The sequence below is a fragment of the Mycobacterium sp. RTGN6 genome, from assembly GCF_033804605.1.
Taxonomy (GTDB): domain Bacteria; phylum Actinomycetota; class Actinomycetes; order Mycobacteriales; family Mycobacteriaceae; genus Mycobacterium.
Window position 1 is genome coordinate 1 of sequence record NZ_JAPZKZ010000017.1, and the last position, 57,201, is coordinate 57,201.

The 57,201-nt window shown below is 68.2% G+C and carries 54 protein-coding genes (1 of these 54 only partly in view); 24 read left to right on the plus strand and 30 right to left on the minus strand.

Annotated features, from left to right (window positions below):
• Positions 1-104 precede the first annotated feature (104 nt).
• From tsaD to SLQ33_RS31495, 9 genes are all read right to left on the minus strand, one after another.
• Positions 105-1,130 carry a tRNA (adenosine(37)-N6)-threonylcarbamoyltransferase complex transferase subunit TsaD gene (tsaD, locus tag SLQ33_RS31455; protein WP_319457856.1) on the minus strand — a complete coding sequence of 342 codons (1,026 nt, stop codon included), beginning with the start codon at positions 1,128-1,130 and terminating at the stop codon, positions 105-107.
• Positions 1,127-1,591, minus strand: coding sequence for a ribosomal protein S18-alanine N-acetyltransferase (gene rimI / locus SLQ33_RS31460; RefSeq protein WP_319457857.1), 465 nt, complete (start codon positions 1,589-1,591; stop codon positions 1,127-1,129). The genes tsaD and rimI overlap by 4 nt, the downstream gene beginning before the upstream one ends.
• Positions 1,588-2,220 carry a tRNA (adenosine(37)-N6)-threonylcarbamoyltransferase complex dimerization subunit type 1 TsaB gene (gene tsaB, locus SLQ33_RS31465; RefSeq protein ID WP_319457858.1) on the minus strand — a complete coding sequence of 211 codons (633 nt, stop codon included), beginning with the start codon at positions 2,218-2,220 and terminating at the stop codon, positions 1,588-1,590. Before tsaB ends, rimI begins: the two co-directional genes overlap by 4 nt.
• The gene (gene tsaE, locus SLQ33_RS31470) at positions 2,217-2,693 is read right to left on the minus strand and encodes a tRNA (adenosine(37)-N6)-threonylcarbamoyltransferase complex ATPase subunit type 1 TsaE (RefSeq protein WP_319457859.1); all 477 of its coding nucleotides are present in this window, start codon (positions 2,691-2,693) and stop codon (positions 2,217-2,219) included. Before tsaE ends, tsaB begins: the two co-directional genes overlap by 4 nt.
• Positions 2,686-3,753: an alpha/beta hydrolase gene (locus SLQ33_RS31475; protein WP_319457966.1), complete on the minus strand. Its 1,068-nt coding sequence runs from the start codon at positions 3,751-3,753 to the stop codon at positions 2,686-2,688. The genes tsaE and SLQ33_RS31475 overlap by 8 nt, the downstream gene beginning before the upstream one ends.
• 47 nt (positions 3,754-3,800) lie before the next feature.
• The gene (gene alr / locus SLQ33_RS31480; RefSeq protein ID WP_319457860.1) at positions 3,801-4,970 is read right to left on the minus strand and encodes an alanine racemase; all 1,170 of its coding nucleotides are present in this window, start codon (positions 4,968-4,970) and stop codon (positions 3,801-3,803) included.
• A 100-nt stretch (positions 4,971-5,070) separates the two neighbouring features.
• Positions 5,071-6,453, minus strand: a complete 1,383-nt coding sequence (locus SLQ33_RS31485) for a glutamate decarboxylase (RefSeq protein WP_319457861.1) — start codon at positions 6,451-6,453, stop codon at positions 5,071-5,073.
• Positions 6,454-6,465: 12 nt separating this feature from the next.
• Complete coding sequence (locus tag SLQ33_RS31490) at positions 6,466-7,875, minus strand: NAD(P)H-hydrate dehydratase (protein WP_319457862.1); 1,410 nt, start codon at positions 7,873-7,875, stop codon at positions 6,466-6,468.
• A 51-nt stretch (positions 7,876-7,926) separates the two neighbouring features.
• On the minus strand, positions 7,927-9,123 hold the full coding sequence (locus SLQ33_RS31495) for a thiolase family protein (RefSeq protein WP_319457863.1): 1,197 nt from the start codon (positions 9,121-9,123) through the stop codon (positions 7,927-7,929).
• A 19-nt stretch (positions 9,124-9,142) separates the two neighbouring features.
• Between SLQ33_RS31495 and SLQ33_RS31500 the strand changes: the two genes are divergently transcribed.
• From SLQ33_RS31500 to SLQ33_RS31520, 5 genes are all read left to right on the plus strand, one after another.
• A complete protein-coding gene (locus tag SLQ33_RS31500) occupies positions 9,143-9,517 on the plus strand; it encodes a Zn-ribbon domain-containing OB-fold protein (RefSeq protein WP_319457864.1) in 375 nt (124 codons plus the stop codon).
• A 103-nt stretch (positions 9,518-9,620) separates the two neighbouring features.
• On the plus strand, positions 9,621-10,058 hold the full coding sequence (locus SLQ33_RS31505; protein WP_319457865.1) for a hypothetical protein: 438 nt from the start codon (positions 9,621-9,623) through the stop codon (positions 10,056-10,058).
• A 101-nt stretch (positions 10,059-10,159) separates the two neighbouring features.
• The gene (nthB, locus tag SLQ33_RS31510) at positions 10,160-10,879 is read left to right on the plus strand and encodes a nitrile hydratase subunit beta (RefSeq protein WP_319457866.1); all 720 of its coding nucleotides are present in this window, start codon (positions 10,160-10,162) and stop codon (positions 10,877-10,879) included.
• Positions 10,876-11,469, plus strand: coding sequence for a nitrile hydratase subunit alpha (gene nthA, locus SLQ33_RS31515; RefSeq protein ID WP_319457867.1), 594 nt, complete (start codon positions 10,876-10,878; stop codon positions 11,467-11,469). The genes nthB and nthA overlap by 4 nt, the downstream gene beginning before the upstream one ends.
• On the plus strand, positions 11,459-11,791 hold the full coding sequence (locus SLQ33_RS31520; protein ID WP_319457868.1) for an SH3-like domain-containing protein: 333 nt from the start codon (positions 11,459-11,461) through the stop codon (positions 11,789-11,791). The genes nthA and SLQ33_RS31520 overlap by 11 nt, the downstream gene beginning before the upstream one ends.
• Before the next feature lie 19 nt (positions 11,792-11,810).
• On the opposite strand, the gene SLQ33_RS31525 is transcribed toward SLQ33_RS31520, so the two are convergent.
• Both SLQ33_RS31525 and glmS read right to left on the minus strand, forming a co-directional pair.
• Positions 11,811-12,545, minus strand: a complete 735-nt coding sequence (locus tag SLQ33_RS31525; RefSeq protein WP_319457869.1) for an SDR family oxidoreductase — start codon at positions 12,543-12,545, stop codon at positions 11,811-11,813.
• Positions 12,546-12,580: 35 nt separating this feature from the next.
• Entirely contained in the window at positions 12,581-14,449 is a 1,869-nt protein-coding gene (gene glmS / locus SLQ33_RS31530) for a glutamine--fructose-6-phosphate transaminase (isomerizing) (protein ID WP_319457870.1), read from the minus strand.
• A gap of 56 nt (positions 14,450-14,505) precedes the next feature.
• On the opposite strand from glmS, the gene SLQ33_RS31535 reads away from it, so the two are divergent.
• The 10 genes from SLQ33_RS31535 (at position 14,506) to SLQ33_RS31580 (ending at position 23,211) form a co-directional block, all read left to right on the plus strand.
• Positions 14,506-15,348 carry a dienelactone hydrolase family protein gene (locus tag SLQ33_RS31535; RefSeq protein ID WP_319457871.1) on the plus strand — a complete coding sequence of 281 codons (843 nt, stop codon included), beginning with the start codon at positions 14,506-14,508 and terminating at the stop codon, positions 15,346-15,348.
• A 50-nt stretch (positions 15,349-15,398) separates the two neighbouring features.
• Positions 15,399-16,439 carry an LLM class F420-dependent oxidoreductase gene (locus SLQ33_RS31540; protein WP_319457872.1) on the plus strand — a complete coding sequence of 347 codons (1,041 nt, stop codon included), beginning with the start codon at positions 15,399-15,401 and terminating at the stop codon, positions 16,437-16,439.
• A 142-nt stretch (positions 16,440-16,581) separates the two neighbouring features.
• Positions 16,582-17,463 carry an ABC transporter permease gene (locus SLQ33_RS31545; protein WP_319457873.1) on the plus strand — a complete coding sequence of 294 codons (882 nt, stop codon included), beginning with the start codon at positions 16,582-16,584 and terminating at the stop codon, positions 17,461-17,463.
• The gene (locus SLQ33_RS31550) at positions 17,451-18,242 is read left to right on the plus strand and encodes an ABC transporter permease (RefSeq protein ID WP_319457874.1); all 792 of its coding nucleotides are present in this window, start codon (positions 17,451-17,453) and stop codon (positions 18,240-18,242) included. The genes SLQ33_RS31545 and SLQ33_RS31550 overlap by 13 nt, the downstream gene beginning before the upstream one ends.
• Before the next feature lie 31 nt (positions 18,243-18,273).
• A complete protein-coding gene (locus tag SLQ33_RS31555) occupies positions 18,274-19,341 on the plus strand; it encodes a spermidine/putrescine ABC transporter substrate-binding protein (RefSeq protein ID WP_319457875.1) in 1,068 nt (355 codons plus the stop codon).
• Entirely contained in the window at positions 19,341-20,414 is a 1,074-nt protein-coding gene (locus SLQ33_RS31560; protein WP_319457876.1) for an ABC transporter ATP-binding protein, read from the plus strand. Before SLQ33_RS31555 ends, SLQ33_RS31560 begins: the two co-directional genes overlap by 1 nt.
• A gap of 17 nt (positions 20,415-20,431) precedes the next feature.
• Positions 20,432-21,232 carry a carbon-nitrogen hydrolase family protein gene (locus SLQ33_RS31565; RefSeq protein WP_319457877.1) on the plus strand — a complete coding sequence of 267 codons (801 nt, stop codon included), beginning with the start codon at positions 20,432-20,434 and terminating at the stop codon, positions 21,230-21,232.
• Positions 21,233-21,234: 2 nt separating this feature from the next.
• On the plus strand, positions 21,235-21,906 hold the full coding sequence (locus SLQ33_RS31570; RefSeq protein ID WP_319457878.1) for an RraA family protein: 672 nt from the start codon (positions 21,235-21,237) through the stop codon (positions 21,904-21,906).
• Positions 21,907-21,944: 38 nt separating this feature from the next.
• Positions 21,945-22,679 (plus strand): 3-keto-5-aminohexanoate cleavage protein, encoded by a 735-nt coding sequence (locus SLQ33_RS31575; RefSeq protein WP_319457879.1) that lies wholly within the window; start codon positions 21,945-21,947, stop codon positions 22,677-22,679.
• A gap of 58 nt (positions 22,680-22,737) precedes the next feature.
• The gene (locus tag SLQ33_RS31580) at positions 22,738-23,211 is read left to right on the plus strand and encodes an Lrp/AsnC family transcriptional regulator (RefSeq protein WP_319457880.1); all 474 of its coding nucleotides are present in this window, start codon (positions 22,738-22,740) and stop codon (positions 23,209-23,211) included.
• Here the strand turns inward: SLQ33_RS31580 and SLQ33_RS31585 are convergent.
• On the minus strand, positions 23,208-23,774 hold the full coding sequence (locus SLQ33_RS31585) for an Lrp/AsnC family transcriptional regulator (RefSeq protein WP_319457881.1): 567 nt from the start codon (positions 23,772-23,774) through the stop codon (positions 23,208-23,210). The two genes, SLQ33_RS31580 and SLQ33_RS31585, sit on opposite strands and share 4 nt — an antisense overlap.
• Positions 23,775-23,932: 158 nt before the next feature.
• Between SLQ33_RS31585 and SLQ33_RS31590 the strand changes: the two genes are divergently transcribed.
• Complete coding sequence (locus tag SLQ33_RS31590) at positions 23,933-25,333, plus strand: DEAD/DEAH box helicase (protein ID WP_319457882.1); 1,401 nt, start codon at positions 23,933-23,935, stop codon at positions 25,331-25,333.
• 55 nt (positions 25,334-25,388) lie between these two features.
• On the opposite strand, the gene SLQ33_RS31595 is transcribed toward SLQ33_RS31590, so the two are convergent.
• Complete coding sequence (locus SLQ33_RS31595; protein ID WP_319457883.1) at positions 25,389-26,228, minus strand: alpha/beta hydrolase; 840 nt, start codon at positions 26,226-26,228, stop codon at positions 25,389-25,391.
• A 210-nt stretch (positions 26,229-26,438) separates the two neighbouring features.
• Here SLQ33_RS31595 and SLQ33_RS31600 point away from each other — a divergent pair, with 210 nt between their 5' ends.
• Entirely contained in the window at positions 26,439-27,413 is a 975-nt protein-coding gene (locus SLQ33_RS31600) for a helix-turn-helix transcriptional regulator (RefSeq protein WP_319457884.1), read from the plus strand.
• A gap of 21 nt (positions 27,414-27,434) precedes the next feature.
• Here SLQ33_RS31600 and SLQ33_RS31605 read toward each other — a convergent pair whose 3' ends face one another.
• The 6 genes from SLQ33_RS31605 to rplM form a co-directional block, all read right to left on the minus strand.
• A complete protein-coding gene (locus SLQ33_RS31605; protein WP_319457885.1) occupies positions 27,435-28,031 on the minus strand; it encodes a diacylglycerol-binding protein in 597 nt (198 codons plus the stop codon).
• 10 nt (positions 28,032-28,041) lie between these two features.
• Entirely contained in the window at positions 28,042-29,376 is a 1,335-nt protein-coding gene (locus SLQ33_RS31610) for a hypothetical protein (RefSeq protein ID WP_319457886.1), read from the minus strand.
• Positions 29,373-29,678 (minus strand): type VII secretion target, encoded by a 306-nt coding sequence (locus SLQ33_RS31615; protein ID WP_319457887.1) that lies wholly within the window; start codon positions 29,676-29,678, stop codon positions 29,373-29,375. Before SLQ33_RS31615 ends, SLQ33_RS31610 begins: the two co-directional genes overlap by 4 nt.
• Before the next feature lie 40 nt (positions 29,679-29,718).
• The gene (glmM, locus tag SLQ33_RS31620; RefSeq protein WP_319457888.1) at positions 29,719-31,050 is read right to left on the minus strand and encodes a phosphoglucosamine mutase; all 1,332 of its coding nucleotides are present in this window, start codon (positions 31,048-31,050) and stop codon (positions 29,719-29,721) included.
• 73 nt (positions 31,051-31,123) lie between these two features.
• Complete coding sequence (gene rpsI / locus SLQ33_RS31625; protein WP_413467693.1) at positions 31,124-31,519, minus strand: 30S ribosomal protein S9; 396 nt, start codon at positions 31,517-31,519, stop codon at positions 31,124-31,126.
• 179 nt (positions 31,520-31,698) lie between these two features.
• The gene (rplM, locus tag SLQ33_RS31630; protein ID WP_319457889.1) at positions 31,699-32,142 is read right to left on the minus strand and encodes a 50S ribosomal protein L13; all 444 of its coding nucleotides are present in this window, start codon (positions 32,140-32,142) and stop codon (positions 31,699-31,701) included.
• A gap of 214 nt (positions 32,143-32,356) precedes the next feature.
• Between rplM and SLQ33_RS31635 the strand changes: the two genes are divergently transcribed.
• Both SLQ33_RS31635 and SLQ33_RS31640 read left to right on the plus strand, forming a co-directional pair.
• Positions 32,357-33,352 (plus strand): hypothetical protein, encoded by a 996-nt coding sequence (locus SLQ33_RS31635; protein ID WP_319457890.1) that lies wholly within the window; start codon positions 32,357-32,359, stop codon positions 33,350-33,352.
• A 3-nt stretch (positions 33,353-33,355) separates the two neighbouring features.
• On the plus strand, positions 33,356-33,874 hold the full coding sequence (locus tag SLQ33_RS31640) for an O-acetyl-ADP-ribose deacetylase (RefSeq protein ID WP_319457891.1): 519 nt from the start codon (positions 33,356-33,358) through the stop codon (positions 33,872-33,874).
• On the opposite strand, the gene adhP is transcribed toward SLQ33_RS31640, so the two are convergent.
• The 7 genes from adhP to eccCa all read right to left on the minus strand — a co-directional run bounded on the left by adhP (position 33,858) and on the right by eccCa (position 43,627).
• The gene (gene adhP / locus SLQ33_RS31645) at positions 33,858-34,919 is read right to left on the minus strand and encodes an alcohol dehydrogenase AdhP (RefSeq protein ID WP_319457892.1); all 1,062 of its coding nucleotides are present in this window, start codon (positions 34,917-34,919) and stop codon (positions 33,858-33,860) included. The genes SLQ33_RS31640 and adhP overlap by 17 nt on opposite strands.
• 51 nt (positions 34,920-34,970) lie before the next feature.
• Complete coding sequence (gene adh, locus SLQ33_RS31650; RefSeq protein ID WP_319457893.1) at positions 34,971-36,494, minus strand: aldehyde dehydrogenase; 1,524 nt, start codon at positions 36,492-36,494, stop codon at positions 34,971-34,973.
• Positions 36,495-36,598: 104 nt separating this feature from the next.
• Complete coding sequence (locus tag SLQ33_RS31655) at positions 36,599-37,891, minus strand: helix-turn-helix domain-containing protein (protein ID WP_319457894.1); 1,293 nt, start codon at positions 37,889-37,891, stop codon at positions 36,599-36,601.
• Between the two features lie 162 nt (positions 37,892-38,053).
• Complete coding sequence (locus SLQ33_RS31660; RefSeq protein ID WP_319457895.1) at positions 38,054-38,350, minus strand: WXG100 family type VII secretion target; 297 nt, start codon at positions 38,348-38,350, stop codon at positions 38,054-38,056.
• A 31-nt stretch (positions 38,351-38,381) separates the two neighbouring features.
• Complete coding sequence (locus tag SLQ33_RS31665) at positions 38,382-38,702, minus strand: WXG100 family type VII secretion target (protein ID WP_319457896.1); 321 nt, start codon at positions 38,700-38,702, stop codon at positions 38,382-38,384.
• Positions 38,703-38,786: 84 nt separating this feature from the next.
• Positions 38,787-39,923: a type VII secretion-associated protein gene (locus SLQ33_RS31670; RefSeq protein WP_319457897.1), complete on the minus strand. Its 1,137-nt coding sequence runs from the start codon at positions 39,921-39,923 to the stop codon at positions 38,787-38,789.
• On the minus strand, positions 39,920-43,627 hold the full coding sequence (eccCa, locus tag SLQ33_RS31675; protein ID WP_319457968.1) for a type VII secretion protein EccCa: 3,708 nt from the start codon (positions 43,625-43,627) through the stop codon (positions 39,920-39,922). Before eccCa ends, SLQ33_RS31670 begins: the two co-directional genes overlap by 4 nt.
• Before the next feature lie 133 nt (positions 43,628-43,760).
• On the opposite strand from eccCa, the gene eccD reads away from it, so the two are divergent.
• Both eccD and mycP read left to right on the plus strand, forming a co-directional pair.
• A complete protein-coding gene (gene eccD, locus SLQ33_RS31680) occupies positions 43,761-45,047 on the plus strand; it encodes a type VII secretion integral membrane protein EccD (RefSeq protein ID WP_319457969.1) in 1,287 nt (428 codons plus the stop codon).
• Between the two features lie 53 nt (positions 45,048-45,100).
• Positions 45,101-46,420, plus strand: coding sequence for a type VII secretion-associated serine protease mycosin (gene mycP / locus SLQ33_RS31685; RefSeq protein WP_319457970.1), 1,320 nt, complete (start codon positions 45,101-45,103; stop codon positions 46,418-46,420).
• Here mycP and eccB read toward each other — a convergent pair.
• From eccB to SLQ33_RS31705, 4 genes are all read right to left on the minus strand, one after another.
• Positions 46,385-47,773: a type VII secretion protein EccB gene (eccB, locus tag SLQ33_RS31690; RefSeq protein WP_319457898.1), complete on the minus strand. Its 1,389-nt coding sequence runs from the start codon at positions 47,771-47,773 to the stop codon at positions 46,385-46,387. The two genes, mycP and eccB, sit on opposite strands and share 36 nt — an antisense overlap.
• Before the next feature lie 88 nt (positions 47,774-47,861).
• Positions 47,862-51,035, minus strand: a complete 3,174-nt coding sequence (locus tag SLQ33_RS31695; protein WP_319457899.1) for an ATP-binding protein — start codon at positions 51,033-51,035, stop codon at positions 47,862-47,864.
• Positions 51,036-51,109: 74 nt separating this feature from the next.
• Positions 51,110-52,162 (minus strand): polyprenyl synthetase family protein, encoded by a 1,053-nt coding sequence (locus tag SLQ33_RS31700; RefSeq protein ID WP_319457900.1) that lies wholly within the window; start codon positions 52,160-52,162, stop codon positions 51,110-51,112.
• Complete coding sequence (locus SLQ33_RS31705; RefSeq protein ID WP_319457901.1) at positions 52,159-52,851, minus strand: hypothetical protein; 693 nt, start codon at positions 52,849-52,851, stop codon at positions 52,159-52,161. Before SLQ33_RS31705 ends, SLQ33_RS31700 begins: the two co-directional genes overlap by 4 nt.
• 56 nt (positions 52,852-52,907) lie before the next feature.
• Here SLQ33_RS31705 and SLQ33_RS31710 point away from each other — a divergent pair, with 56 nt between their 5' ends.
• The 3 genes in view from SLQ33_RS31710 to SLQ33_RS31720 are tightly spaced (at most 31 nt apart) and all read left to right on the plus strand, a layout consistent with a single transcriptional unit that may run on beyond the window.
• The gene (locus tag SLQ33_RS31710; RefSeq protein WP_319457902.1) at positions 52,908-54,437 is read left to right on the plus strand and encodes a hypothetical protein; all 1,530 of its coding nucleotides are present in this window, start codon (positions 52,908-52,910) and stop codon (positions 54,435-54,437) included.
• Positions 54,437-55,174 carry a hypothetical protein gene (locus SLQ33_RS31715; RefSeq protein WP_319457903.1) on the plus strand — a complete coding sequence of 246 codons (738 nt, stop codon included), beginning with the start codon at positions 54,437-54,439 and terminating at the stop codon, positions 55,172-55,174. Before SLQ33_RS31710 ends, SLQ33_RS31715 begins: the two co-directional genes overlap by 1 nt.
• 31 nt (positions 55,175-55,205) lie before the next feature.
• Positions 55,206-57,201, plus strand: the 5' portion of a protein-coding gene (locus tag SLQ33_RS31720; protein ID WP_319457904.1) for an FAD-dependent oxidoreductase. 68 nt of this gene lie beyond the right edge of the window; 1,996 of the gene's 2,064 nt are visible here — the first part of the coding sequence; the start codon lies at positions 55,206-55,208; the stop codon falls past the right edge of the window.

Genomic DNA, 57,201 nt, shown 5'->3' on the forward strand with positions numbered 1-57,201 from the left:
TGGCACTGCTGGCAAGACCACACCACCTACGACCCCACCCAGCATCGCGCCCTCCAAGCACTGCTCGACAGACCCCAACCGGGAGCGGCTTGACACAGGGCAACTCATGCGACCTGTCCCTTCACCACCGGCAACCCGGGGTCACTGGCCACGTCCAGCGGCGAGGGCGGCGCACCGGCCGCGATCAGATGGGCGGCAAACGAGGCGATCATCGCCCCATTGTCGGTGCATAGTCGGGGCTTGGGGATGCGCAACGTCAAACCGGCTGCTGCACAACGTTCTTCGGCGAGTTCGCGCAGCCGAGAGTTTGCGGCGACGCCACCGGCGATCAGCAGGGTCGACACACCCAGCTGCGTGGCGGCCCGCACGGCCTTGAACGTCAGCACGTCGGCCACCGCCTCCTGGAAGCCGGCGGCCACGTCGGCGGTGGGGGCATCCGGGTTGCTCTCGACGTAGCGCGCCACGGCTGTCTTGAGCCCCGAGAAGCTAAACGCGTGGACCTCGTCGCGCGGCCCGGTCATGCCGCGCGGGAAGACGATCGCGTCTCGGTCGCCGGTGCGGGCCAGGTCGTCGAGCGGCTTGCCGCCGGGGTAGCCCAGGCCGAGCAGCCTGGCCACCTTGTCGTAGGCCTCACCGGCGGCGTCGTCGACGGTGCTGCCCAACTCCTCGATGGGCTCCCCGAGCGAACGCACGTGCAGCAGGTTGGTGTGCCCGCCGGAGACCAGGAGTCCGACGCTCTCGGGCAGCGGTCCGTGCTCGTAGACGTCGGCGGCCAGGTGTCCGCCGAGGTGGTTGACCGCATAGAACGGCACCTCCCATGCCGCCGAATACGCCTTGGCCGCAGCCACTCCCACCAACAGTGCGCCGGCCAGCCCCGGTCCGATGGTGGCCGCGACGACGTCGGGCTTGGCCACCCCGGCCGCAGCGAGCGCGCGCCGCATCGTCGGCCCGAGCGCCTCCAGGTGCGCGCGCGACGCGATCTCGGGTACCACTCCCCCGAAGCGGGCGTGTTCGTCGACGCTGGAGGCCACCTCGTCGGCCAGCAGCGTGACGGTGCCGTCGGCGGCGAGCGCGCAGATTCCCACGCCCGTCTCGTCGCAGGAGCTCTCGATGGCCAAGATGATCGTCATGATGTGGTGCCCTTCGCGTCCCGTCGCATGGTGTAGGCGTCGGCGCCGCTGACGCGGTAGTACCGCTTGCGCAGCCCCATCTTCGCGAAGCCGACGCTCTCGTACAAGCCGATGGCCGCAGCGTTGTCCGTGCGGACCTCGAGGAAGACGACGTCGTCTTTTGCGATGGCGAGCAGCATGTCCAGCAGCCCACGTCCAATGCCCTCGCCCTGGAAGGACTTGTCGACGCCGATGGTGTGGATCTCATACTCGTAGGGCGGTTTCCGGCCCAGCCGGGTGATGCCTGCATAGCCGATCAGCGCTCCGTCGGCGCGGGCTGCGACGTAGTGATTGTGCTCCGACTCGAGCTCCCGGACGAAGGCAGCGGCGGGCCACGGATCGTCGCCGGGGAACAGCTGCGCCTCCAGTTCGGCGCAGCGGACGGCGTCGCCGACACCCAGCGCGCCGTAGCAGACGGTCACGACCGGACCCGTTCGCTCGCGGGTTTGGCGTCCGGCCTGCGCAGATACAACGGCACAAGGGCGACGGGCTCCGTCGACCAGTCCACGGCGCGCACCAATCCCGACGCCGTCGGGTAAGTGGGCGCCAGCCGCGGAAGATCGAACAGCGCAACGTGATCGGGGGATCCGGCGACCGCATCGGCGTCGGCGGGGACGTCGGTGGGCGCCGCCACGGCCGGGCCAGCGACCCGTACTCCCGCACGATAGCGGGCCCAGTAGACCTCGCGGCGCCGCGCGTCGGTGACCACCAGCGCCTCGCCCGACGTGTCCACCCCGATGGCGTCGAGACTGCAGACGCCGTAGACCGGAACGTCGAGCGCGTGGCCGTAGGCGGCGGCAGTGGCCATGCCGACACGCAGGCCGGTGAACGGGCCGGGGCCGCAACCGACGACGACGGCGTCGAGATCCGCCATCGCGATCTCCGCATCGGCCATGGCGCCCAACACGTTCGGTGTCAGTTGCTCGGCATGGGCGCGGGCGTCGAGCGTCACCCGCTCGGCGAGTACGTCAACACCGGACGGGCCGTGACGCACCACGCCCGCGGTGACCGCAGGCGTGGCGGTGTCGATGGCCAGCACGAGGCGCGTCACGGCTGACTCCAGCGCCACACCGCGACGCGCACTTCGGTGTCGCGCCCCCGCTCGAGCCGCACGTCGAGGTGGTGCTCCGAAAGCCGTTCGGCCAGCCCCTCACCCCATTCGACGACCACCACGGCCTCGTCGAGTTCGGCGTCGAGGTCCAGTGAGTCGAGCTCGCCGAGCAGGTCAACTCCAGCGTGGTCGAGCAGCCGGTACACGTCGACGTGCACCATGGTCGGATTTCCGGGCGTTCGTGGCGGATGCACGCGGGCCAACACGAACGTTGGCGACGCCACCGGCCCGTCGACGTCCATGGCCTCGGCGATTCCCTTGGCCAGTACCGTCTTTCCGGCTCCGAGCGGACCGGACAGCACGACGACGTCGCCGGCGCGCAACTCTGCGCCGAGCCGAGCGCCGAGCGCAATGGTGTCGGCGGCGGTCGGCAGTTCGACGGTGCCCTCGAGCACGAGCCGCCGATCAGCCATGAGGGCGGGCCCGTTCGCGCAGCCGTCGCGTCATCGCGACGAGCTTGGACGGCATGGCCCGGTCGACGAGCCGCACCAGGGCGTCGTTGACGAGCTCGGGTTGCTCCAGTTGGACGAGATGTCCTGCGCCGCCAATGATCACGAGTTCGGCCTTGGGCAGGGCATCGGCCATCGCCTCGGACGACTCCTTCGGAGTGAGCAGGTCGCGGTCGCCGCACACAATCAGAGTGGGCACCTTGGCGAGCGTGGTGAGCCCCTCGGTCTCGTCGTGCACCTCCAGCGCGTGCAGGAAGCCGACGAGCGTCGCGATGGGCGTGTCGTGCATCATCCGCTCGGAGAACGCCACGACGGTGGGACTGATCTTTCCGTCGCCGTACGACGCCGCGCGTAGCACCGGCCCGATGACCGAACGCGCCACGCCCCTGGTGCGGTGCACCGTCTTCGGCGCGTAACGCGCGGCGAAGCGGGCCGCCTCCAGTGCCGGGTTCTTGAGGATCTCGCCGAGCGGTGACCGCGCCACCCCTTCGGCCGCCGACGCGATCAGGGCGACACCGACGACGCGGGCGGGGTACCGCTGCGGAAACTGACGTGCGTGCGACAGCACCGTCATGCCGCCCATCGAATGCCCGACGAGCACCACCGGGCCGCGCGGCGCCATGACCGCCAAGACGGTCTCGAGGTCGCGGCCGAGTTGCTCCACGGTGAACGACTCGGGCGAGGCGTCGGCGGATTGGCCGTGACCGCGCTGGTCGTAGAACACCATGCGGACCTGCGTCCCCCACTGCTCGGTGAGCCGGACGCGTTGAAAGTGGAAGGCGCCCATGCGCAGCGAGAATCCGTGCGAGAAGACGACCGTCAACGGCGCATCCTCGGGGCCGACTTCACGCACTGCCAGCGGCACCCCGTCGGCCGTGGTGACCACGGAGCTGCGGTCGGCGTCGAGCAGGTAGAAGTCCTCGTCGGCATACGGATCGTCGTCTGTCACGCGCCGCGTCAGCGATCGCGCCACCGTGGTGCCCGCGAGCCCGCCGACTGCCGTCAGTCCGGCCACGCCAGCCATCCAGCGCGCGTTGCGGATCCGGGCGCGGCGCCGGGGTTCCTCGTCCGTCAAAGGCCTTGCCCCGCCGGCTCGGTGTCTAGGTAGACGCGGGTGATCCTGCCGCGCGGACTGGTCACGATCTCGTAGTTGATGGTACCGAGGAGATCCGCCCAGTCCTGTGCGGTCGGCTCGCCGTGGTCACCGGGACCGAACAGGATCGCGTCGTCGCCCTCGGTGACGTCGACGGGACCGGGACCGAGGTCGACGACGAACTGGTCCATGCAGATTCGGCCAACACCGGGTCGGCGCCGACCGTTGATCGACACCTCGAGGCGGTTGCTCAGGTTGCGGAAGACGCCGTCGGCGTAGCCGATCGGCAGCAGCGCCACCGTGGTGTCGCGGTCGGCGATCCAGGTGTGCCCGTAGGACACCCCGTCGCCCGCCTTGATCGAACGGACCATCGCCACAGGGCATTTCAACGTCATCGCCGGGCGCAACCCCATGCCGCCGAGGGCCGGAATCGGCGTCTGGCCGTAGACGGCGATGCCCGTCCGCACCATGTCGAAGGCCAAGTCAGGTCGCGTCATCGCCGCCGGCGAGTTGCATAGGTGCGCGATCTCGAACTCCACCCCTGCGGCGCGGGCCTGTGCCAGGAACTCCGAGAAACGCTGGGCCTGAAGGTCGTTCACGGGGCTGGCGGGGTCGTCGCCGTGCGCGAGGTGGGACATGAGACCGCGCACCCGGATCGCGTCCGCGGCCGTCGCCCGCTTCAGCGCGGTGAGCAGCGCGGGGAACTCCTCCGTCCCGGCGCCGTTGCGGTTGAGCCCCGTGTCGACCTTGAGGGTGACGACGGCGGTTCGGCCGGTGCGGTCGACGGCGTCGAGCACCTCGTCGAGTTGGCGCACCGACGACACCCCCACCTGAACGTCGGCGGCCAGCGCAGGTGCGAAGTCGGTGCCCGGCTGGTGCAGCCAGCACAGCAGCGGGGCGTTGATGCCGTCGCGGCGTACGGCCAGTGCTTCGTCGATGGTGGCGACGCCGAGTTCGGCGGCCCCGGCGGCCAGTGCGGCCCGGCTGACCTGGGCGGCGCCGTGCCCGTACCCGTCGGCCTTCACGACCGCCATGACCTGGGCAGATCCGGCGCGCTCCTTGAGCAGCCGCACGTTGTGCGCGATGGCGCCCAGGTCCACCACGGCCGTGGCGGCGGTGGCGGTGAGGTCGGTCGGGTGCACGGTCATGACCCCTCGATTGTCCCAGAACCCGGACCCGCCCCACATTTGTGTCGTTTGTTGGGCTCGCTACCTGGACTTTGACCCAACAAACGACACAATCGGCGACTCAGTGCGCGAACGGCTGCACCACGTTGAAGTGACCGTTCGGCTTGAGCTCGTCGAGGCTCGCGAGGGCGGTGACGATGTCGTCCATGAGCGCCCTCGCCAGGTCGGCCGAGAAGCCCTCCCGCACCACGATGCGCAGCACGGTGACGTCGGTGGCGTCGTCCGGCATCGTGTAGGCCGGCACCTGCCACCCGTAGGCGCGCAGGGCGTGCGACACGTCGAACTCGGTGTAGCCGCGGTCGCCGGCGAGCTTGAAGCTGATCACGGGGATGGCCGAGCCGTCCGTGATGACCGCGAAGTGTTCGCTTTCCCGGAGTTGATCACCGAGCCACCGCGCCGTCTGCGACAGGGAGTTCATGACCTGGGTGTAGCCGCTGCGCCCCAACCGCAGGAAGTTGTAGTACTGACCGATGACCTGGTTGCCACCCTTGGAGAAGTTCAGCGTGAACGTCGGCATGTCGCCGCCCAGGTAGTTCACCCGGAACACCAGCTCCTCTGGCAGGTGTTCGGCGCTGCGCCACACCACGAAACCGACTCCGGGATAGGTCAATCCGTACTTGTGCCCGCTGACGTTGATGGAAACGACCCGCGGCAACCGGAAGTCCCAGACCAAGTCGGGGTGCAGAAAGGGCACCACGAAACCGCCGCTGGCCGCGTCGACGTGCACCGGTACGTCCACTCCTCCGTCGGCCGCCAGTTTGTCCAAGGCGGCGCAGATCTCGGCGATCGGTTCGAGCTCACCGGTGTAGGTGGTGCCGAGAATGCCGACCACGCCGATGGTGTCCTCGTTGACCGCACCGAGCACCTGTTCGGTGGTGATGACGTAGCGCCCCTCCTCCATCGGCAGGTAGATGGGTTCGACGTCGAAGTAGCGGCAGAACTTCTCCCACACCACCTGAACGTTGGAACCCATGACGAGGTTGGGCCTGCGACTGCGCCAGCCGTCACCCACCTTTTGGCGCCACCGCCAACTGAGCGCGAGTCCAGCCAGCATCACGGCCTCGCTGGACCCGACGGTGGACACCCCGATCGCGCTGCTGGGGTCGTCGTCGCGCAGGTCTTCGGCGTGGAACAGATCTGCGACCATGCACACGCAACGCTGCTCGATCGCCGCGGTGGCGGGGTACTCGTCCTTGTCGATCATGTTCTTGTCGAACGTTTCGGCCATCAGCTTCTCGGCCTCGGGGTCCATCCACGTCGTGACGAACGTGGCGAGGTTGAGCCGCGAGCTGCCGTCGAGCATGAGCTCGTCGTGGATGAACCGGTACGCCCCGGCGGCCTCCATGCACTCGTCCGGCAATCGCAGCGTCGGCACCGGCGCCATGGAGAATCGTCCGGTGTATGCGGGTGAGATCGATGGTGCGGGCTTGTGCCTTCGTGACATGAGTCGTCCCTTCTAGAGGTTGGCGATCGACGCGCGAACGTGGCCGAGAATTCCCGACGCAGACGTCGGCGCGGGGCGAGGACCGGGCGCACGGGCCGACAGCTGCGCGGCACGGGCGTGGACGAAGGCCGCCATCGCCGCGGCCTCCCCCGGCGGCAGGCCGGCGCCCAGCAAGGCGCCGATGATGCCCGACAGCACGTCACCCGAGCCGGCCGTGGCCGCCCAGGACTGTCCTGCGGGGTTGAGGTACACGCCGCCGTCGCGCTCGGCGACGATCGTCACGTTGCCCTTCAGCAGCACGGTGGCACCGAGCTGCTCGGCGAGCCGACGCGCCGCGCTCACCCGGTCGGGCCCTGGCGGTTGCCCTGCCAGCCGGGCGAACTCGCCCGCGTGCGGGGTCAGCACGGTCGGTGCGCTGCGCCCGGCCACCAGGTCGGGGTGCGCCGCCAGGATGGTCAGCGCGTCGGCGTCGACGATCACTGGCAGGTCGGTATCGAGCGCGAACCACAGCGCGGCGGCGGCTGCCCCGTCGGTGCCGAGCCCGGGCCCGACGACCCAGGCCTGTACCCGGCCCGCGGCAGCGGCGCTCGGGGCGGCCACGACTTCCGGCCAGTGCGTGACGACTTCGGGCGCGGCGCTGCCCGCGTAGCGGACCATGCCCGACGTGGCGGCCACCGCCGCCCCGGTGCACAGGATGGCCGCGCCGGGATAGGTCGCCGAACCGGCGAGCACGCCCGTCACGCCCTGGGTGTACTTGTCGTCGGCAGTTCCCGGCACGGGCCAGCGGGCGGCGACGTCGGCGGCCTCGAAACCCCGGACGTCGGAGGGCGGGAGTTCGAGCCCGATGTCGATGAGCTCGACGCGGCCGCAATCACCAAGGGCGTGAACGGGTTTGAGCCCGCCGAAGGTCACGGTCAGCCCGGCGCGCACGTGGGGCCCTTCGGCGGTTCCGGTGTCCACGTCGAGGCCGCTGGGAAGGTCAACGGCGACGACGGGAATACCACGCGCGTCGACGTCGGCGAACAGTTCGGCGGCGCCCGGTCGAAGGGGCCCCGATGCGGAGATGCCGACGACCCCGTCGATCACCAGATCGGTTGCCTGCGGCACGCTTTCGACAACGCGCCCGCCAGCCCGACGGAACGCCGCCAAACCCGCCAGGTGCACGCGTTCCGGGTTGAGCACCACCGCGGTGGCGGCCACCCCACGACGCCGTAGGAACGTTGCCGCCCACAGCGCATCGCCGCCGTTGTCACCGGACCCGACGACCGCGCAGACGTGACGACCGACGACCGTACCGAGCTCGCGTGCGATGGCGGTGGCCAGGCCGTAGGCCGCCCGGCGCATCAGCGCACCGTCGGGGAGGCTCGCGAGTAGCGGCGCCTCTGCCGCACGGATCGCGTCGGCGGTGTAGTAGTGGCGCATCGGCACCCACGTTACGGCCTGGCACTGAAATTGACGCCGGTCTCGGCGACCTCAGCTAGTCAGCAGCATGCATCCGGCAATGGGACCTCCACCGGCGGCCGCGACTGCCACCTCTGGGCGTTGCGCAAGCTGCCGGTCCCCCGCCTCACCACGCAGTTGCAGACACGCCTCGTGCAGCAGCCAGTAGCCGTGCATGCGCCCCGCCGAGAGTTGGCCGCCGTAGGTGTTGAGTGGCAACTCGCCATCGAGCGCGATGCGCGTCGCGCCCTCCACGAAGGGTCCGGCCTCGCCCTCCCCGCACAGCCCGAGGGCCTCCAGCCACGCGAAGGTAAGGAAGGTGAAGCCGTCGTAGAGTTCCGCCACCTGCACGTCGGCCGGCGTCAGGTCGGTCCGCGACCACATCTGCGCCGCCGCTTCGACCGACGCCATCTTCGGAAAGTCGTCGCGGTGTACCCACCCGCCGGACCCGTACGCACCGCCGATCGCCTCGACGGCCACCGGCCGGTTCGGACAGTCGGGCGCATGGTTCGTGTGCGAGATGACCAGCGCGACAGAGCCGTCCACCGGCACGTCGCAGTCGAACAGCGACAGCGGCGTCGAAACCGGCCGAGCCGACAGGTAGTCGTCCATTGTCATCGGGTCCCGGTAGGCCGCCCGCGGGTTGAGTGCGGCGTTGCGTCTGCTGTTGATCGCCAACCAGCCCAGCTGCTCCTTGGTGGTGCCGTAGTCCTCCATGTGGCGGCGACAGTGCATCGCGACCCAGTTGGACGCCGAATAGGCATGTGCGGTCAGCAGTTCGCCGATGTCGTCGATGGCGCCGATCTTGCGGCGCGTGCCAGGGACCCGTGGCTCGACGGGCGGGGAGGTCAACGCGTTCGGCTCTGCCGGGGCGTGCCCTCCGCCGAGCATCGAACCGCCCAGCATCTGCACGGTGCGGTAGACGAGCACGTGGCGCGCGCGACCTTCCGCGACGGCCAGCATCGCTGACATCACCGGGCTGAGCAATCCCCCGGTGTCGAATCCGGTACCTAGGTTGGGCACGTCGATGCCGAGTGCGGCCATCACGTCCGCGCGGGGCACGTCGCCCAACGTGCCGATGCCGTCGATGTCGGCGGGGGTGAGCCCTGCGTCTTCGATCGCCGCGCGGGTGGCCGCCAGCGTCAGGTCGATGCCAGGGATGCCGGTGCGTCGACCGACGTCGGAAATGCCGACGCCACTGATGATCGCGTCCTTCTCGAAGTGCGGCATCGGCTGTACGTTAGCGGGCATGTCAGGCGATTCGCAGGCGACCGCCAACGGCGAGCTGATGATCGCGCGGTGCACCGGGTGTTCGCTTTGGGTGCACCCACCCGAGGCCGACTGCCCCGACTGCGGGGCGGCCCTGGTGGCCCAGCCGGTGTCCGGGCGTGGCGAGGTGTTCACCTTCACCGTCAACATGCATCCGTTCAGCCCGATGGTCCCGCCGCCCTATGTCGTCGCCATCGTCGTGCTCGACGAGCAACCGGACCTTCGCGTGGTGGCGAACATCGTTGATTGCGAGCCGGATTCGGTCTACATCGGCATGCCGGTCCAGGTTGCCTTCGAGCGCCAGGACCTCGGCGACGAGAGCGTCTTCGTGCCGGTGTTCACACCTGCTGCGTGACCGCTCACTGCTTCCCTCGGCAAGAAACATAGGGAATCACCCGATTAATCGGATCGCCTCACCTGCCTAGGCTCGACTGTCCAACAACGGGAGGGACTCGACCTTGAAGCACACGCTGATCCGCGCCTCGGTGGCGGTCGCAGGCACCATCGGCTTGCTCGCCGCCCCAACGGTGGCGCACGCGCTCCCACCACTTCCCCTCTCGCCGCAATGCGCGGGGACATGGGGATTCGACGGAGAATCAATCATCACAGAATCCGACACCGGCTGGACCGTGACCTTCTCCGGGCAAGGCAGGCAAGCGAGCGGCCCCGCGATCGCCAGCAACTACCGCGGTGAATCCAAGACCGGCTCCGCGCGAGGCGGAATCACGGACGACGGCCGCCGCTACAACGTTTCCATCGACTATGACAACGGTCAGCACCAGCTTTACACGGGCCGGGTGAGCGTCGATGGCGTCGTCACCGGCGCGACGAACAACGGCATTACTCTCGAAAGCGGAAAGGCCTTCACCCAGCGGTTGGTCTGCCTTCCGGCGTAGCCGCGCCTAGTCGTCATGCTGCGGCACCGTCATTTTCGTTGCTAGGGATGGTGATTGGCTGGAACGGACATGCCGACAAATCAGCGTGTTATGGTCGCGCCGTGACGGCGCCGAGTGACATGGGCGGCCGAACCGAGTTCTTCGGACCGGTCATCCGGGAGTCGAACGAGCCGGTGTTCCACGAACGTTGGGAAGGCCGGGTCTTCGGCATCTCCAACTTCTTGCTGCCGCTGCTCGGCCGCAATACCGACATCCTCCGCTTCTCAATGGAGCGCCAGCCGCGCGAGGTCTATCTCTCGAGCTATTACGGACGTTGGCTCGGAGGCTTCGAGGAGCTTCTTGTGAAGGCCGGGTACCTCGCGCCCGGCGAGGTCGATGCCCGAACCGCCGGTCAGTCCGGGCCGGCCGGACGGCGGCACGTATCGCGAGCGCGGCTCGCCGCGACGTCACGACTGGTGCGTTCCGTGCTGCATCCCACACTTCCCCGCTGGTTCGCCGGACAGGTGGTCCCCCGGCTGCTTGGCACGACGCGGCCCGCGCTGCGCCGCAGGCACTTTACGGTGGGCGACCATGTCCGGGTGCGCGGTACCCGAGCCGGGCCGTACACCCGACAGCCGGGGTACGTGAGCGGAAAACCCGGAGTGATCGTCGCCCACCTCGGCGCGACCGTGTTTCCCGATGCCAAAGCGGTCGGCAGGCACGCACTACCGCAGCACCAGTACACGGTCGCCTTCCAGGCTGCCGACTTGTGGGGAGACGCAGCCGAGCCAGGCACCGAGGTGCGGGTCGACCTCTTCGAGTCCTACCTGGAGGCGATGTGAGCGACACGACGGCAGCCCGGGTCGAGGCGCTCGAAGCCCTGCTGGTGGAGAAGGGAATCGTCGATCCCCGCGTCGTCGACGAGGTTATCGACCACTACGAGACCAACGTTGGACCGCTCAACGGCGCCAAGGTGATCGCCCGCGCCTGGACCGATCCGGAGTACCTGAAGCGGTTGCTCGCCAACGGAACTCTTGCCATCGCGGAACTCGGCTTCGGCGGCCCTGAGGGCCACATGATCGTGGCCGTACCGAACACACCCACGGTCCACAACGTGGTGGTGTGCACGCTGTGTTCTTGCTATCCCTGGCCGGTGCTCGGGCTGCCGCCGGCCTGGTACAAGTCATCGGCGTACCGCGCGCGGATGGTCGCCCAGCCGCGCGCCCTTCTCGCGGAGCTAGGGCTCGACCTGCCGCCCGAGGTCGTCATCAGGGTTTGGGACAGCTCGGCGGAGGCGCGCTACCTGGTGGTGCCCGAGCGGCCGGCCGGGACCGATGGCCTTAGCGAGGCGGAATTGGCCCGACTCGTCACGCGCGACTCGATGATCGGGGTGGGGCGGCCGTTGGCCCCCGAGCAGGCCCATGACGACTGAGCCTGCGAGCATCGACGCCGATCTGGAGGGGCCGATCTCCCCGCCCCGCGACAATGGCGAGCTCGTCTTCTCGGCGCCGTGGGAACGCCGGGTCTTCGGACTTACCGTGGCCGTGTGCCGGTCTGGGGCATGCGACTGGGAGGGATTCCGGGCGGGATTGATCGCCCGCATCGCGCACGACGAATCCCGGCCATACTGGGAGAATTGGGCGGCGGCGCTGCAGGATGTGCTCGAGCGCGACGCCGTAGTGACCCGCGCGGACATCGACAACCGACACCGTGAATTGTCGAGCCGCCGAGCAGGTTTCGACCACCACGCGTAAGCGCCAACGGGTGGACCGGTCAGCGCACCTCGGATGGCGCAATCCACTCGGTGGGCCGCAGCAGCACGATCTCGGGGATGATGCAGATCCTCGACAGCCGCGTGGTCAGCCGCACCGTTTCGGCGACGTCGCGCGGGGTGATCATGTCGGTGGCCCCACCGTCGCGGTAGTCGTCGGCCATCGGGGTGTCGACCAGACCCGGGCAGATCGCGGTGGCCTTGATGCCCTCGCCCGCGAGTTCGTCGTGCAATGCCTCGGTGTATCCGACGACGGCGGCCTTGGTCGCCGAGTACGACGCGAGGGTGGCTTCGCCTCGCTTACCGGCATTCGACGCGGTGTTGACCACCTGCGCCGAGCCGCGCAGCTGCACCGCGTTCCGCAACAAGGGCAGGCACTTGCCGGTCAGCAGGATGACCGCCCGGAGGTTGACGGCGACCTGGCCGTCGAGGAAGTCCGCAGTGATGTCGCCGACCCCGCGGTGCCCGGCGACCCCCGCGTTGTTGACCAGGATGTCGAGCGCGCCGAACCGGGCCGCGTGGGAGGCCACCACGTCGTCGAGGAAGTCCTCCTCGGTCAGCGAGCCCGTCAGCCAGTTGACCTCGGGTCCAAGGTTTTCCGCGGCCGCGCGGACCTTGTCCGGATCTCGGCCCACCGCCGTGACGGCGAAGCCCTCCTCGCCGAGGATCTCGGTGATGGCCCGGCCGATACCGCCGGACGCTCCCGTCACGATGGCGCTGCGCACTTCGCTAGTCATGGTCGAGAATTACACCGCGTCCGAGCGGATTGCGCCTACTCGACGGTGACGGACTTGGCCAGGTTGCGCGGCTTGTCGACGTCGTAGCCCCGGGCCTGGGCCACCCCGGCGGCGAACACCTGCAGCGGGATGGTGGACAGCAGCGGCTGGAAAAGCGTTGACACCGCAGGGATTTCGATGAGGTGATCGGCGTAGGGCCGGACCATGTCGTCGCCCTCCTCGGCGATGACGATGGTGACGGCACCGCGCGCCTGAATCTCGCGGATGTTGCTCAGCAGCTTGCTGTGCAGCATCGCGGCGTTCTTCGGCGAGGGCATCACGACGATGACCGGAAGGTCGTCCTCGATCAGCGCGATGGGCCCGTGCTTGAGCTCGCCCGCGGCGAAGCCCTCCGCGTGCATGTACGCCAGCTCCTTGAGCTTCAGTGCACCCTCGAGTGCCACCGGGTAGCCGACGTGGCGGCCCAGGAACAGCACCGTCGACGACGTCGCGAACCGCTGCGCCAGTTCGGTGACCGGCTCCATGCACGTCAGGACGCGTGCGATCAGATCGGGCATCGACTCGAGCTCGTTGAACTCCCGCTCGACCTCGTCGGGGTACTTGGTGCCACGGGCCTGCGCCAACGCTAGGCCCACGAGGTAGTTCGCCGCGATCTGCGCAAGGAATGTCTTGGTGGACGCGACGCCGATCTCCGGCCCGGCCCGCGTGTAGAGCACCGCGTCGCACTCCCGCGGGATCTGCGAACCGTTGGTGTTGCAGATCGCCAGCACCTTGGCCTTCTGCTCCTTGGCGTGCCGCACGGCCTCCAGGGTGTCGGCGGTCTCGCCGGACTGCGAGATGGCGATCACCAGCGTGCTGCGGTCCAGCACGGGGTCGCGGTAACGGAACTCACTGGCGAGCTCGACCTCGACGGGCAGCCGGGTCCAGTGCTCGATGGCGTACTTGGCGAGCAGGCCGGAGTGGTAGGCCGTGCCGCACGCGACGATGAAGACCTTGTCGATCTCGCGTAGCTCCTGATCGGACAGGCGCTGCTCGTCCAGCACGATGCGGCCGTCGACGAAGTGGCCCAGCAGGGTGTCGGCGACGGCGGCGGGCTGCTCGGCGATCTCCTTGAGCATGAAGAACTCGTAGCCGCCCTTCTCGGCGGCCGAGAGATCCCAGTCGATATGGAACGGTCGAGCACTCCCGTCATCCCGGTTGCCCCGGAAGTCGTACACCGCATAGCCGTCGGCGGTGATCACGACGGCCTGGTCCTGGCCGAGCTCGACGGCGTCGCGGGTGTGCTCGATGAACGCGGCGACGTCGGAGCCGAGGAACATCTCCCCGTCGCCGATGCCGACCACCAGCGGGGTCGAGCGTCGCGCGGCGACGATGGTCCCGGGCTCGTCCGCGTTGGCGAAGACGAGGGTGAAGTGGCCTTCGAGTCGGGGCAGCACGGCAAGCACCGAGCCGACGAAGTCGCCCGCGGTGGGGCCGTGGTGGTACTGCCAGGCGACGAGGTGGACGGCGACCTCGGTGTCGGTGTCGCTGGCGAACTCGACGCCCGTGGCCTCCAGTTCGGCGCGCAGCGCGGCGAAGTTCTCGATGATGCCGTTGTGGACGACGGCGATCTTGCCGGACGCGTCGCGGTGCGGGTGGGCGTTGCGATCGGTCGGGCGGCCGTGGGTGGCCCAGCGGGTGTGCCCCATGCCGGCGCTGCCCTCGAACGCGCCGGCGTCGGCCTCGTCGAGCGCGGCTTCCAGGTTGGCGAGCCGTCCCGCGCGCCGGCGAACCGTCAGTCCGCCGTTGCCGTCGAGCAGCGCGATACCCGACGAGTCGTAGCCGCGGTACTCCATCCGGCGCAGCGCATCGACGACGATGCCACGGGCAGGACGCTGCCCGACGTAGCCGACGATTCCGCACACGAGAGTCCAGGGTAGTGCAGCGGTCCCGATCAACCTGGGTGAGCTACGGTCATCGGGTGGCCAAGACGAAGCAACTCTTCGCTGCCTTGACGCGCCGCGGTCCGCACCGCGTGCTCCGTGGTGACCTGGCCTTTGCCGGCCTGCCGGGCGTCGTCTACACCCCCGAATCGGGCCTGAACCTGCCCGGTGTCGCGTTCGGTCACGACTGGCTGGCGGGGGCGGACCGCTACGGCGGCACCCTCGAGCACCTGGCCTCCTGGGGCATCGTCGCGGCGGCGCCCAACACCGAGACGGGAATCGCTCCGTCCGTGCTCAACCTGGCCTTCGACCTGGGGTCGACGCTCGACATCATCTCGGGCGTTCGGCTGGGCACCGGCAAGATCAGCGTCCACCCCACGAAGTTGGGTGTCGTCGGTCACGGTTTCGGCGCCTCGGCCGCCGTGTTCACCGCTGCTGGCGTGCCCGACAAGCTCAAGGCCGCCGTGGCGATCTTCCCCTCGGCCAGCCAACCGCCCGCCGAGCAGCCCGCGGCGGGTCTCCGGACTCCCGGGTTGATCCTGTCCGCGCCCGACGACCCGACCTCGATCCGGTCAAACGCGCCTGCACTGAACGCGGCATGGAAGACCGCGACGTTGCGCACGGTGGCGAAGGCCAAGGCCGGCGGGCTCGTCGAGGGGTTTCGGATCACCCGCATCGTCGGCCTGCCAGGCGCCGATCGCGGCACGCAGAAGGCCGTTCGGGCCCTGTTGACGGGCTTCCTGCTCCACACCCTGACCGGCGACAAGGCCTACAAGGAGTTCAGCGACCCCGACGTGCTCCTGCCCAAGACCGTCGCACCGGATCCGGATGCCGTGCCCGTCACGCCCGAGGACAAGGTCGTCGCGCTGCTCAAGCGGTAGCTCCGATCCCGACCAACCAACTGGTTGATAGCGGGTGGTTTAATCCAGGTATGCGTACCGGAATCTTCTTGAGCTATGCCGACGGTTTCCGCGAGGCGGCCGAGCAGGTGGTCGAACTCGAGAAGGTCGGGGTCGACATCGCCCTCGTCGCCGAGGCCTATTCGTACGACGCCATCAGCCAGCTCGGCTACCTGGCCGCCAAGACGTCCACCATCGAGCTGGGCACCGGGGTGGTGCCGATCTACGTCCGCACCCCGACGCTGCTCGCCATGACGGCCGCCGGTCTTGACTACGTGTCCGACGGCCGCTTCCGGCTCGGTATCGGCACGTCAGGGCCACAGGTGATGGAGGGCTTCCACGGCGTTCCGTTCGACGCACCGATGGGCCGCACCCGCGAGGTCGTCGAGATCTGCCGCCAGGTGTGGCGCCGCGAGGACGTGCAACACGACGGGAAGCACTACCAGATCCCGCTGCCCGCGGACCGCGGCACCGGGCTGGGCAAGCCATTGCACCTCATCAATCATCCAGTCCGCGAACGTATTCCGATCACGATTGCCGCGCTCGGTCCTCAGAACGTCGAACTCACCGCCGAAATCGCCGAAGGCTGGCAGCCGGTGTTCTACTACCCGGAGAAAGCCGACTCGGTCTGGGGTGACGCGCTGCGGGCGGGCGCCGCCAGGCGGGATCCGGGGCTCGGGCCGCTGGACGTCATGGTCTCGGCCAGTCTGGCCATCGGCGACGACCTCGACGACCGGCTGGCGTGGGCGAAACCCCAATTGGCCCTGTACATCGGCGGCATGGGAGCGCGCGGCAAGAACTTCTACCACAACCTGGCCACCCGATACGGGTTCGGCGAGGTGGCCGATCACATTCAGGATCTGTACCTGGCGGGCAAGAAGGCCGAGGCCATCGCGGCGGTGCCCGACGAGTTGGTCCGCAATACGTCGCTGGTCGGGCCGCGCGGGTTCGTCAAGGAGCGGCTGGCGGCCTATGCCGAGGCGGGCGTCACCACGCTGCTGGTGCACCCGCTGGGCGTCGACTCGGCCGAACAGGTGCGCTACGTCGAGGAATTGGTCGAGCTCACCTCGTAGGTCCGCGACGGGGACGGCTGCGCTGCGATATACGCACGCATGCAACGCGGCAACCACTGATCTCGCAGCGAGAAGCTCTATGGGATGCGATCGGGCGCGCCAACAATGGTGAACGCCCCATCTCCAGAGAGTGAATCGACGGATGCCCACCACCGACGCACGGCGTGCCGACCAGGCCCAGAAGCTCACGGCCTGGTCACTGCTGGCACCCGGGCTGCTGGTCGTCGTGGCGCTGGCCGTCGTACCGCTGCTGCTCATCGCACGAAACAGCGTGGCCAAGGCTGACCAGTACGGTCGGGTGAGCGGCGGATTCACCTTCGAGAACTTCACCCAGCTGGCCGATCCGGTCTACGCCAAGACGCTCGCCTACAGCCTCGGCATGGCGGCGCTCAACACCGCGGTGTGCCTGCTGGTCGGATACCTCGTCTCGTACTACATCGTGTCGCAACCCGCGCATCGCCAGCCGCTTCTGCTGCTGCTCATCATCGTGCCGTTCTGGACCGACTTCCTGGTTCGCACGTTCGCGTGGATGACGCTGCTGGGCTCCGGCGGCCCGATCGCCGGGCTGCTGCGGATGTTCGGCGGCGACGGCGGCTCATTCATTCCCAGCCAGACGGCGGTCATGTTGGCGCTCCTCTACGCGTTCCTGCCCACCGCCGTCTTCCCCATCTACGCCTCGATGCGCGGTATCGACCCGTCGCTGCGCGAAGCGGCCGCCGACCTTGGCTGCGGGTGGTGGCGCACCCACGCGCGGGTGATCGCCCCGCTGAGTTCCCCGGGCATCGTCGCCGCCGCCCTGCTGATCTTCGTTCCGACGCTCGGCGTGTTCGTGATCCCCGTCCTGCTCGGCGGTGGCAAGGACCTGCTAGTGGGCAACCTGATCGTCACGCTCTACACGGAGTTTCGCAATCAGCCCATGGGCGCGGCACTTTCGATGGTCGTGCTGGTGCTCATGCTCGCCTCGATCGCCATCGCGGGCGTTCTGCTCAAGCTCCGGAACCGGGGTGCGCGATGGACCGCGTGACCGGCTGGATCGCCAAGGCGGCGCTGGCATTCCTCTACGTCCCGATCGTGGCCGTGGTCGTCTATTCGTTCAACGCGTCGGCGACCGCGAGTCGGTGGTCCGGCTTCAGCCTCAAGTGGTACGGCGAGGTCTTCACCGACCGCGCGCTGCTGCGCACCCTGCAGACCAGTTTCACGGTGGGCATCGTCGCCGCGGCAATCGCCACGGCGGTCGGCTGCCTCACCGCCTTCGGCCTCACCCGTTACCGGGTCAAGGGTCGGGCGGTGTTCTTGGGAGCCATCCTGCTGCCCCTGATACTTCCCGAGATCGTGCTCGGCGCGGCCCTTCTCACCGTCTTCAGCACCGTCCAGCTGCCGCTCGGCGTGCCGACCATCGTGCTCGGACACATCGTCATCACGTTGCCGCTGACGACGTTGATCCTCATGGGTGCGATCAGCTCGCTCGACAGCTCGCTGCCGGAAGCCTCCGCTGACCTGGGTTGCACTCCCTGGCAGACCTTTGTCCGCGTGCTCTTCCCGCTGCTGCGTTCTGCGATTCTGGCCGCATTCCTGCTGGCCTTTACTACGTCGTTCTCCAACATCGTCATCTCGACGTTCACCAGCGGCGTCGGTTCCACGACCATGCCGCTGCGGATCTACAGCTTGCTCAAGACCGGAATCACCCCGGAGCTCAACGCATTAGGCGCGATGCTCATCCTCGCGACCCTGCTGCTCATCTTCGCCGTTGGCCTACGGCAGATGCGCCGCATCCTGGTCGGCGTCAACTCCCCCACTCCTTAACCCGCTAACCCGCCAAAGGAAAGGCACCACCATGAAGACCACAGCCAAGACGACGAAGCGCATCGCGTGTCTCGCCTTCGTGGCGGCCTCGGCGCTCGCCTTGACCGCATGCGGCGGCGACTCGGGTGGCGGAGGAGAGCTCAACATCTACGCATGGGCAGGCGAGGTCCCCGACTCCGTCGTCGCGGCGTTCGAAAAGGAAACCGGCATCTCGGTCAACGTCGACACGTTCGACAGCAACGAGACCATGATCGCCAAGCTGGCCGCGGGCAACACCGGCTATGACATCGTCGAGCCGAGTCAGTACGCGGTCCAACAGCTTGTCGGCCAAGACCTCGTCGAGCCAGTCGACTACTCGAAGGTCCAGGGCATGGACAACGTGCAGGCGAAGTTCGTCGATCCGAGCTTCGATCCGAAGAACGAGCATGCCGTGCCATGGATTTGGGGAACCACGGGCCTGCTCTACAACGAGACCTGCACCAAGGGCCCGTTGACGAGTTGGAACGCGCTGTTCGATCCCGCATATCGCGGCAAGATCTACATGCTCGACAACATGCTCGCCAGCTACATCGTCGGACTGCAGGCCACCGGCTCGCCCGCCACGTCGACCGATGAGGCCCAAATCAAAAGGGCCACTGACAAACTCATGCAGCAGAAGCCGCTGTTGGCGGGATACAACTCGACGAACTACTACGACCTCGTCGCCTCGGGTGATGCCTGCGCGTCGCTCGCGTGGGGCGGCTCGTCGGTTGGAAAGGTCGTCGCCGACAACCCCAACGTGAAGTACACGCTGCCCACCGAGGGCGGCACCCTGTGGGTCGACAACTTCTCGATCGCCAAGGGCGCACCGCATTCCGAGGCGGCGTACAAGTGGCTGAACTTCATCCTCAAGCCCGAGGTCGGCGCGATGGCCACCAATGACGGATCACTCGCCACCACCAATGAGGCGTCCCGCAAGCTGATCACCGATCCGAAGGTGCTAGGCAACCCGGCGATCTTCGCACCAGACGATCAACTCCAGAAGGCGGAGTTCATCGTCGATCCGGGTGCCGCCATGAAGTACTACCAGGACGGCTGGACCCGCGTGAAGGCGTCCTGATGACCACCCCGGCGATTCGCCTCACGGGCATCACCAAGTCCTTCGGCGAGACGACGGCCGTCGAGCCGCTCGACCTCGAGATCGGCCAGAACGAGTTCTTCTCGATTCTCGGCCCCTCGGGGTGCGGCAAGACGACGCTGATGCGGATGATCGCCGGCTTCGAAACCCCGACGGCCGGGGAGATCGAGCTAGCAGGTACGCCGGTCACCGGGGTGCCCACCCGAAAGCGCGACCTCAACATGGTCTTCCAGAGCTATGCGCTGTTTCCCCATCTCTCGGTGGCCGACAACGTCGCGTTCGAGTTGCGCGTCAAGCGCACCCCGAAGGCCGAGGTCGCGGACCGAGTAGGCAAGGCGCTCAATCTCGTTCGGCTCGAGGCGCTGGCGGACCGCAAGCCCGACCAGCTCTCGGGCGGCCAGCGTCAGCGAGTGGCGCTCGCCCGCGCCATCGTCGGACGCCCTACCGTCATCCTGCTCGACGAGCCGCTGGGCGCGCTGGATCAGCAGCTTCGCAAGGAGATGCAGATCGAGTTGAAGCGGCTGCAGCGCGAGGTGCACACCACGTTCGTCTACGTCACTCACGATCAGGAGGAGGCGCTGACGATGAGTGACCGCATCGCGGTGATGTCCGCCGGTCGGATCCTGCAGATCGGCTCGCCGACCGAGATCTACGAGCGGCCAACGTCCCGCTTCGTCGCCTCGTTCATCGGCAGCTGCAACGTCGTCGAGGGCGCCCGGGTGGGTAGCGACGTCGTGGTGCCAGCCGTCGGAGTCGTGCCCGCCACGGCGGTCGGCGAGATTCCCGACGGCGCGGCCGTCGGCCTGGCGGTGCGACCGGAGCGCATCTCGATCGCCACGGCGCAACCTACGGACGGCTTCGCCGTCTCGGGTGCGCTGACCGAATCGGTCTACACCGGTGACGAATGGCGGTTCGGCGTAAGTGCCGCGCCCGCAGCACATCTCGTTGCCACTGTACCGAGCGCACAGCTGACCCCCGAGCTCGCCACGGTGAAGCCCGGCGGCACCGTCTGGCTCAGCTGGCGCGCCGAGGACGCACGGGCACTAACCGTCTGACTCAGAAAGGAGCGGCCATGCGTGTCGCCATCGCACAGTTCGGTCCCACCACCGACGTCGCGGAGAACCTCGCCGCGATCGATCGACTCACCACCCGCGCCGTTGCCGACGGAGCCAAGCTGATCGTGTTTCCGGAGGAGGCCATGGTCACCGTCGACGGCCTCGGCGAGCCACTATCCGAATTCGTCGACGCGAAGTGGCCGCTCTTCGAGGCGCACGTCTCCGCGCTCGCCGCAACACATGGCATCGCCATCATCGCGGGGGGTTATGAGCCGAACGGAACGACTCGGCCCAACAACACCTTGCTAGCAACGGATTCCACCGGCAGCGTCGTCGCCCGCTACCGCAAGCTGCATTTGTACGACGCCTTCGCCTATCAGGAGTCCAAGTACGTGACGTCGGGCCCCGAGCTGCCTCCGGTGGTCGCACTCGCGGGCCTGCGTGTCGGCCTGGTGAACTGCTACGACCTCCGCTTCCCGGAACTCGCCCGCCACCTCATTGCAGAAGGGGCAGACCTCATCTCGATCTCCGCGGCGTGGATGGCCGGCCATCGCAAGGCGGACCACTGGGAAACCCTGGTCCGCGCCCGGGCGATCGAGAACACCGTCTGGGTGGCGGCGGCGGGCAGCATCGCGCCGAACTGCATCGGCGACTCGCTCGTGGTGGACCCACTCGGTGTCGTGAAGGCCGGGCTCGGCGACGAGCCCGAAGCCACCGTCACCGTCGAGATCTCGCCGTCCCGCACCGAGGCCGTCCGCCGCGTGCTGCCCGCACTCGAGAATCGCCGGATCGAGCTGACGATGACCGTCAAGGACTAACCATGCCAATCACCCTCAACCCCGCGCCCGCACCGCTGGACGCCGAGCTCGTCGCCAAAATCGAGCGGGTCTCGTTCCCTACCCTCGGGCACTACCTCGAAGAGGGCTTCGTCGATCCCGCGCTCGCGCGCCAGGCAGGAACCGGCCGTGTGGTGGGCCGGGCGGTCACCGTCCGCACGACGGCCACAGATTCGACGATGCTGCACCACGCGGTCGGATATCTGGAGGCCGGCGACGTGCTCGTGGTCGACACCGGCGGCGACCGCCGGCATGCCCCCGTCGGGCTGGTCGTCGCAGCGGCGGCAGCAGCACGCGGCGCCCGGGGAATCATCGTCGACGGCGTCGTCACGGACATCGCCGAGATCGCCGAACTCGGAATTCCGGTGTACGCGTACGGCTGCAGCGTGCTGACCACCAAGTTGCACGGCATCGACGCCGGCGGACATCACGTCGACGTCGTCGTGGGTGGCGTGTCCATCCGCGCGGGCGACGTCGTGCTCGCCGATGCCAACGGTGTCTTCGCCGCCGCCGCCGAGGTAGTGGCGCACGTGATCGACGTCGCCCTGCAAGACGATGCCCAGGAACCCGAACTGATCGACAGGATCCGCGCGGGCGCGCGGCTCGGCGACGAGACCGGCGCCACCAAGACCATCTTGTCGCTCCCCCAGGCGTAACAGCGCCAAAGCCCCACGACCAAGAGGAGTTTCACTTCATGTTTCTCAAGGCCGCGATCAACGGCGGACGTACCCGCGCCGAGGCCCCGACCGTTCCACTCACGCCGGAGGAGATCGCGACGGACGCGTCACGGGCGGTCGCGCTCGGCGCCGCAGTGGTACACGCCCACGCCCGCACGGCCGACGGCGGTCAGACCATCCACCCTGACGACATCGCCGCGATGGTGCGTGCCGTCCGGGCCGCAGACCCGTCGGTGATCATTGGAACCACGACCGGCCTGTGGACCTGTGCCGGTCACGACGAGCGCATGCGCCACGTATCGGGCTGGCCGGACGGTGCACTGCCCGACTTCGCGTCCGTCGCGTTCTCCGAGGAAGGGGCCGCCGAAGCGGCGCAGCTGCTGGTGTCGCGCGGCATCGTGCTCGAGAGCGCGGTGTGGTCGATGGCCGACGTCCCGAACCTGCTCAGCTCCCCGACGCTGCACCAGAACGTCCGGATCCTCATCGAGCCCGAGACGGAGGACGCGGATGGGGCCGTCTCGGAATGCCGGGAGATCGTCGAGGTACTTCGCGACGCTGGCGTGACGTGTTCGATTCTCTATCACGGCCATGACACCACGGCATGGCCGGTGTTGAGCGCAGCCGTCGAGGATGGCGCCGAGGCGCGGATCGGGTTCGAGGACGTGACGCACGGGTTCGCCGGCGAGGCTGCGGACAACGCCGCAATGATCGTCGAGGCGCTCGCGATCGCGCGCGCTCACGCCACTCGGTAACACCTCCACTTTCCACAGGTGGCTGGCGCTATCCTCGCAGCGAGGCGGTGAGGCAGGCATGTTCGACGAGACTGACCACGCCATCATCGCGATGCTCGGCCAGGACGGGCGGCGCACCTTCACCTCCATGGCGGCGGAACTGGAGGTCAGCGAGGCGACAGTGCGCGGCCGAACCGCCAAGCTGCAGGAATCGGGCGCGCTGCGCATCGTCGCGCTGTGCAATCCGCTGACACTGGGCCACCAGTCAGTGCGGCTGGTGCTCGCCGTGCGTGACCACACACCACGTTCCGTGGCCGAGGCACTCGCGGCCATGCCGCTCGTCAACCACGTCGCGCTCTGCACAGGCGCGCGCGACGTCTACGTCGAGGCCACGTGCCGGGACCTCGATCAGGTGCGCGCGCTGCTCGACGACGCCCGCCGCATCCCCGGCGTGGCCACGATGGACCTCTACCTGCTGACCGAGCTATTCAAGGACTACTCGTGGGTGGGGTTGCGCGGCGGTGTCGGGCAGGGCCCGACTGCGATCGGCTAACGATCAGACTTGGTGGGCCGGTCGACAGCCTCCCGAAAGCCGGCCCATAGGTAGGAGTCCTTGAGCACTTCGAGTACGGTCTCCGTCTCCAGCCGCTCGATCCCACGGATGCGACGCACGGTCTCGTGCAAGAACTTTGACAGATGTTCGTTGTCGGCACATCGGACGTCGAGCATCAAGTCGAATGCACCGAGCGCCGCACCGACGAACTTCACCTCCGGTTGCGCGGCCAGTTGTCGCGCGACGCTGTCGACGGTCACTCCCCGCACCTGGATCGAGATGTGCGCCTCGACCTCTCCGAGCTTGGGCGCATCGGACATGCCGACGACCTGCACGATGCCCAGCTTCCGCAACCGGTTGTAGCGGGACCGAACTGACGCTTCACTGAGGCCCACATACCGGCCGATCTCGCCGAAGGAGCGGCGGCCGTCTATGCGGAGCTGGTCGATGATGCGCCGGTCGATGCTGTCGGCGAGCCGGGGATCCACCAGCACATTCTGCCCGCCGTGCGTCTGACGCGTCGGTACATCGGCCAGCCGGCCCGCAGGTGACGCACGCCTCATTGTTCGGACATTTGCCCATCGTCCGATATGCTTGGTCCAGCGGCATCGTCTGTTCTGCCTTTTGTCGCTTCTCGATCGTCAACCGAGCGCCGCGGGATTCACCCGCGCCGGGCAGGACGACCACTCAATCTTTCGGAGTTTCAACCTTGTCTGTCCCCATGTCTGATGGGTCAACCGTGCCCACCTCAGCTGTACCCACCTTCGCCGACCTCGGCCTGCCCGCGGCCGTCGTCAATACACTCTCCGCCAACGGCATTGAGCAACCCTTCCCCATTCAGGCTGCGACGCTTCCTGATTCACTCGCGGGCCGCGACGTGCTCGGCCGTGGCCGCACGGGCTCCGGCAAGACCTATGCGTTCCTGCTGCCGCTGGTCTCCCGGCTGGCCGAAAGCAAGACCCCACGTGGGGCCGGCCGTCCCCGGGCGCTGATCCTGGCCCCGACACGGGAACTCGTCGCCCAGATCGACGCCGCACTAGCGCCGTTGGCCGCCGCCATGAACCTGCGCTCGGTCACCATCTTCGGTGGCGTCGGCGCACAGCCGCAGATCCAGAAGCTGCGTGCCGGCGTCGACATCGTCATCGCCTGCCCCGGCCGGCTCGAGGATCACGTCAGCTCCCGCCATGCGGACCTGTCCGCCATCGAGATCACCATCCTCGACGAGGCCGACCACATGGCCGATCTCGGCTTCCTGCCCGGCGTCAAGCGCCTGCTAGACCGCACGCCGAAAAATGGCCAGCGGATGCTGTTCTCGGCCACGCTGGACAACGGCGTCGACGTGCTGGTGAAGCGCTACCTGCACGACCCCGTGACGCACAGCGTCGACTCGGCTCAGTCGCCGGTGTCGGCGATGACCCACCACGTCTTGCACGTGGACAGCAGCGCCCGGGTGAACGTGCTGACCGACCTGGCCGCGTCGCCGGGTCGCACCATCGTGTTCGCCCGCACCAAGCACGGCGCGAAGAACCTGACCCGCCAACTGAATTCGCGTGGCGTCGCGGCCGTCGAATTGCACGGCAACCTGTCTCAGAACGCGCGCACGCGCAACCTCGCCGCGTTCTCCGACGGCACGGCCTCGGTGATGGTGGCGACCGACATCGCCGCCCGCGGCATCCACGTCGACGACATCACCCTGGTGGTGCACGCCGATCCTCCCGTCGAGCACAAGGCCTACCTGCACCGGTCGGGCCGTACCGCTCGCGCGGGCAACGAGGGCACCGTCGTGACCCTCATGCACGACGCTCAGGTGTCCGACGTGCGCGACCTCACCCGCAAGGCCGGCATCAAGCCGACCATCACGCGCTTCCGCGGTGCGACGCACCCGGTGCTGCAGGAGATCGCGCCGGGCGAACGCACATTCGGCAAGCCGGTGGTGTTCGACACCCCGGCACCTCAGCAGCAGCGGCCACGCAACCGCGGCAACGGTGACGGCCGCTCGGCGTCGAATCCTCACGCGGGCAACCGCGGCAACCGTTCGCGCGGCGGGCAGCGTGGCGGCGGACAGCCTCGCACGCACACGTCGTCGTCGACGACCCGCAACGGCGGTTCGCGCGGCCGCTAGCCGGTCCGGCGGGCCACCGCGAGCTCTCCGAGCAGTGCGCCCGGGCGTGCCGCGGTCATGCTTGCGCTGAGACCCGGTGGTCGGTCGAGGCGTGCTGCCTGGCCCAGGCAAGCGCGTGGTCTGCGACGGCCTCCCAGCCCGGCGCTGCGCACGTCCAGTGATCACGTCCCTCGAACTCGTAGTATTCGGTGATCGCAGGCGAATTCTTGTAGTGCATGGCGTTGGACTTGTTCACCGACGGGGGCATGATGTGGTCCTGCTCGCCGGCGATGAACAACAGCGGGGCACGGTTGGCGCGATAGTCGACCCAGGTGTCCTGATGTCCGGGTTTGAAGTTCGCGAGGAGACCGAACTCCCACACCCAATTGCCTGGGGCCGCAATGGCATAGCGGTCCCAGACCTGCCTCGACTCATCCTCGGTAAGGGTGTTGGTGAACGCATAGTGGAATTCTTCGGGGGTGAATCCGACGGCCTTGTGTCGATTGGCAGGGTTCTTGAGCGCCGGGAAGAGCGACTTCACCTGGGACAGCGGATTGACCCGGACACCCTCGGTGGGTGCGGAGTCGACGACCACCCCAGCGGAACCCAGACCGCGTGCCAGCAACAGCTGAGTCAGCGTGCCACCGAACGAGTGCCCCATGATGATTGGCGGCGTCTCGACGGACTGCACGACGCTGGCCAAATGGTCCACGGTCTCGGGCACCGTGAGGTTGGCGATGATGTCGGGGTTCTCGCGCAATGCCTCCACCTCGATGTCGAAACCCGGGTAGCCGGGCGTCAAGACCTTCAGGCCCTGCGACTCGTAGTGGGTGACCCAGTGCTCCCAGCTGCGCGGAGTCATCCATAGGCCGTGGACGAGGACGACGGTGTCGGGGTTGGCTGGATGGTTGACCATGGTTGACTCCTGGCGTGTGAGGACGGGTGGACCCCCGAAAGGGTGCAACCAATTTTCGGGCTTGGGTGCGCCCGCAAGCGCCCCGCGACCGGGAACTGAGCACGGTGGGGCCGTTGGCGTGCACCCTGAGCCAAGTCGGTGGAATACTCTCCCCACGTCCGACGCTCGGGTTTCGGCGGGTTTTCCTTGCGCTTCAGGAAGGTGCCAACGATGCTCGTCTTCGACAGCGCTTCGGTACCGATGCGTGACCGGCAGAGTGCGGTGGTCGACTCCATCACCAGTGCGGCCGGAGCCACCTTCATGACGCCCCAGCGTGGCGGCAAGAGTCTTCACCTGAGGTTGCACGCGTGGGACCTTGGCGGCGTCGAGGTCGTTGACGCCAAGTGCTCTGCGCACACACTCCGGCGCTCCGCGCGTCACGGCTCCGGCGATGACGAGACGGTCATCGCCGTGACGTGCGGCCTGCTGGGCAGGGGCCTGCACCTTCAGCACGACCGTGAAATGACGGTGCAACCTGCCGCGATATGGGCGACGAATCTCGCCGAGCCCTACGTGCACCACGTCACTGACACATGGACAACGACGGCGAAGGTTCCCTTGCGGCTGCTCGGTGTCCCGCACGACCTGGTGGGTCCCGCGCTGCAGCAGGTCGGCCGCAGCCCGCTGGCCCGGCTGTTCAGCCACCACGTGACCCATGTCCGAGAGCTCGCCGACGACATCAACGATGCCGCTATGGCGTCCCTTGGGACGGCCACGCTGGCTCTCGCCCGGGCCTTGCTCGCCAGCGTCTCAAGCGACGACGAGCTAGCGCGGGAAGCATTCGAGGACAGCCTGCTGCCAAGGGTCAAGGCGTACGTTCGCGCGCATCTGGCAGATGGCGACCTTGACGCAACGAGTATTGCTGCAGCGAACCACGTCTCGGTCCGCCAGCTGTACAAGGTATGCGCCAAGGCCGACCTTCGGCTGGAACAGTGGATCATCCAGCAGCGCCTGGAACGCGCCCACGAAGACCTTGCACTGGCCACCCCGACACCCGTATCGGTCAGCGCGCTGGCGCGTCGTTGGGGCTTCGCCGACGCTTCCCATTTTGCCCGCCGATTTCGTGGCTTCTACGGCATGTCGCCACGCGAATGGCAAGCGTTGAACCCACCGCCCAGCCGAGGTTCTGAACACACCTCGACTTGACGTTGCTCGGTGAAGGCGGCGCTAACTCGGGGGTTGCCCCGCGGCGGTGGGCAATTCGGCGTGCACCTTGGCGGCCAGTTCGCCCAGTAGCGCAACGACGACACCGAACGCGAAGTACAGCGCAGGGAGCCATAGGCCGACCCCGAACAGGTGGCTCGAGTCGCCGGCGTACGCGAACACGCCGACCTTGACGAGCACGATCTCGACCACCGGCCCGATGACGGCGGCGAGCACGCCGCAGATGATCGACGGCCCATCCCCCAACACGCACCACGTGATGGCGGCGAGCGCCACGATGAGTGTGGTGGCGGGCACCACGGGTGCGGTGTGTACGAGCGCCGTGACGACATAGGTGCCGATGACGGCCGCGACCCCCGCGAGGCCCTGCCTTGCGGTCACGGTTGAGCGCGGGGCGGGCAGGTGCAGGCGCAGTTCGGCCAGCGATACCGTCGCTGCGCCGACCATCACCGGAAACCAGATCGGGCTGCTCCAGATGAACGGCACCGCATCCGTGAAGTACCGAGTGGCGCCTGTGGCAACGTGACTGTGGTCGCCGATGAGGGCCGCCACTGCCCCCAACGCGAAGAGGGCGATCGCCTCTGACATGCGCAGCTTCACCGGACGGACGCTACTCCCCGACCTGAGGAAGCTCGTCGGCGGCAATCTCGCACGGAGTCTGCCCGGGCGGTTCGGTAGCGACGTCCTGCAGGCCCGGTTCGGGCATCGGCGGCGGCACGGGCGTGGGCGCAGGTTCCGGCGCCGGCTCGGGTGGCGCCTCGGGTGCGATGGGTACTTCCGGCGCGGCGGCCGCCGGGTCGGTCGGCTCGCCCTCGGCGCCGGGTTCGTCGTCCTCGTCCTCCTCGGGGTCGACATCCGGATCGTCGTCGGGGTCGCGTTCATCGAAGGGTTCGTCGTCGGTCTCGAGTTCTGGTGGGTCGAGTTCGGGTGACGCGTCGCCCGCCGCTCCCGTCAGCCCGCCGAGAAGGTCGCCCAATTGCTGACCGAACCCGGACAGACCCGTCCCCAGCGACGGTGTGCCGCCGAGCTCTCCCAGCGGCGGTAGCGACGGTGGTGCAGGTGCCGCCGTCGGAGGCTCCTGCGCGAGCGGTGCCGGCGACGCAAGGGGCGAACTGGGCGCGGGCGACGGGGTGGGTGCGGCAGCTGGCGTGACGAGGGCCGGCGCTCCGAGCGCCGCGCCAACCGCAGGCCCTGCGGCGGCACCGCCGCTACCGACCAGCTGCCCGTCGTGTTCGACCGGCGCAGTCCACTGCGGACCCAAGCCACCGGGTACCTCGAACACCGCATCGGGCGCACCGCGCACGCGCGCGATCGCCGCGGCGTAGGCCGCCTCCACCCTCGCTGATCCCGCCCGCATCGCGGGCAACCAGTCGACCCGAACGTCGTTGTCCACGAACGGTTTCACCTGCTGATCGATGAGCTCACTGGCGCTCGCCAGGTCACCGACTCCGGTGGTCACGGTGCGCGCCGCCGCTAGCCAGGCCGCGCGTTGGCCCTGGTGGCTCGCGTCGATGGCCAGCGTCGCGGATACCTTGGCGTCGATGGCCCGCCACAGTTCGTCGCGAAGCGCGGTGATGGCATCGGCGGCCTCGCGCACCGCGGCGCTCACCGTCACGGCTGCGCGCTGATGGCGCGTCAGGAAGTCCAGCGCGACCCCCGCGCCCTGACCGGACCACGCTCCCGGCAGCGTGGCCAGTATTTCGGACTGACGCCACACCGCGTCGTCGGCCGCGGCCGCCACCGCCGTCAGCGCGGCGACGTCTGCCGCCAGCGCATCCAGCCGCAGCCCGTCCTCTCCGGAATACGCGTCCGCGGGATGCACCGTCAGGTCTGGATGGTGATAGCCCAACTGCTGGCAGGCCCGCACGTACTCGCCGATGTCGTCGACGGCCGGCCGGCCCTGCGCCAGGCGGGCGTCGACGTCGTAGTCGCCGGACACGCTCACCCCAGCCGCACGGCGCCGCGCGCCTCCGCGGCCAGGTAGCGGTCAGCGGAAGCCCTTATCGCAGAGCCGATCTCACTACCCGAGCGCGCCCACGTGCGAACGTCCTCGGCGAGCGCGTCGAGCGAACTGCGCAACGCACCCCCGGACGGACCGTGCTCGCGGCCCGCGACGGCGGCACCGAAGGTCAACTGAGCCAGATGTGTTCGCGCCGCGCCGTCGAGGGCATCGGCGACCGCGTCGTACCGGCCCGCGACATCGAGCAGGACCTCGAGGTCGACGCGCGCGGCGTCACGTTCTCCCATGGAAGATTGGACGCGCCAGCCGCCCGACTGGTTCCCTCGATCAGTCTTGCGAGCTCACGGACTCCGCGACCCGGGCGGCGAGGATCCGCGCGGTGTCCTCGTCGGCGGCCTCCACCATGACGCGAACCACCTGCTCGGTTCCGGACGGCCGCAACAGGATTCGGCCCGAATCGCCCAGTTCCGCCTCGGCTTCGGCGACGGCGCTGCGCACCGAGGGCGCGTCGGCGACGGTCGCCTTGTCCGCGACGGCGACGTTGATCAGTACCTGCGGCAACGTCCGCATCGGCTCCGCGAGGGAGGCCAGCGAGGATCCCGTCTGAGCCATCCGCGACATCAGCCGCAGACCCGTGACGATGCCGTCGCCCGTGGTGCCGAAGGACGGCATGACGAGGTGTCCGGACTGCTCGCCGCCCAGCGAGTACTCCCCTGCGCGGAGCTCCTCGAGCACGTAGCGGTCCCCGACGCTGGTGGTGCGGACCGCGATGCCGGCCGCCCGCATCGCGATGTGCAGGCCGAGGTTGCTCATCACCGTTGCGACCAGGGTGTTGGACGCAAGCTCCCCGGCGTCACGCATCGCCAGCGCGAGCACCACCATGATCGCGTCGCCGTCGACGATCCCGCCGTTCGCGTCGACGGCCAGGCACCGGTCGGCGTCGCCGTCGTGAGCCAGGCCGATGTCGGCACCGTGCGCGATGACGGCCTGCTGCAACACGTCCAGGTGCGTGGACCCGCACCCGTCGTTGATGTTGAGCCCGTTCGGTTCTGCGTTGATGGCGATGACGTTGGCGCCCGCGGCCCGGTAGGCCAGCGGTGCGGCCGCCGACGCGGCGCCGTGCGCGCAGTCGACGACGACGGTCAATCCGTGTGCTGGCGTGGTGACGGCGCCGCTGACGTGGCCCAGATAGCGTTCGAGGGCGTCGTCGGCGTCGCGTACGCGGCCGATGCCCGCGCCGGAGGGACGGTGACCGGGGCCCGTGCTGACGAGGTCCTCGATGCGGTCCTCGGTGGCGTCGTCGAGCTTCTGGCCGCCTCGGCCGAAGATCTTGATGCCGTTGTCGGGCATCGGGTTGTGCGACGCCGAGATCATGATGCCGAACTCGGCGTCGTAGGCGCGCGTGAGGTAGGCGACGGCCGGGGTCGGAAGGACGCCGACGCGCAACGCGTCCACGCCTTCGCTGGTGAGTCCCGCGATGACGGCGGCCTCGAGCATCTCGCCGCTGGCCCGCGGATCACGGCCGACGACGGCGACCCGCCGGGCGGTGTGCGACGTGCCAAGCCGGGCGGCCGCGGACCCAAGGGCCAGCGCCAACTCGGCGGTCAGCTCGTGATTGGCGACGCCGCGGACTCCGTCGGTACCGAACAGTCGACCCATACGCACCCCTCCATGAAATGCCGAAGGCGGGCGTGTCCGTCGTGCGACACGCCCGCCCAAGGAGCAAAAACGATCAGCGCTTGCTGTACTGAGGCGCCTTGCGGGCCTTCTTGAGGCCGTACTTCTTGCGCTCGATGGCGCGCGGGTCACGCGTGAGGAAGCCGGCCTTCTTGAGGGCCGGACGATCCTCGGGCTGCACGATGATCAGCGCACGTGCGATGGCCAGGCGCAGCGCGCCGGCCTGCCCGGACGGTCCGCCGCCGTCGAGGTGGGCGAAGATGTCGACGGTGTCGACCCGGTCCACGGTCACCAGCGGAGCCTTGATCAGCTGCTGGTGCACCTTGTTCGGGAAGTACGCCTCGAGCGAGCGGCCGTCCAGCATGAACTTGCCGGTGCCGGGCGTGAGACGCACTCGCACCACGGCCTCCTTGCGGCGGCCGACGGTCTGGATGGGGCGGTCGATGACGATCGGCTCGCGCCCCGCGGGCTCCTCGGCGGCCTCGGCGACGACCTCTTCAGCAGCCTCGACGACGGCTTCTTCGGCAGCCTCTTCGGCGACCTCTTCAGCAGCCACTTCGGCGACCTCTTCAGCGATCACGGCGTCGACGACGGCTTCGACCTCAGGGGTTTCGTTGGTCTCGTTGGAAGTCACTGGGCCACCTGCTTGATCTCGTAAGGAATCGGCTGCTGAGCGGTATGGGGATGCTCGGCGCCGGTGTAGACCTTGAGCTTCTTCTGGACCTGCCGGCTCAGCTTGTTGTGCGGCAGCATTCCGACGATCGCCTTCTCGACGACGCGGTCGGCGTGCTTGGCGAGCTCGTCACCGAGCGAGCGCGAGCGCAGGCCGCCGGGAAAACCCGAGTGGCGGTGCAGCAGCTTGCTCTGGAGCTTGTCGCCGCTGACGGCGACCTTCTCCGCATTGATGACGATGACGAAATCGCCACCGTCGACGTTGGGCGTGAATGTCGGCTTGTGCTTGCCGCGCAGCAGTTTCGCTGCTTCAACGGCGAGCCGGCCGAGCACCACGTCGGTGGCGTCGATGACGTACCACGAATGCGTGGTGTCACCCGCCTTCGGCGTGTACGTAGGCACAGCGTTACCTTCTTCTCTTCTCGGGTGTTCCCGGTGTGACCCGGGTTGTCGGTCAGGCGGATGCGGTGGGATGGTGCTCGGCGACCGACGTAGACCCGAACATCCCGACGTACCGCACGCCAACGAGGCAGCTTACCTGGGCGCGTCATTGCAGGTCAAAACGCTCGTCGAGATCAGCGACGGGCCGCGCTCCCGGTCATAGACTTCACACTCGATGCTGGTCGACGTCATGCTCCTGTGCGCACCCGTCGTGGTGGCGTTTCCGGCTGTCGTCGGCCTGCTGACCAGCCACGTCGACGTCGCCTCCAAGGCCACGCTGCAGAAGCGGCTGTACGCGACGCTGCTGATGGCCGAGAAACTGCCGGCGGGCGCGCTGGGCGCCGACGGCATCGCCCGCGACGTCGACCGGCAGTCGCTTCGCGTGGCGTACTCGGCGCAGTACCCGCAGCGCGACCGCGAAGTCCGCTACGTCGCGCTGATCGGCGCATCCGTGCTGGTCGGGGTCGTCGCGTACTACCTCGCCTGGTGGCGTGACGCGTCGCTGCTCGCGCTGCTCATCGTGCTCGGGGCGATCGCGGTGGCTGCGCTGTGGTTCGAGCGGGCCTGGCTGAACTTCGGGCGCAACGACGGCGTCGCGTACGAACTGTTCGAGCACTTCGGCGCGCCGACGGGGCTGGTTCGGCCTCGCACCGAGCTCCTGGCCAAGGCGCCCACGCTGCGCGTCGACGACGTGTTCGCGCATGCGGCCGACGCCCGCGACGCCCACCACGGCGGGTCGATGAGCACTCTGGCCGCCGTGAATGCGGTGCTCGCAGGAGCGCACGTCCACTTCGACTGGCGCCGCGAGGGTCGCATGCTGCTGCACCGGATCCGGCACGCCGACTACCGCGGCGGCGTCCGCCGTGCCGTCGCGTGGTCGTTCACGTTCACCGCGACGGCGTACGACTGGCTGTTGCGCCGTCTGCTCGGCCCGTTCTTCACGTCGCGCCTGGCGTTCCTCGATTGGCGGGAACGCCGCCGCACCGCCCGCGCTCATCGAAGGGGCGACGTCTTCGAGGCGGCGTGGCTGCCCGCCCACTACCGCAACGAACGGACTCGGTTGGCCGCGCACTGGTCCCAACTGCACAAGGCGCGCGACCCGCTGCTTCGGTGGAGCCGCAACGGTGCCGCCAATACCTCGGAGCCGGAACGCGTGCCGGCGTTACGGTGAGTCATGGCAGCGCGACTCGAGGCCATCCGGGCCGACATCACCACACTGGAGGTCGACGCGATCGTCAACGCGGCCAACGAGTCACTGCTCGGCGGAGGCGGGGTCGACGGCGCCATCCACCGCGCCGCGGGCCCCGAGCTGCTGACCGAATGCCGCACCCTCGGTGGCTGCGATACAGGCGACGCGAAGCTGACCCTCGGCTACCGGCTGCCCGCGCGATACGTCATCCACACGGTCGGACCGGTCTGGGGCGGCGGTGCACATGGCGAGCCCGAGCTGCTGGCGTCGGCCTACCGGCGATCGCTGGAAGTCGCTGGCGCTCACGAACTCTCGTCGATCGCGTTTCCGTGCATCAGCACCGGGGTGTACGCATATCCCGCCGAACCGGCCGCCGAGATCGCGCTCGCCACCGTGAAGGACGCACTGCCCGGACTGCCGTCGATCGAGCTCGTGGTGTTCTGCTGCTTCTCCGAGCGGGAACGGGACCGCTACGAGTCGTTGGGCGTCAGCGGTAGTCGATGACCACGCGGCCGTCGATCTGTCCACGTTGCATCCGCTCGAAGACGTCGTTGACCTCATCGAGTCCGGCGCTCGTCACCGTGGGGTGAATGAGTCCGCGGGCGTAGAAGTCGAGTGCTTCGACCATGTCCTGACGCGTCCCAACGATCGAGCCACGGATGATCAACCCCTTGAGCACGATGTCGAAGATTGGGGCGGGAAAGTCGCCTGGTGGGAGCCCGTTGAAGACGATCGTGCCACCCCGGCGAGCCAGGCCGATCGCCTCACCGAAGGCCTGTGGGTGCACGGCCGTCACGAGCACGCCGTGGACACCTCCGGTGGCCTTTTGCACCTCCGCGACGACGTCGGCGGTGCGCGCGTTCACCACGACCTCCGCCCCCAATCGGCTGGCCAATGCGAGCTTGGCGTCGTCGATGTCGACCGCGACCACCCGCAAACCCATGGCCCGGGCGTACTGCACCGCGATGTGGCCCAGTCCGCCGATGCCGGAGATCGCTACCCATTGGCCGGGCCTGGTGTCGGTCACCTTGAGCCCCTTGTAGACGGTGACACCCGCACAGAGGATCGGCGCCACCTCAAGCGGATCGCAACCCTCGGGGATCCGCGCCGCATAGGCGGCGTTGACGAGCATGTAGGTGCCGAAGCTGCCGTTGACGCTGTAGCCGCCGTTCTGCTGGCTTTCGCAGAGCGTCTCCCAGCCGGTGCGGCAGTACTCGCAACTGCCGCAAGCAGACCAGAGCCACGCGTTGCCGACCTTGTCGCCAAGCTGCAAATCCTCGACACCTTCGCCCAAGGCAACGACCGTGCCGTAGCCCTCATGTCCCGGAATGAACGGTGGTTCGGGTTTCACCGGCCAATCACCCTGTGCGGCATGAAGATCGGTGTGACATATGCCGGAGGTCTCCACTTTGACCAGCGCCTCGCCGTAGCCCGGCGTGGGTAGTTCGAGTTCTTCGATTTGCAGTGGGCCGCCGAATTCGGTGACGACGGCGGCGAGCATGGTGTCGGTGGTGTCAGGCGCCGAACGGGCGTCAAGGGTCTGGGTCATTTCATCATTCCAATCGTGTACGAGGTTGAGGTGAAGGGGCTTTGGTCCTTATTAGAAGAAGCCTTGGGCCTTGTTGGTGTAGGAGACGAGCAGGTTCTTGGTTTGTTGGTAGTGATCGAGCATCATCTTGTGGTTCTCACGCCCGATCCCGGATTGCTTGTAGCCGCCGAACGCCGCGTGCGCGGGGTAGGCGTGATAGCAGTTGGTCCACACCCGGCCGGCCTTGATGTCACGCCCGGCCCGATACGCGGTGTTCCCGTCGCGTGACCACACCCCCGCCCCGAGCCCGTAGAGGGTGTCATTGGCTTGGGCGATCGCGTCGTCGTAGTCGGTGAACGAGGTGACCGCGACCACGGGGCCGAAGATCTCCTCCTGGAAGATCCGCATCTTGTTGTGCCCGGTGAAGATCGTCGGCTGCACGTAATAGCCGCCGGACAGATCACCGCCGAGTTCGGCGCGCTCCCCACCCGTGACCAGGCGGGCGCCTTCGTCCTTGCCGATCTCGATGTAGGACAACACCTTCTCCAACTGATCATTGGACGCTTGGGACCCGATCATCGTCTCGGTGTCCAACGGATCGCCTTGGCGGACGGCCTTGGTGCGGATCGCGGCCAACTCGAGGAACTCGTCGTAGACGTCGGCCTGAATCAGCGACCGGGACGGGCAGGTGCACACCTCGCCCTGGTTGAGCGCGAACATGGTGAATCCCTCCAGCGCCTTGTCCTGGAAGTCGTCGCCGGCGGCCATCACGTCGGAGAAGAAGATGTTGGGGCTCTTGCCACCCAACTCGAGCGTGACCGGGATCAGGTTCTGCGAGGCGTACTGCATGATCAGCCGGCCGGTGGTGGTCTCCCCGGTGAACGCGATCTTGGCGATCCGATTCGAGCTCGCCAGCGGCTTGCCCGCCTCCACGCCGAACCCGTTGACCACGTTCAAAACGCCCGCCGGCAGCAGATCGCCGATCAGCGACATCAGATACAGGATCGAGGCCGGGGTCTGCTCGGCCGGCTTGAGCACCACACAATTGCCCGCCGCCAACGCCGGGGCCAGCTTCCAGGTGGCCATCAGGATCGGGAAGTTCCACGGAATGATCTGCCCCACCACGCCGAGCGGTTCGTGGAAGTGATAGGCCACGGTGTCCTCGTCGACCTGGCTCAGTGAGCCCTCCTGCGCCCGGATGGCGCCGGCGAAGTAGCGGAAGTGATCCACCGCCAGCGGGATGTCGGCGGCCAGCGTCTCGCGGATCGGCTTGCCGTTGTCCCACGACTCGGCCAACGCGATCGACTCCAGATTCGCCTCGATCCGATCAGCGATCTTGTTCAAGATCACCGCCCGCTCGGCCGGCGCGGTCTTGCCCCACCCCGGCGCCGCGGCGTGGGCGGCGTCCAACGCCAACTCGACGTCGACTTCGGTGGACCGCGGGATCTCACAGAACGGCTGGCCCGTCACCGGGGTCAGATTCTCGAAGTATTCGCCGCCGACGGGTGCTACCCACTCGCCGCCGATGAAATTGGCGTACCGCGATTCGAACGCCATCAATGCACCCTCGGTGCCGGGCCTCTTGTACGTGGTCATGACGATTTCTCCTGCCTTTGCGACGAAAGTGTGTCGGTAGTCACTGAAGGTAGGCGGCAAGGGGTTGCAGCACAGTTGCACGAACGCGGGTACCGCGCGAACGACTAGGACAGGTCGGCGTCAAGTCCTGCGAGGTGGCCACTCGCCTGAGCGCGGGCGACGCCATCGGTCGAGGCCTGATCGTGGAGCACCTGCCAGCCGCCACGGTCGTCGCGGCCTTCCGGTAGGTCGAGCCAACGCTTGAGCAGCGCAAGGTCGCCGGTCGACATCACCGCCGCGCGCAGCGCGGTGCTGAGCTCCGTGCGTAGCCGGCCGATTGCCGGCGAAACTGATTGAGGCAGAAGCTCACCCGCGTACCTAGCCAACGCGGCCCCGACGTCGCCGCGTTGCATGGCGTCGAACACCTCGGCCAGGTCGCTGTCGACGGGTACCAACAAGCGGTATGGCCGCGACGCCACGTAGTCCGCCCCGATGACCCGGCGTAGCCGGGACAGCTCCGCCCGAATGGTCACCGCGTCAAGGTCGTTGTCGTCCAACAACATCGCCAGATGGTCGGCGCTGAGCCCCTCGGGGTGGCGGATCAGCAGCACCAGGATGTCAGCGTGCCGCCCGGTCAGGGTCTGAATGCGGGACGTGCCGTCAGCGTCGGTGGCCACCCACTTCGGCCGGTCCGCCCCGAGCACCGACAGCCTGCCGCCTGCCTCGACCGGTGCAGGGTTCGTCAGCCGCAACAACGCCAGGTGATTCTCGACGGCAACCGCGGTGGCCCGCACCAACGCCAGCGTCTGCAGCGACGCGACCTCCGTTCCGCCAGTGAGGTCGATGGCGCCGAGCAGGACGCCCGAGGCGGGATCGTGGACGGGCACCGCCGTGCAACTCCACGGCTGGACGACGCGCGAGAAGTGCTCCGATCCGCGAATCTGCAATTCGCGGTCGAGCGCGAGCGCCGTCCCCGGTGCGTTGGTGCCCGCGCCTCGTTCGCTCCAGTCGGCGCCGGGAACGAAGTTCATGGCCTCGGCCTTCTGGCACACGCTGCGGTCGCCCTCGACCCAGAGCAGGGTGCCGTCGGCCGCGCTCACGGCGACCACGACTCCGGCGTCGACCGCGTCGTCCACCAGCAGTTTCCGGATCACGGGAAGCGCCGACGCGAGCGGGTGACTAGCCCGCAGCCGCTCCAGCGCGGCCGCGGGCGACTCCGACTGCGCTCCGCCCCGGTCGGGATCGACCCCGGTCGCGAGGCTGCGCAGCCAGCTTTCGGCCACCAGCCTGCGCACTGGCGAGGTGTCGAGAAAGTCGGCGTCGATGTGGCCGGCAATGAACAGTTCGTGGGCTGCGCGCAGGGTCGACGTCGATGGCCGGGTAACGACCCGGCCGCCCGTCGTCTTCGTAGTACCCATGGCGGTCACGCTCCTCGCGTGCTGCCCGTGCTCTAGCCGCGACGCGTGGCCGCCACCATAGTCCAACCGGTGCAGCCACGGGAGGGCCTAAAGACACAAGTGACTGTGCGGTCCCGCTGGCCTCTCCCCAGGCGGGACCGCACAGAGTCGGTGTGGGCGCGGCTAGTAGCCCCAGGCCCCCGCTGCGCGCCGGTCGGTTTCGGCCACGTCGGCAGCGCCGTCGCGGACCGCGTTGCCCAACCGGATCAGGATGTCGTTGAGCGCCGCGGCGGACCGATCCCAGTGCATCTGCTCGATGCGGTAGGCCTCGGCCGCCTCACGCGTCCAGGTGGCCTGCAATGGCGCTATCTGCCCGCGCAGCTCATCCAGGGCCGCGTTGAAGCGGGCCGACGTGGTGTGAATCTGCTGCCAGACGGTGTGTTCGATCGCGTCGAAGTCATAGGACAGAACCGGATCCATGGAAGCTCCATTCGGGTTGGTGGACTTGGGGTTACAGCGTGTTGGTGGCGGCGATGCCGTGCGAGTGCGCGTCCGCGGCCTCGCGCAGCGTGCGCTCGTTGAACCGGATGGTTTCGGAGATGCGCGCCAGCGCGGTGTACAGCCGCATCGACTCGGCGTCCCACCGGTCGACGACCTCCCTGAACCGTGCGGCGGCGACGCCGCCCCACACGGTCGTCGGCACGCTGGTCATCTGTCCGATGAAGGTGCGGAGCATGGCGCGGACGTCGTCGTTGCGAGCGTCGATCTTGCCTGCGACGGCGGCCATCAACTCGAAGTCGGTGTTGAGCGCACCGCCCGTGGGTGTCGTCATCGCAATCCTTTCGCGGGTTCTTTCGTGGACGTGTAGATAGGACGCGGTGAAACTCGATTCGGTTCCCTTGTCTGCGAACTAGTTTCATGGCACCGCATGGGCGGTGCGGACCGCCCGTTCACATGCCGGGCCACCACCGGGTCCAGACAGCGGGCGTTGGCACCCGATGGCGATTCTGATGCCGCGGTCCACCAACACGACCCAGTCGATGGCGACGGCGGTCCGCCGCTCGGTGTAGGTGACCGCCGGCCTGCCCGCCTCCTGGCCGGCCGCGTCGAAGTCCGCGAAGACGCCGTCGGGTTGCTCGTCGAGCGCGGCCTTCAAGGTCTCGGACGTCGCCTGCATCGTTTCGTGGTCCGGCACCCGGGCTTGCGTCACGTGCAGTGCGAGCCGCGGCTCCTCTGGTGAAATCGCCTGCACCCGAGCCGAACCCGGTCCGGAAGTCACCCGCTCGACCGTCCACGACGTCGGCACTTCGACTGCCACCCGCCCTTCGACCACCCACGTCCCCTCGACTACCCCACCGCCGCCCGACCCGGTTGCCGCGCCGGCCAGCGCGGTGACGGCCACCAGCGCACCCGTCACCACGGCGACCCGCGCCGGGTCGAAACGCAAGCGCCGCACGGGGCTGCGTCGACCGCTGGCCTCCACGGCGCGGCGGACCCCCTCGTCGTCCACCACCGACACCCCGACATTCCTGCGCCTCAGCCTGCGGGCCAGCCCGTCGGCCAACGTCGCCGCACCGCCGACCCCCGATGGGACGTCCAGCACCACGGACGCCACGGTTGGCAGTACCGCGAGCACACCGTCGGCGATGAAGTCCGGTCGTTCCGAACGGGATACGACGGACCGCTCCCCGTCGGGGAGGTGCACGACGACGCAGTCGGGGCCAATCTCGACGACCGCCGACTCGTTCGACCACAACGCGGTTCCGCGCCGGAGCACCACCACCTGAGCGCATACCTCGAGCAGCACGTCCTCAACGAACTCCACCCGCGACGGTGGCCACCACGACGGCGCCACGAGTACCGCGGAGTCGAATCCGGAACGGCACACCGCATCCACGAGTTCGCCCCACAGCGCCCTCACCGTGACGACGCGGTCGTCGAAGACAGCGAGGCGTTCGTCGACACACTCCAGCGCGACCGCCACCAAGGCCGCGTCGGCAACGCCCGGCCCGCACACGGCCGTCGGGCCGATCACGACGACGGCTTCACTCACGGCGAATCGGCCCACGCGACCTGGACCTGGCCATCGGGCTGCCCGCGTCGAATCACCGTGGCACGCCCCGACGGTAGCGGTACCGGTCGCACCGAACCGAGCAGCGCGCCGTCGTCGGGGCTCGCGCTCATCATCAGCCCGAGGCAACCCAGGTCGCGCAGCGCCGCAAGCACGGGATCGAACATGGCGCGGGCGGCGCCAGCAGAGGTACGGGCGACCACGAGATGCAGGCCCACGTCCCTGTCGTACGGCAAGAGCTCGAGCAGCCCGCTGAGCGGGTTCACCGGCGCGCCCGCCACCAGGTCGTAGTCGTCGACCACGACGTACACGTCGGGGCCGGACCACCAGGAGCGTTCGCGCAACTGCCGTTGGGTGACGGCGCCGTGCGGCAGCCGGGTGCGCAGTTCCGCGGCAAGGGTGCTCAACCGTGCCTCGGCATCGACCGTCGACATCGCGTAGGCGCGCAGATGCTCGGTCTCGACGACGCCGAGCAGCGTTCGTCGGACGTCGACCACGACAAGCTGTGCGCTCCCGGCGTCGTTGGTCCGCACGACCTCCCGGCAGACGGTCCGTAGCGCAGCGGTCTTTCCGCAGCGCCCCTCCCCGATGATCAGCACGTGCGGAGTTGCGGTGAAGTCGACGGTGATCGGTTCCACCTCGTCGCCTCCGACTCCGAGCACGACGTCTGTGGGTGACCGGGCTACGACGGTGTCGTACCCAACCTTCGTCGGCAACGCCGTGACGGCGGGCGCCGCAAGACCCGGGTGGCGGGTGCGGATGGCGGCACCGGTGCTGGCCCACAGGTCATGGTCGGGCTGCACCCGCACGTCCAGCCGCGGCGTCGCGATCACCAGGTCCAGCCCGTCGCACGTGATGCCATGCCCGGCGGGTCGCCCTGCGAGTAGCCGGGCACGCTTACGGTCGAACTCGGACTCTGCGGCGTCACCGAGCCGCAGTTCGATTCGGGTGCCGAGTTGGTCCTTGAGCGCGGGCCGTAGTTCGCCCCACCGAGCGGCGGCGATGACGACGTGGACACCCACCGAAAGCCCCTGCGCGGCAATGGCGGTGACGGCCTCCTCGAGCCCGGCGCATTCCTGGCGGGCCGCAGCCCAGCCGTCGATCACCAGGAACACCTCGCCGTACCGGTCGGCCTCGTCGGCTCCGCTGCGGAGCACGCTTTCGCGGCGCCGGACGATGGCCTCCATACGCGCGAGCACGCGTTCGATCAGTTCTCCATCGGCCCGTCCCGCGACGGCGCCGACGTGTGGCAGCGACCGCACCGCCGACAGCGCGCCGCCGCCGAAGTCGAGCCCATAGAGCTGCACGGCGGCGGGGTCATGGGTGGCGGCCAGTGCGAGGACGAGCGTCTGCAACGTAGTCGACTTGCCACTGCGCGGCCCACCCACGACGGCCACGTTCCCGCCCGCACCCCGCAGCTCCGCGACGAACGGCGCGCGGCGCTGCTCGAACGCGTTGTCCACCAATCCGATCGGCACGCTCAGCGCAGGCCCGCTCGTGACGTGGGCGAGCACGGCGCCGAGCGTCGGCGGGGCGACGATCGGAGGCAGCCACACCCGATGAGCAGGCTCACCCCGCCCGGTCAGCCCGTCGAGGACGGCGTTCAGCACGCTGTGTGGCTTGGCTGCCGCTAACGGGTCGGCGACGTTCGCACCTCCCACGGGCGTCGCCGTGAACGGGGCGACCACGGTGACGGGGCGTCCCGTGACCGGCGGTCCGCCAATCGCCACCGGTGCGGACACGTACGCGGCCCGAAATCTCACCAGGTCACCCGACGCGGTCTTGAGATACGCGACGCCGGGCGTGTTGGGCAGGTCGAAGGCGTCGACGGTGCCGAGTACGGCACGGGACTCGCTGGCCGAGAACGTCTTCAGGCAGATCCGGTAGGAGAGGTGCGTCTCGAGGCCGCGCAACCTACCCTCGTCGAGGCGCTGGCTGGCCAGCAGCAGATGCACGCCCAACGATCTGCCCACCCGCCCGATGGCGACGAACAGGTCGACGAAGTCGGGATGCTGGCTGAGCAGCTCGGAGAACTCGTCGACGACGATGAACAGCGTGGGCAGGGGCGCAAGCGCTGCCCCACGTCTGCGCGCCGACTCGTAGTCCGCCATGTTGGCGACGTTCCCGGCTGCGCGGAGGAGTTCCTGCCGACGGTTCAGCTCGCCCGAGAGCGCGTCGCGCATGCGGGCCACCAGGTGCGCGTCATCGGCGAGATTGGTGATGACGGCGGCGACGTGATTGAGCCGCTCGAAACCGAGAAAGGTCGCGCCTCCCTTGAAGTCGACGAGCACGAAGTTCAACGACTCGGGCGGATGGGTCGCCACGAGGCCGAGGGTCAACGTCCGGAGAAACTCCGACTTGCCCGAACCCGTCGCGCCCACGCACAGCCCGTGTGGCCCCATACCTCCATACGCGGCCTCCTTCAGATCCAGTTCGACGGGTTCGCCGCGTTCGTCGACGCCGATCGGCACGCGCAGCCGTTCGCGATCGGCGCGTGGCCGCCAAAGCCGTTCCGGGGTGAGCCGATCCGGGTCGCCGATGCCCGTCAGCGCGCTCCATCCGCCCGCGGCCCAGCGCCCCTCGGCGGATGCGGGCTCGGCGAACCGCGCCAACCGCTTGGCGCACACCGTCGCCTGCGTCATGGTCATCGTGTCGAGCTGGTCACCGAACGCGCCCTCGCCGTGAGCAATCCGCAGGCTTGCGAACGGGACCAAGCCCGCAGGGGGCTCGCCCACCGTCACCACCGTCATCCCGTCGACGGGAACGTAGGGCAACGACACCGAACCTCCGTCGATGACCACCACGGTGTGCGAGGCGGTGCCGTTCGGGACGTCGTGAAGGTTGCGGTGAGTCATCCGCGCTGGACCAGCATCGTCGGAGCAGGACGACAGTCCGTGGTGCGGAAGCCATTTCAGCCAATCCCAAGCCGCGCAGGCTGGCCGCCCGACCACCGCGGCGATCGCGACGTGTTCGGGGCCGTGAAACACCGCGAGCTGGCACAGCATCGCCCGCACCACACGACGGGCGCGGTCGACATCCCCCGCGACCACTACCACCGCCTGCGCCAGGAGCTCGACGGTCATCGGCATATGCGGCACATTGGACCGTTCGCGCAGCAGCCGGTCGAGCGCGTCCGAGGTGACGGGATCGAAGGCCTCGGACGAGCGGAGCTCGGGTGCTACCAGCGGGGTGGACAACGGCTGCTCGCCGAGCCCGACACGGACGTGGCCGAAGTCGGGGTCGCCGGGGCCGCGTTCCCACATCCGGGCACGCCCGGCGAGCGTCCACAACGTGGCAGGTTCGGGATGACTCCTGCACGCCGACCGGTGTTGTGCATCAGCAGTTCTCGCCGCAGCGTCGTGCAGGTCGTCGAGGTACCGCACGTAGTCGCGGCGGCCTTGGTCGAGTTCGCGGCCCGTGCCGCGAGCACCGTACGCCAAGGATCCGAGCGCCGACACCAGCATCATCACCGGGAACAACAGGTACATGGGGTTGCGGGCAATCCCGGCGCCCGACGTGAAGTACAGCGCCATCATGCCTGCCGTGGCGACGACCATCGCGATCGGCAGCAACCGCATCAACGGACTGGCCGCAGGCGTCTTCGGAAGTTCGGGCGGGCGCTCGACGACGACCAGACCGACCTCGATCGGTGGGCCCGGCAACCGCGCTGCGCGTACGAACTCCATCGTTGAGTTGGACGTCGTAGCGGCGGCCACGGTTCCCCATTCGAGCGAGAACTTTGGTGCACGAGAGCTACTCACACCTCGGTTACGGTGTCCTTCACGGGTATCCGCCTTGGGGGAGGTGATGAGCGTGTCGATGTGCCGAATCTCGATTCAGACAGATTTCGACGGCGGCCGCACCATCGACCTCGCGGTCTCGGCGCACACTCCGGTGGGCGCGCTGTTGCCCGCGGTCATCGACGTACTCGGGCCCCGCTCGACGCCCGACGCGGTCCACGGGTGGCGGCTCGACCGCGCCGCTGGAACGCCGCTCGACGAGTCGTTGTCGTTGATGGACAACGGTGTTCGCGACGGTGATCTGCTGGTGCTCACCACCACGCACGCGCCGGTGCTCCCGCCCGTCGACATGGGCCCGGCGCACACGGCGGCCTCCGCGGGTAGTTCCGCCGCACCGTCGACGGAATCGCTCGCCGAATGGGCCACCACCTGGGCGGCACTGGCGGCCACCGTCGCGTTGACATGGACCGGAGCCGTCACGGGTGGCATCGCGCACCTGATCGTCGCGGCGTGCGGCACGGGCGCGGTGTGCTGGACGGCGTTGGTCAGGCACAGCGCCGCGGTGGCGGTGGCAGGCTGTGCGTTGGCCGGGGCGACGGGGTTCCTCGCGGTTCCAGGCGGACCAGGGGCTGCGAACGTCTTTCTCTCCGCCACTGCGGTATTCGCGGTGGCGTTGGTCATGTTGCGGCTCGCGGGGCGCCCGTCCGAGGCGCTGATCGCGACGGCGTCAGGCACCGCGCTGGTGGGGGCCACGATGGGCTGCGCGATGTTCACCGCCCTACCGGTCGGGTCCGTCGGCGCCATCCTCGCGACCGGTGCGCTGGGCCTGCTGTCCGTCGCGCCGTGGCTCTCGAGCATGGTGACCGGACTCGGACCGCGGTGCGAATCCGAAGTGCCCGATGCCGTCGAGGCCCGCGCCCGCAGCGGGCACGCGACGTTGACCGGCGTGGTCATCGGGTGCGCCGTCGCCGTTGCGGCAGGGTCGATCCTGGTGGCGCTGGGATGCGTCCGGGCCGGGACCCCGCCGATCGCTGGCGGGGTGTTCGGATTCGTCGCCGGACTGGTGCTGGTGCTCCGCGGCCGCACCCATGTCGATCGTTCGCGGCGTGCCGCACTGCTGGCCGGCGGATTGTTCTGCGCTACTTCGGCCTTCGCCATCGTATGCGCGCATGCCCCCGAGCGAGTCGCTTGGGCGACGCTCGTCCTGATGGCCGTCGGGCTCGGCACGCTGCGCCACTCGGGTGCGACGCCGTTCTCGAGCCGCGCCGCCGACCTGCTCGACTACGTGACCCTGGCCGCCGTCGTGCCGCTGGCCTGCTGGGTGATCGGGGTGTATGGGCTCGCCCGGGACTGGCAGCTCACGTGACGTCCGCGACCGAGCGCGGGTTGCGAGTGGGCACCGCAATCCTCGTGGTGGCGATGACCACGTGGGCGGCGCCGGTGGCGGCGGCCGTGTCACCGCCGACCGTCGACCGCTCACTGCTGCCGCCACCCCGCTCGCCCGCGCCCCCGGCAGTGACCGAGCCGACCGGGACCTGCCACCCCGTCGCTCGCGCCGCCCAGCGTGGGGGTTCCACGCAGTTGACGAAGCTCGGCATCCCGACCTTGCGGCCGCTGTCGCGAGGGTCGGGTCAGACGGTCGCCGTGATCGACACCGGAGTCACCAGACACCGGCTGCTGCCCCGTGTCACGGCAGGTGGTGACTACGTCGCGAACGGTGACGGCACGCAGGACTGCGACGGCCACGGCACGATCGTCGCGGGAATCATCGCGGCGGCACCCCTCGACGACGGTCCGGACGCGTTCGGGGGCGTCGCGCCCGACGCTGGCATCATCGCGATCCGTCAGTCCAGCAATGAGTTTCGCCGTTCCGACGGTGGATCCGGCCCGGGCGTCGGGGACGTCGACACGTTGGCGATGGCGGTGCGCACCGCCGCCGACCTCGGTGCCACGGTCATCAACATCTCGACCGTCGCATGCGTGCCCGTTGGCGACGGGATGGACGACGGCGCGCTCGGGGCAGCGCTGGCGTATGCGGTCGACGTCAAGAACGTGGTCGTCGTCGCCGCGGCGGGCAACGTCGGCGGTTCGGGCCAGTGCGCCGAGCAGAAGCCGTCGGCCGATCCCGCGCGCGTCGGACGCCCAGACTGGGACGCGGTCACGGTCGTGGTGAGCCCACCCTGGTACGACGACTACGTGCTCACCGTCGGCTCGGTCACGGCGGACGGTCGTCCGTCGCGCTTCACCATGGCCGGGCCGTGGGTGGACGTCGCCGCACCGGGTGAGTCGGTGGTCTCGCTGAGCGCCGATGGCGAGGGACTCGTCGATACCGCCCCGGGTCCGGTTGACGCAGAACCGATCTCGGGGACCAGCTATGCGGCTCCCGTCGTCTCGGGGGTCGCGGCCCTGATTCGGGCGCGCGCACCCCACCTGACGGCGCGACAGGTCATGCGTCGCATCGAGGACACTGCGCTCCACCCCTCTGCCGGCTGGGATCCCTTCGTCGGATTCGGCGTCGTCGACCCGTTGGCGGCACTCAGCGCGGATGGTGAGACCCCAAAGTCGGTCGCCAGCGAGGCGCCGTCGGTCCCGCCGCCGGGCGACGACGAACCCGTGGACTCGCGAGTTCGCACCGTCGCTTTCGGCGGCGCGGCGGCCTGTCTGGCGGTGGCCACGGCCGCGGCGACGGCGTCGACGGGTTGGTTACGACGGCGGCGCGACCCCGTCGCGCGGGACTGACGCGGCGTCGGTGCTGAGCTCCGGTCCGCTGGGCAGGTGCGCGAGAATCGACCACGGTGCCGCTCCGGGGGATGCGCGCAGGCCCAGGTACGTCGCGGCGTCGTCGTCGCGAAGTCCGAACGCGACGCCCGAGTCGGTGACGAGGAAGCGCGGCCCGGTCGCACCGTCGTCGCCGAGGATGCGGGCGGATCGGACGAACGCGCTGCGGCCACCCGGTATCGCAACGGCGTCGACGTGCGGGCCTTCGCCGTCGGCTTGCGCCAGCGCCGTGACGTCGACAGTGTCCATTGCCGTCGGATCACCCGTCAGCACAACGGTGTTCGACTCTCCGGAGGTGCTGTCGGGCCGCCACTGCGCGCACACCAACACCGCGTCGCCGGCACCGACGGCTGCCCGGGATCGGCGGGGAAAGGAACCGACGGGCAGCGTCTCGACCGAGCTGGTCGCCGCGATGGTCGCGGGGGTGATCAACGGGAGCTCCCCCGTGGCTCCGTATGCGAACCGAATGACGTCCGCGGCGACCTCGCCGATGCGCTGCACGCCGTCGGCGAGTACGACGTAGAAGTCGTCGACGTCGGCGCGGGCCACCCGCACCACCGTCCCGACGGTGAAGCCGCCCAACGACGACGGACCGGCGGTGCCCACCCCGGCGATGCGTGGCACGGTCACCGTAGGCGCCTCGGGCACGGTGTCGAGTAGAGCGCGCGAAACCCGCAGCGGAGCAACGCCTTCGAGGCTCAAGGCCCGGACGACCGCACGGTCGCGCAGGTCTACCTCGGCCCGCCACCCGTCGTACAACAGGTACGTCGTGGCGGCGCTCTCTGCCCGCGGGGTGACGAGCACCGTGCGCGACGGGTCGAGCGAAGGGAGTGGCTGGCCCACGCTGACGACGGTGCGTTCGGCATCGCACACGGTCCACGTCTGGTTGCTCAGCGGTGTACCGATCACGTTCGGAGCCCCCGGAATGCCCACCCGCGGACCCCTTTTCACCCGCGCGATCGACGCCTCGCCCACCACGACCGGAGCGGCGTCGGTACGCGCAACGAGTCGGGCCGACGCGAGGTTGAAGGCCGGGTGCAGCACGTCGCCGAGCCGCACGTACACCGCGCCCGACTCCCGCGCCATCACGATTTGCGCATCGCCAGGCGAGCCGCGCGGCGCGATGAGCGCAACGACGGCGCAACCCGCTACTCCGATCGCCGCAAGCACGCATCCCGCAGCGAGTGAACGGGATTGCGCGCGCATCGGGTCGTCGTCCATCGCGACGTCCCTGCGCACCAACGCGTGTTCCATGCGACGAGCCAGAAAGCGCTGCGCGCTGAACTGCAGCCGCTTCGACGGTTGCCGAGCCATGTGTATCCCCCGGCAGTAAGCGTAAACCGGGCCGACCGCGCAGCCCGGCACCTCTTTCGATCAGCGGGCCGCGACCCGTCGCCCGCCGTTACTCCGGATGCAGCAACAGAAGCTCGCCACGAGCTCCGATGCGCTCTGCGGCCTCGCGGTATTCGCTCATCGCAGCACTTCTCGCCGAATCCGTTTCCGCGACCACCGTCTTGCAGAACGCCGCGCACAACGCCATCGCGGGCAAGTTCAATTGCGCAGCTTGAGTTTCCAGCCCCTGCACCATCGCGGTCGCCTCGGCGAGATCCTCCGGACGGCCCCTGTCCACCAGCAGCTGAATCAGCGCCGGAATCGTCACGCCCAGGAACGTGACGTCGAAGTTCGTCAGCTGACGGCCGATGACCGTCCGCATGGTCTCGATGGCGTCGTCACGGTCACCTCCGCGCGCGGCCAGGATCGCCAGATCCGCTTCGATCGGCGCAAGCGCCACGACGACCGTGCGGTGTTTGATGATGATGTCCCGCGCCGACTTCAGGTACTCGACCGCGGTCTGTTCGGAGCCGCGGTCCATGCGCAGCAGCACCGTGCCGCAGCTCCACAGGGCGCATGCGGTGGCGAAGTTGTCCCCCACCGTCTCCGCCCGTCGCAGCGCCTCATACGCGTCTTCCAGCGTGGCGGCGTCCGGCGGTTCGAGGCCAACAGCGGTCAGGACCGCCTTGAGCGTCATCATCGCCGCGAAGGTGACGGCATCGGTTTTGCGGGCTTGCTCGATACCGAGCCTCAGCTCGCGCTGGCCGTTCTCGGGGTCACCCGTCACGATTCTGCTCACACCGCACACGGCAGTGCACCTTGCGACCGAGCTGTTGACGCCAGCTCCGGCGATGGTGCGTATCCGCTCTGCCGTCTGAAAGAGCGCAGAGTAGTCGCACACCAGGAATTGCGCCCACATGACGGTGAACAGCAGGTCGACCTTGAGCATTGCATCGGCGTTGATGTCGTCGATCATGCCTGCCAGATCAGCAGCCGAAGCTACGGCTTCTGCCGGCTTGCCATAGTTGGTGCACAGGGCGGTCATCCGCCCCGCGATACCCATCGCAAGCGAAAGCATGTCACCGGATTGCGCAGTGAGCGTTCGCAACTCCTCGAGATGGGTATCGGCATCGGGGTCGGCGCCGACCAGCCAGTCGGTCCACGCGAGCATCGCGCGTGGCGCGGCCCTCATCGCGAGGACCCCCGGGTAGTCCTCCGAGAGCCGGTCGGCGATGCGGCGCGCCCGTTCCCAACTGGTACGGGCGGCGACCATGTCTCGGGTTTCGAGCCGCTTCGCCGCGCGCATGTGCCAGGAGTGCGCGGCCGCGAAGTCGCCTGCGGCCTCGAAGTGAGTACCGATCAACGCCGCGTTGTCCTCGATGGCGGCTGGGTTCACCTCCTGAATCGCATCCGCGAGGCGGCGGTGCGTCGTCGCCCTGGTGGCGGTCAGCTGGGTTTCGTAGGCCACCTTCCTGACCAGCGGATGACGAAAGCAGAACCGCACGCGCGGCACGAACTCGATCTGGTCGACGAGCTCCACCGAAACGAGATCTGCAAGGTCGGCGCGATCGGTGTTCGGCAGCAATGCCCGCACGACGTCGAAGTCGAAGGTCGACCCGATCACGGCGGCTGCATTGAGTGCCGACTTGGCTTGTGGCGGAAGCCGATCGATTCGTGCGGCAAGCACGGTCTGCACTGTCGCAGGCACCGTGATGTGATCGATCTCGTTCCCTCGGCGATAGTTGCCGCGGCTGCCGACCAACACCCCTCGATCCGCCAGGTCGCGCACCATCTCCTCGACGAAGAAGGGATTGCCAGCCGCCGAGCGCGCGACGAGATCGACGATTCCGCCGACGCTCGCATCGGCTCCGGTCAGTCGAGTGGCGACCTCCGCCGTCGCTTGGTCGGTCAGCGGCCCCAACGTGATCGAGACGTCGCGCTGCTGGCGCAGGGGGCCGCGGTACTCGGGGCGGTAGCTGACCACGAGCGACGAGCGGGTCGCGGACAGGTTCGCCGCAAACTCCGCGAGGGTGGCTTCGCTGGCCGCATCGATCCAGTGCACGTCGTCGAGAATGAAGAGCGTTGGAAGCGGTCGATAGTGGGTTGCCGCGGTCAGGGTGTCGATCAGTCGGCGGCGCCTCGCGTCCAAACTCAGCTCGATGGGCGCGGTGCCCGGCGCGGCGATGCCCAACAGTTCGAAGAGGATGTTGGCCTCGTCGGAATCCATGCCGATCGAGCTGGGTAGGTAGTCGATTACTTGGGCGCGGGCTGCAGCGGCGTCGAGGCGGCCCACCGCGAACATTGCCTTCAACATGCGCGACAGGGCCCACAGCGGCACGTTCGTGGTGTGCGCATCGCACCGTGCGATGACGGCGTCGACCTTCAGTTGGGTTGCCCGACTGGCGACTTCGCGGATGAGTCTGCTCTTGCCGATTCCTGGTTCGCCGACGACCGCGATCATGGTCGCGTCCCCGGAGGCGAACACATCAAGGAGCTTGCTCAGTTCCGCCTCGCGCCCCAGCATCGGGCCTTCGTCGCGGCCGATCACCGCTTGGTCCAACGCGATTGACAAGACTTCGTGCCCGACTACTGGTTCGCTCTCACCCTTGACGTGGATGTTTTCGGGTGGCCCGAGCGCCACGGTGCCTTCCACCAGACGCGCGGTCGATTCGGTACAAAGGACCGCCCCTGGCCGCGCCGCTGCCTCCATGCGCTGAGCCATCCCGACGGGATGCCCGACCGCGGTGTAGCGCCCCGGGCCGCGACCGATCCCACCGGCGATCACCTCGCCGGAGTTCAAGCCGACCCTCATCTTCAGCCCGACCTTGTCGCGACGACGAACCTCGGCGGCCAGCGCTGCCGTGGCCTCCTGGATCTCCAAGGCCGCGATGCAGGCGCGCAGCCCGTGGTCCTCGAGCGCGATCGGTGCGCCGAAGAGGGCCATCAGCCCATCCCCGGTGAACTTGTCGACCGTCCCCCCGTAGCGCTGCACGATGACCGCCGACCTGTTGAAGACCTCGTGCATGATTTCCTGAAGCCGCTCGGGATCGAGCACGGCGGCAAGCTTCATCGAACCCACGACATCACCGAACAGCACCGTTACCTGCTTGTGCTCGCCGGCTGCCGTTGGCGCGGCAGGCCAGCCACAGGCGTCACAGAACCGCGCCGCTGCCCGAAGTGTGCGCCCGCACGCGGCGCAACTCCGAACGGACCCGCGTTCGGAGACGCCAAGGTCGGCTGCCACGGGACCACCTTTCTGATCATGAGTATGCGCCCGACTTCAATTTTGACGCCCATCTCCTGGGCCCCGCTAGCGCTTTAGCGCCAGCGAGCCCACACGTATGGCACGAGCGAACGGAGGAAGTCGAGGTCCGGTCCAGGCTGCGCGTCAGCAAATGCCTGTTCGAAGCATTCTTCGGCCGTCAGCAAAATACCCTCGGCGAACTCCGTCGTGAACTGGATGCTGCCGTGCTGATCCATCAGTTCGCGAACGGCGAGTACTAGGTCGGCCGAGCGGTCCTCCCGGCTTCGGCTGAGATAGTCGCGGACCAGGTCGCGGTCCGCACCTCGCGAGTTGGCCATCAGGTGTACGAGCGGCAACGTCCGCTTGCCCTCGTAGAGGTCGCCGAGAATCTCCTTGCCGTACGTCTGCTCGTCGCCGACGAGATTCAGCATGTCGTCGCGAATCTGAAACGCGGCGCCGAAGTGAAAGCCGAACCGCACCAGGGGCGCCAGCTCCGCAGTGCCTCGCGAGCCGACCATCGCGCCGACCCGCAGCGGATGAATCGTGGTGTACCAACAGGTCTTGTGCATGATCAGCTCGAGATAGTCCTCGGGCCGCAGCTCCTCGACGTTGTCGAGTTGCCAGCCCGCCTCGGTCGCTTGTCCCTCGAGCGTCCGCATCGCCATCGTGTCGAACTCCGCCCACACCAGGTCGGCGAGGTCCCGATCCAGCCGACGGGTCGCCGCGCGCAACACCTGGCCCGCCACGACGGCAAGCCCGTCACCGGCGTTCAGCGCCGCCGCCAACCCATACTTCGCCGCCAGGGTCGGGCGTCCACGGCGCATCTCACTACCGTCGGCGAGGTCGTCGTGGACGAGGAACGCATTGTGGAGTAACTCAATTGCTACGGCGATGCCCAACAAGTCATCGGCGCTTCCACCAAACACACGACCCGCCGACATGCAGAGTGCGGGACGCAGCGCCTTGCCAGGCCGGGACGGGTATTCGCGCATCGGCGCGTACAACCACCGGACCGGCTCACCGTCGGGCATCGCATCCATCATCGAGCTGCGGATCGTCCTGCCCATGCGACGAAGCCGGTCCTCGACGGACGCGACGTGCTCTGCGCGTTCGGCGGTATTGGTCACGTCGGACGGGATTTGACGTTCAGCACCACGGGCAACCAGACGTCGGCGTGGCCATCGGCGAGTAAGGTGCCGCGATAGCGGCCGGGCATACACTCTTGCGGCACATCGATTTCCACCGTTATCCCGCGGCTGGACCGGTCGGGCATCGGGACCACGTCGGGTTCGAAGCGGATGCGGGACGAGTCGACCAACGCGCCGTCGTGAGACAGCAAGTCACTGCACCGCAGCCGCACCTTTCCGAGGTCGACCGGCCCCCGGTTGTGCAACCACACCTCCGTCACGGCCGGTCCGGGCTCAGTCGCCTCGAGACGAGCCTCACCGGTCGCCACGGAGTTCCCAAGGTCGAGCCCCGGGTCGGCGGCCTTCGTCGCGCCAAGGGCGGACTCGCCCAGCTGGCCCACGGCATTCTGCAAAGACTTGACGATTCGCCCAAGCTCCGGATAACGGCCGGGATCGATGCCGTCGGATTGGTCTTCGTCCGCAGGTCCAGTCGGTGCTCCGAACCCCCGCTCGGTGAGGCGCACGAAGCGATCGACGACCTCTGTCGCGGCGCGAAAGCCGCGCGCCTGGATCGCACTGAGCGCACGAACATTCGCTGCTGGATCGAACACTGAAGCCCACGGCAGATCGGCGATGCTGCCGTCATCATCCCCCGCCTTGCCATTCATCAAATCCTCCCCCGCATTCACGCTGCACAAGGCCTACGTCCCGATATGCTAGATCTGCAGACGGGGGAAGGCGTGGCATGTCCAAACTTCATGCTCAGATGGCTTTGCTTGGCACCATCGATGAAGTCGTGCGTCACGCAACCAATGGCGACACCGTGAAGTTGGTCGAAGCCTTCCTACCGGGTACCACGGGCATCGGTCAGCAGGGCTGGTACCGCGAGCTGAAGCACTTCCTCAGCAGGGACGAACTGTTCCCACGCGACGAGAACGGCGACGTAGTCCGTCGCGAGGGTCCAGTCATCTTCCCCACCTACGCCCAGGCGATCAACGAACTCGCCGCAGCCCCGTCGCCTGACGAATTGCCGGCGAGTCCCGCCGTGCGATCGAGGTCGATGTTCGCTGCCACGATCCTGAGCATTGCCAGCGAGTACGAGGGGGGCCGACTTCCGCTCGAAGGCGTGGATCCGGCGTCCGAGGGGGCACCCGACGCGCTGGACGCGCTCATTCCCACGATCGCTCCCAGGGTCAAAGAGTCCACCGTCCCGACACGCGGCCTCGACAAGTCATCCGACTCCAGCGGTGACCCCGCCCAGGACCTGAAGATCTCCTTGCGAGACGTCCGGAGCCGCGCCGACTACCTGAGCTATGTCAACTCAGTTGCGCGGGCGCGAGACGTCTTCGTCGACCCTGACACCAAGGATGTGTTGAGCCGTCCAGCGGTCTGCACGGGGTCATTGCGCAAACTCGAAGGAAAGTTCTGCACGGTGCTGACCACCAGTTGGGACACGCCCTTCCGGCTCAGTCAGATTGCGAAGATCATCGATCCGCACAACTGGCCCGATATGTGCGACTTCTTCGTGTCGATGTCGGAGCAAGATCCGATCCAGCCGGATCGGACTCGGGGCTGGACGCGCCTACTCGAGAGCGTGAGCGGCGACGAGACTCAGTGGCAGATGCGAACCGCGTTGCGGTTCTGGAACGGCATCGCCCCACCCGGCGACGGCATCTTCGTCAATTACGACCTCGACGATCCCCCCAGAGTCAAGGATTGCGGCTTGCTCGAAGTCGACGCCGGCTATCTCTGGGCCAGTCCGATCAGCGGCACCGGCCCCGATCCCGTCGTGAAGATACGCACCGCCAAACAAGTGCGCATCCGAGGCGTCAGCCCCACCGCGACTGCTGCGCTGGCGTGCGGCTTCGGTTGGGGTGACGCCATGAGTCAGATGTTCAGCTCGGGGGTGGAGCACCCCCCGCATGACCCGACCCCGTTCGCCCCATCGACGGAAACCGCGGCGCCGGCCGCCGACGTGAGCCAGTCGGCCACGCAGCGGCCAGCCGAGGAGGTGGAGCTGCTGCCGGGCTGGCGTAAAGCCATCATCAAGGCCATGCAATTGCAGATGACGCGAGGCATCGATACGGCCGCGGCGCTCGGGAGTGAGTTCGCCGTGAGATGGAGCGACGGCGAAGGCTTTTCGCTCGACGACGTCAATGCCTTCGGTGGCAGGTTCGGCACGGAGTTGACCGATTATGCGACCGGGATCTTCAAGGAGGCCGCGGCTGCATTGCAACCGCAGTCCGACGGAGCCGCACCGGGAGGAGATGACTGATGACAGAGCCGAAGCCGCCGTTGATGCGGGTCGCAGCACGCCTGGCCGAGACCGCGAAAGAGATGGTCGCCGAATCAGCGGCCGCCATGGCGGACGAGTCGGAGCGCATCGACGCCAACGAATACCACCTCAAGGACGCGATCGCGACGGTGACGCGGTTGGTCGAGGTCGGCGTCTCCGGTGCCACCCGCATCGGCCGCATCGCGATCGAAGAGAAGCCACCCGACACCGTGCTGGCAATGGGTGAGTACATCGCGTCCGTGGTCCGCCGCATGGTTGGCCAGACGGGAACAGTTGCGCAAGACGCGTCAATTCACCTGGAGAACAGGGACTACACCGCCAAGATGTGGTTGGAGTCGATGACTCGGATGATCGACATCGGGATCGCGGGCGGCATGGAGATCGTGGAAACCGTCGTCGCCGGACCCGCCCGGTTCGAAGTTCAACCCCTGCGCTCGGACGAGTTCGAGGCACCGGCCGCACCGAATGGCGAAGTCCGAACGCTGGTCGCGGGCGACCTCAAACGGGATGCGACCGATACACCAATTCCCAAGAGCAAGATCACGTTCGACCCTCCGACCCTGGAGCCGCCGAACACCAAGTTCCGCGTACTGGTAGACGCCAGTGGCCTGGTGAGCGGCGTCTACGAGGGCAAGGTCCACGCCGTGTACGCGAAGAAGGATGCCCCGGACGTCACACCCGATCCCGACCCCGTGGACGTCTCGATCCCATTGTGAAACCGGTTACGAGCCAACGTATTTACGCCAGGTGAGCCGCAAGAAGGAACGAATCGCCATTCTCGGTGGCGGCATGGCGGGATTGACCGCCGCGTGGCGACTCAGCGAACCCGGATGGCGTGACCGCTGCGAGTCGATCACCGTCTACCAGCGCGGCTGGCGGCTGGGCGGCAAGGGCGCGTCCAGTCGGGGCGAAAATGGCCGCATCGAGGAACACGGTCTGCACGTCTGGATCGGGTCCTACGAGAACGCGTTCACGTTGATCCGCGAGTGCTACGCCGAACTCGACAGGGCCACAACGGATCCGTCGGTGCCCATCAAGACATGGGATCAGGCGTTCATCCCCGCCAACGACGTCGGCGCGACGGACCGCTGGAACGACGAATGGCAGCTCTGGCTCGGACGGTTCACCGGCAACGACGACCTGCCGGGCGAACCCGGCGCCCCAGCGGGCGGGATGGACGTCGTCCACTTCCTACAGCGCGCTCTGCAGCTGATCCTCGACTTCTCGGATTCTCTGCGAGCGATGGGCGACAACGGGCTGACGCTGTCGACGTCCGCCGAGCCCCCTGCTCGGGAGAAGTCCCTCGATGCCGTGCGGCATGCCGCCTTGGCCGCATTGGCCGCGCTGGCTGATCCACAACCTGTCAACGCGACTCAAGTTGGCTTGCTCACCCGAGCGCTCGAAGCCATCCGCGACGCCCTCGACTACGAGCGCCGGACTGACCACCGGTTGTCCTGGATTCTGTTGTCGCTGGTGGTCGCGATTACCCGTGGGGTGATGGCCGACGGCTTGATCACCAATCCGCAAGGCTTTCGAGCCATCAACGACGAGGACTACGGATCCTGGGTGCTGCGCCACGGCGCTCACCCAGAAGTGTTGGAGTTCCCCGTCCTTCGCGCGATGTACAACATGGTGTTCGGGTACGAGAACGGGCAGTTGGAACGGCCGACGTTCGCCGCGGGTGTTGGGATGCTGCTCGTCGGCTTGATGTTCTTCACCTACAAGGGTGCGATCTTCTGGAAGATGACCGCTGGGATGGGCGACATCGTCATGGCTCCCATGTACGAGGCCTTGCGAAGGCGCGGCGTCGAATTCGAGTTCTTCCATCGCCTCGACGCACTGCACCTCGATCGGCATCGGCACAACGTCGAGGCGATCACCATGGGCCGCCAGGTTCGACTCGCAGACGGCGTCGACCACTACGAGCCGTTGACCCGCGTGCACGACCTACCCGTTTTCCCGCACCGTGCGCGCGCCGAGCAGATTGAGGCAAGGGACGGCGTCGACGACCTCGAATCGCATTTCGGCGTACGCGACGACGCCGAGGCGCGGGTGCTACGCCGCGGCGTCGACTTCGACAGAGTCATCCTCGCGGTCTCGCTTGGCATGGTCGAGGTGGTGGCCCAGGAACTCATCGCCGACCGCGCCGAGTGGCGCGAGCTGACGACGAACGTGCGCACCATCGCCACCCAGGGCCTGCAGATCTGGCTGCGTCCCGACCACAGAGCGTTGGGCATGGCCGCGCCCGCGATCACCGCGAGCGGTTACATACCGCCGATCGATACCTTTTCGTCGATGCCGCAGACCCTGTGGGCGGAGGACTGGCCCGCGGAGGATCGCCCACAGTCCGTGGGCTACTTCTGCGGCGCATTGGACGCGGAATGGCCGACCACCATGAACGGGCCCGAGTACGTCGCGCTTTGTCGCGAACGAGCGCAAGCCGAGGCGCTGCACTTCCTCGATCACCGCGTTGGCGTGCACATGCCCGGCGCGGTCACCGAGGATGGCTTCGCCTGGCATCTGCTCGCAGGGGCGAACGGCCATCGCGGTAGTGCTGCGCTGGCTACGCAGTATCTCAGCGTGAACGTCGACCCGTCCGATCGCTATGTCTTGTCGGTTCCGGGGTCCGACAAATACCGACTGCGCCCCGACGAGAGCGGATACGACAACCTGGTACTGGCCGGCGACTGGACTGACTCAGGCCTGAACTCCGGATGCATCGAGTCGGCGGTGCTGTCGGGCC

Bases quoted from the DNA above. Each gene is read 5' to 3' on its own strand.
- tsaD (WP_319457856.1), bottom strand. From the start codon at position 1,130: ATGACGATCATCTTGGCCATCGAGAGCTCCTGCGACGAGACGGGCGTG.
- tsaE (WP_319457859.1), bottom strand. From the start codon at position 2,693: ATGGCTGATCGGCGGCTCGTGCTCGAGGGCACCGTCGAACTGCCGACC.
- SLQ33_RS31475 (WP_319457966.1), bottom strand. From the start codon at position 3,753: ATGGCTGGCGTGGCCGGACTGACGGCAGTCGGCGGGCTCGCGGGCACC.
- alr (WP_319457860.1), bottom strand. From the start codon at position 4,970: ATGACCGTGCACCCGACCGACCTCACCGCCACCGCCGCCACGGCCGTG.
- SLQ33_RS31485 (WP_319457861.1), bottom strand. From the start codon at position 6,453: ATGTCACGAAGGCACAAGCCCGCACCATCGATCTCACCCGCATACACC.
- SLQ33_RS31490 (WP_319457862.1), bottom strand. From the start codon at position 7,875: ATGCGCCACTACTACACCGCCGACGCGATCCGTGCGGCAGAGGCGCCG.
- SLQ33_RS31495 (WP_319457863.1), bottom strand. From the start codon at position 9,123: ATGCCGCACTTCGAGAAGGACGCGATCATCAGTGGCGTCGGCATTTCC.
- SLQ33_RS31500 (WP_319457864.1), top strand. From the start codon at position 9,143: ATGTCAGGCGATTCGCAGGCGACCGCCAACGGCGAGCTGATGATCGCG.
- SLQ33_RS31520 (WP_319457868.1), top strand. From the start codon at position 11,459: ATGACGACTGAGCCTGCGAGCATCGACGCCGATCTGGAGGGGCCGATC.
- SLQ33_RS31525 (WP_319457869.1), bottom strand. From the start codon at position 12,545: ATGACTAGCGAAGTGCGCAGCGCCATCGTGACGGGAGCGTCCGGCGGT.
- SLQ33_RS31540 (WP_319457872.1), top strand. From the start codon at position 15,399: ATGCGTACCGGAATCTTCTTGAGCTATGCCGACGGTTTCCGCGAGGCG.
- SLQ33_RS31545 (WP_319457873.1), top strand. From the start codon at position 16,582: ATGCCCACCACCGACGCACGGCGTGCCGACCAGGCCCAGAAGCTCACG.
- SLQ33_RS31550 (WP_319457874.1), top strand. From the start codon at position 17,451: ATGGACCGCGTGACCGGCTGGATCGCCAAGGCGGCGCTGGCATTCCTC.
- SLQ33_RS31555 (WP_319457875.1), top strand. From the start codon at position 18,274: ATGAAGACCACAGCCAAGACGACGAAGCGCATCGCGTGTCTCGCCTTC.
- SLQ33_RS31560 (WP_319457876.1), top strand. From the start codon at position 19,341: ATGACCACCCCGGCGATTCGCCTCACGGGCATCACCAAGTCCTTCGGC.
- SLQ33_RS31565 (WP_319457877.1), top strand. From the start codon at position 20,432: ATGCGTGTCGCCATCGCACAGTTCGGTCCCACCACCGACGTCGCGGAG.
- SLQ33_RS31570 (WP_319457878.1), top strand. From the start codon at position 21,235: ATGCCAATCACCCTCAACCCCGCGCCCGCACCGCTGGACGCCGAGCTC.
- SLQ33_RS31575 (WP_319457879.1), top strand. From the start codon at position 21,945: ATGTTTCTCAAGGCCGCGATCAACGGCGGACGTACCCGCGCCGAGGCC.
- SLQ33_RS31580 (WP_319457880.1), top strand. From the start codon at position 22,738: ATGTTCGACGAGACTGACCACGCCATCATCGCGATGCTCGGCCAGGAC.
- SLQ33_RS31585 (WP_319457881.1), bottom strand. From the start codon at position 23,774: ATGAGGCGTGCGTCACCTGCGGGCCGGCTGGCCGATGTACCGACGCGT.
- SLQ33_RS31590 (WP_319457882.1), top strand. From the start codon at position 23,933: ATGTCTGATGGGTCAACCGTGCCCACCTCAGCTGTACCCACCTTCGCC.
- SLQ33_RS31595 (WP_319457883.1), bottom strand. From the start codon at position 26,228: ATGGTCAACCATCCAGCCAACCCCGACACCGTCGTCCTCGTCCACGGC.
- SLQ33_RS31600 (WP_319457884.1), top strand. From the start codon at position 26,439: ATGCTCGTCTTCGACAGCGCTTCGGTACCGATGCGTGACCGGCAGAGT.
- SLQ33_RS31615 (WP_319457887.1), bottom strand. From the start codon at position 29,678: ATGGGAGAACGTGACGCCGCGCGCGTCGACCTCGAGGTCCTGCTCGAT.
- glmM (WP_319457888.1), bottom strand. From the start codon at position 31,050: ATGGGTCGACTGTTCGGTACCGACGGAGTCCGCGGCGTCGCCAATCAC.
- SLQ33_RS31635 (WP_319457890.1), top strand. From the start codon at position 32,357: ATGCTGGTCGACGTCATGCTCCTGTGCGCACCCGTCGTGGTGGCGTTT.
- SLQ33_RS31640 (WP_319457891.1), top strand. From the start codon at position 33,356: ATGGCAGCGCGACTCGAGGCCATCCGGGCCGACATCACCACACTGGAG.
- adhP (WP_319457892.1), bottom strand. From the start codon at position 34,919: ATGACCCAGACCCTTGACGCCCGTTCGGCGCCTGACACCACCGACACC.
- adh (WP_319457893.1), bottom strand. From the start codon at position 36,494: ATGACCACGTACAAGAGGCCCGGCACCGAGGGTGCATTGATGGCGTTC.
- SLQ33_RS31655 (WP_319457894.1), bottom strand. From the start codon at position 37,891: ATGGGTACTACGAAGACGACGGGCGGCCGGGTCGTTACCCGGCCATCG.
- SLQ33_RS31660 (WP_319457895.1), bottom strand. From the start codon at position 38,350: ATGGATCCGGTTCTGTCCTATGACTTCGACGCGATCGAACACACCGTC.
- SLQ33_RS31665 (WP_319457896.1), bottom strand. From the start codon at position 38,702: ATGACGACACCCACGGGCGGTGCGCTCAACACCGACTTCGAGTTGATG.
- eccCa (WP_319457968.1), bottom strand. From the start codon at position 43,627: ATGGAGTTCGTACGCGCAGCGCGGTTGCCGGGCCCACCGATCGAGGTC.
- eccD (WP_319457969.1), top strand. From the start codon at position 43,761: ATGTGCCGAATCTCGATTCAGACAGATTTCGACGGCGGCCGCACCATC.
- mycP (WP_319457970.1), top strand. From the start codon at position 45,101: ATGACCACGTGGGCGGCGCCGGTGGCGGCGGCCGTGTCACCGCCGACC.
- eccB (WP_319457898.1), bottom strand. From the start codon at position 47,773: ATGGCTCGGCAACCGTCGAAGCGGCTGCAGTTCAGCGCGCAGCGCTTT.
- SLQ33_RS31710 (WP_319457902.1), top strand. From the start codon at position 52,908: ATGTCCAAACTTCATGCTCAGATGGCTTTGCTTGGCACCATCGATGAA.
- SLQ33_RS31715 (WP_319457903.1), top strand. From the start codon at position 54,437: ATGACAGAGCCGAAGCCGCCGTTGATGCGGGTCGCAGCACGCCTGGCC.